Here is a 57,671-nt window from a genome sequence, read left to right as displayed (position 1 = left end):
AGTACTTTTATGCCCAATATTATTATGGATCCATAGGAAGATCATAAGTTTATGCTTTTGTAAGTCTTTCCTTTATTAATGTTTGCAGCATTGTTGTTGTTTGGCAAGTCTACTTTCTCACAGTTTTGAATGTCTCCATTAAGATATGTCATCTGCTGAAATCAGCCCCAATTTCTAACATTTTCGAAAAATAGATACCTAACCTTATCACTTTTTTGAAAAACAATGAAGTTAGTTAGCGGCATTTATCAAATTATTCCTTCATAACTGTTTGTTATTACAAGGGCAAAAACGTTTTAAGTGCCATTTTCAGTGCTAGAAAGATTGCTTACCTTTTGTGAAGCTAACCATGCATTCTTAGAAATTGCTCTAAGACAGCGCTTTACACTTATAACGTTCTAGTTACTACTTCACAACTTTCTCTTCTGACTTCACGTCCTCAAAAGCAGGCCAGCCCCCCCTGCTTTTACTTGCGCGCATATTGCTCCAGAAATTTTTTCAATGATTCCCAACTTAGCTGAGAGGCGTCTAGTATTTCGCCATTAACTTGAATGCAGGGGATTATTAATTGATATTGTTCCAACCATTGGTCATTGGTGTATATATCCCGTTCTTCCACTTGTAATCCGTATTCATCTTGAAACATTTCCAGCATCCATTTTGCCTCATCACATAGGGGACAGGCAGTTTTCGTATAAAAATATACCGTTATCAAACTATCGCTCCTTTCTTTTTGTTGATGATGGTATTTGCATTTGTTCTCTGTATTTCATGACCGTACGCCTTGCAATTGTAATATCATAATGATCCGCTAATAATCTCCGTATTTTTTCATCAGAAAAAGGCTTACGCTTATCTTCGTTATCTATAAGGTCAACGATAAATTTTTTAACAGCAGATGCAGCAGCCTTTGTACCATTTGTTTGTTTAATTCCAGTTTGTAAAAAGAAATTTAATGGTAAAATTCCAGTTGGAGTTTGTACGTACTTTTGAGCGATAGCGCGGCTTATCGTTGACACATGGAGTTCCAATTCGTCTGCAATATCTTTTAATGTTAATGATTGCAGCATATGAGCTCCATGTTCAAAAAACAGGGATTGCTTTTCAATGATGCATTGTATAACACGTTCTAACGTGTTACTCCGATAGGCAATTGCTTTTTTCACCATTTCTACCTGTGTCTGTTTTTCCTTAATGTATTTCTCCGTTTCCTTGCCGATCCCCTTCATATGATAATAATCATCGTTAATTGTTAGCTTAGGCGCACTCCAAGAATAAAATGATAAATGCCATTTTCCGTTCTCTTTATAAATAGAAGCTTCGGGAATAATATAATGGTCTATTTTCGTATCTAGCAAATGTCCCGGTTTTGGGTGACATGTTTTAATTTGGTCAAACAATTCTTTCACATATGCAGGACTTTTTTCGTAATGGGTCGCTACTGCCTCAACATCTTCTTCAGCTACCCATTCTAAATAATTGTTCAATAAATCGTTTACAAACGGAACTTCTTCAGACGGAATATTTAATTGTAAAACGATACATTCGCTTAAGGTCCTTGCTCCTATACCAGCTGGTTCCAAAGATTGGATGAACTTTAATGCTTGCTCCACCTTCTCCACAGTAGTCTGACACTGCTCAGCCCATAGTAGCAGATCAATATCTAGGTAACCGCTTTCATTGATGGAATCAATACCAAATAAAACAATCGGTCTCATTCCCTCTGGTATGTTCAACGTATATAACTGCTTCTTTAAATGATCATACATGCTTAACTCGTTTGCATTTATTTCTCCTGGAGCTATTGTATTATCCGTAGAAGATCGATACGGAATATTCGCATCATCATAGTTTATCTCTTCAATGAGCGGGTTTTCTTTTTCTAGTTCTTTTAAATAATCGACTAGCTCAGTACTGGAAAATTGCAATATTTGAATAGACTGCATCAAGGATTGATTCATTTTCCATTGTAACACTTGCTCATTAACAAGCTGTAACTTCATGACTATCCCCTACTTTCTTCCCTTTCTTTTATTTTGCCATAAAAACGAATTTCCTTCTAGAGAATGTTATTCAAAAAGACTTGCTATAAAGTAGATCTTCAACCAGAATAGGGGTTCTTTCATCCCCCACTGATGGTTAGTACAGTAATGGTATGACTAAAGGTCTCTTATGAAAAAGGGCATTTAGGTCTATTATCTCACAATTAGACTTGTTAAAGTACAGATATTCTACTCTCGAAGCAGATGTCATACTGCACCTGATATGCAGGATAAAAAGAAAATAATGTAAGTCAGCAAATTCTTATATCATCTTGCATTCTTCACCTTCCATATCATTAGCGTGTTGTTCTATATCCGTATATGCTATAATCGGCATACATATAAGGAGGTACAAGCATGATAGAGGTATACACAGACGGGGCATCTAATGGAGACCCCGGACCTAGCGGAGCCGGTATTTATATCAAGCAAGGACATAACCAGTACAATTATACCTTCTTTTTAGGTAATCTTTCTAACCATGAAGCTGAATTTCATGCTGTTATCCAAGCTTTAATTATCTGTAAAGAAAAATTCCCAAATGAAATCTTATCATTTCGCGCCGATTCCAAAATCGTTGTTGAAACAATTGAGAAGAATTATACAAAAAACAAAGCGTTTATCCCGTTGTTACAAACAATCCATGAGCATTCTTCTCACTTTCCTCACTTTTTTATTAAATGGATTCCTGAAAAACAAAATATGCACGCAGATAAATTAGCTCGACAAGCGATTCGAAACCACCATTCAAAAATTAGATAAAGTGCCATATTCAAGCACGACTTTTTCTATACTTATAAGAACAAGAATAAAGACTGGCATCTGTGACATATTGCTGACGCAGCTTTCATCCTTTTGACTAGAAAAAGCTGCTGTTTGATTGGATATATCCGCATATTAATCACGGGTAGTGCTAAGGAGTGTTTACTTTGGGCCCTGATGAAATATCCGCTTTAGTTCATAGTATAAAAATAAAAACAGAAAAGCATAAATTTATCATTGAATCTATGTCTCCTGCCTTGAAACTTATAGGCAGCGGTCGAAGTGCAGTAGTATGTAAAATGGAAGAAACAGATAAAGTGCTTAAAGTATTTCCTACAGGTTATGAACATATCGCACGAGAAGAAGCTTCTGTTTATCAACAGCTAAAGGGATGTTCTTTGTTTCCAAAAATGTATGCATTTGGCACTAATTATCTTGTGCTTGATTACATTCCTGGTGTCACTTTATATGATTGCTTAATGAAAGGGATACCGTTCACGAAGAAGCATATTCAAGAAGCAGATCAAGCATTTGCCTACGCAAAGCAGCAAGGACTAAATCCCGCTGATGTTCACTTAAGAAATATTATTCTTACACCAACAGGAATGGTCAAAGTTATCGATGTTGCCAGATTTAGGCAAACGAAGCACGACCAGCAGTGGGAGGATATTAAACGTATTCTTGATTCTGTATATTTTAAAAAATATACTCCTAAAAAAATACCGCGTTTTATTTTGGAGGGCATTGCAGCATTATATAAGAGCAGACTTACACAACGATGGCTCGATCGTTGGCACCATCGAACAAATTAAGCAGATTGTTAGGTGAATAATTCACTACTTAGCTGACAGTTAAATGCTTACGTAGGGGCCTCTTGGGAAGAGAGCTCTTGCTCGCTTTTTTCTTTATAAAGCCATTCAAGATAGTTGGAGAAATTTATTACTAAAATGTAAGATTATGTTATCTTAAAGAAATAGGGGGGAAATGAGGGCTAGAAAATTAGGAGAATTATTGAGTTTGTTATTGTTTTCTTTTATAGTAAGTTATCTTTTATCATCAGCGTTCAATAAGTATGGACTCGAAACCAATACCATTTTAAGCTCTTTTTTCATTGTGGCATCTACTGTTGCGAGCATAGAGTTCATCTATAAATTTTTTCTATCCAAGAAAAAAGCAAAATGGTAGTTAATTAAAAAAGCAACAAATGATGGATTTTTCAGTAGCACACATTAGAATCCGGAATGTTGAAGCATTATTTAGTTTGCAATAATGCTTCAGCATTTTTATATAATCCTTACCAGAAGAAGAAAGAGCTTGCTATAACAAGAATGATTAATAACATTGACCTGTTTCCTATTTTATTTCTGTAAATAACGATGCATCATTTGAAGTAAATTTTTTAATTCTGTAGCCGATAGTTGTCCTGGAGCCGAAGCTTGCATCCCCGAGCCAAAAGAAGCTGCTGAACCTACCAGCTCACCGCCAATCCTGCTTAAGATACCTAAAGGCCCCATAGCTATAGTAATAAATGGTTTTTGTGCATAAGTTGCCTTCATTTTTGCTGCTACTTGTAGCAGGCGTAGGACATCTTCTGCATCGCGAGGCATTACTGCCAGCTTCGCAATATCTGCTCCTGCATCTTGCATCCCCTTGAGACGTGATAACATATCATCGTTCGTTGGGGTAGTTTGAAAATCATGATTCGATAATATAACCATAACATGGCGTTTGCTTGCTTGTCGTACTAATTTATCTCGAATCTTTTTTTCTGTAAAGAATTCAATATCAATTAAATCGATAAGTCCAGATTCTATCGCTTGGTTCAACAGCTGATCATAGTATTCCAGAGTTACTTCTTTCTGTCCCCCTTCTTTATAAGTTCGAAATGTAAAAAGTAAAGGTACATCTTCTATCAAGGGTCTTATTTGAGCTAACACACGGAGAATTTCTTCCAGATTATCTCCAGCTGATAAAGCATCTGCACGCCATTCCATCATATCAGGCTTCTCCCGTTTGGCTTCTGTTATTTCCTGTTTAATCTCTTGTAATGTTGCCCCCATGATTGGAACAATAATTTTTGGCATGCCTTCTCCTATATGTACATCTTTCACTGTGACCGTCTCCATGTTTTTCTCTCCTTTATGTTATTTTTAATTAACATATGATTTCCACAACGCTTATTACAAACTTTCTAGCCTAAACACCATGTCTGGTCTCATTTCGTGTACACTGTCTATTTATATTAAAATCATCATTGTGATCCTTTGCTTTCATTGATACCTTATTATAATAGCAATAGGTAGGATTGCCAACTAGATATTTTTTCAAGTGCAAGTCTCTATTTTTTCGCTTATAATGAATAAAATAAGATGAACCAGTAGCCTTTCTTTTATCAAAATTAAACAGAAGGCATTGAACCAACATGCTGAAAGAGCTTTTTGCGTGTGATAGATTGCTATTCGATATTTTAGTCGGGGTTGAACATTAAGATCTTGTCACTAGCAAGGTTTTATATGGGTCTGAAAATAGCTCTTCTCCTACTTACAATGCTAGCTCCAAAGAAAGATTTACTTGTTCTATCAATCCGAAACATCGGACATGTGAATACCACTGTCTCTTGCTCACTTAGATTCTCCTTCCTCTTTGAAGCGAGAGCCCGCGGTACCCTTTACTCGTATAAAGTGAATCTTCAATCAGTGGGGGTTTTCATTCATCCCCCACGGCTTGTTAGTGCCGTAATGGTATGACCTATCGGGCATTTAGGTGCTGTTATCTCCCCTTAGACTTGTTGCTGTACAGATTACCTAACTCCTGAAATGGGAGTCTTACAACACCTTATATACGGGGTAAAAATGCAGATAATTAGAAAGAGGTTAACTAATGTGTACTAAAATTCCTTTACGTCAAAAAAGTATTGTTTTAATTGGATTTATGGGGGTTGGTAAAACATCCATCGGAAAGGCAGTAGCCGCAAAGCTGTATCGGGATTTTATCGATGCAGACCAGGTTATTGAAGAAGCTTTTGGAATGGATACAACAGAAATTTTTCAAACATATGGTGAACAAGTATTCAGAAAAAAGGAGAAGGAAATTATTCATGAACTCTGTAAGCAAAAGTTAAAAATCATCTCTTTAGGCGGAGGGGCTTTTCTTCAAGAGGAAATTAGAAACATCTGCCTGCAAAAGTGTATTGTTTTTTATCTTGATTTGTCATGGGATTCCTGGAAGGACCGGATTAGTTTACTTATTGACAGCAGACCGGTGTTACAGGGAAAAAGCTTAACTGAAATCAAACAGTTATTTCTTGAGCGTAAAGCTATTTACCAAACTCATCATTCGACTGTACAAACAGATGCACTAATGATTGAAGAAGTTGCAGAATATATTGTAGAAGCTTTAAAAACTGCCTGGGACATTTATGAACCACAAGCTAAATAATAGGAGTTTTCTTCTACCTTATACGAATGAAGGTAGAAATAATTTAATCTCGGATAATCACGGGTTATCGTGTGCTAATAATCTTCCTTGTAAATACAGAGAAGTACTTTTCTATACACGATACGTCACTTACGTGCATTCTTCTTGAAAAACTTTTTTGTAAATTGCTGCCTAAGTTTTACTGTCCTGCCGTCAGAGGAAACTAGAGGATGTCAGCCCCCGCTTCCATTTCTTCTAGCGCTTGAAGCGGCAGCCTGCAGGCATGCGATAAAGTGAATCTTCAAGCCGTGGGGTTTTCTTGCATCCCCCACGGCTTGTTAGTAGCCCAAGGGTATGGCCTAAGGCTTTTACGAAATAGGGCATTAGGTGCAGTTCTGTTATCACCCAATTTGACTTTTTGCTGTACAGATTATCCAACTCCTGAAGTCAGAGTCTTACAGCACCTTATATACGGGATGAAGTGAAGACCAATCAGTGAGGACTTCCATCCTTAGACTATTAATTAAACAGAATCACGTATGTGACTTACAATAAATGTTGCGCTTATCATCTTGGTTACAACACCTAAAAAGGAAGAGCAGGTTTACATACGGGACAAAAAAGTTCAACTTCCTTCTATGAAAAATCTAATTTATCCATATATCCAGCACCTGCTCCCGTTTAATTACTTTATCTGATTGCAAGCAAAGATGATCACGATTAACGTGTTTTAGTTTTCCTTTACTGGTTAAATAATCACGCCCATTATAATACTTAATTTCAACAGTGAGATCCTGGTGAATAGCAGTTTGCAATTGAAGATCTAACTCTGCAAGCTTTTGTTCATCCAAAATAGGCATTTCTTTATCCTCTAGTCTTTTCCACATATCTTGAAGTAAATCTACATGCTCTGGCAGCATCATAGATGTCCACTTTATAGAGCCTCGATCATATACACGCATTGTTATGCACTACCCTTTCTTTGGTTTCGACCACAGGAAAGGATGTGGCTATATTTAAACCTACGAACCTGTTTGCGATAGAAACAAAATGCTATAAAGGAATCTTCCTGTATATCTATTACCCGTACGAATCGTTGTGTTACTTGATTGTTATGATCCATATAAAACAAGATCAGCTTTTGCTTATTCTCCTTCGACCACTGTAAGATGTGCTTCATAATACAGCCTCCCATAGGAACGTTTGTTCTTATTATACCACAAAAACCGAACATGTATACGTATTTTTTTCGGTAATTTTTTCATATTACTCTTGCGCATCCATTTCTTGCATTTCTTTGGTTAACGTTGTCCAAGAAAGTGCTTCTCGTACAATGGAGTTGATTTTTTCATGAATGACCTCTTCACCATATGCTTGTTTAGCTGCTTCAATTTGCTCCACTACATCATCAGTAAATTGGATTAGCGGCACATCAGGTTCCAAATTATTGTATAGTTCAATGAAGGTATCCAGCGCTTTATCAAATTGTTTACTTTCTATTTCTGTAGCTTTCATATACATCACCTATCTTAGTTTGCCCTAAAATCAATTGAACAAACACCATACATCCAATATCAATTTAGATAGGCTGATACGTTTCAGGTAATAATCTTACTTCAGATAAGCGAAAACTCTTAGGATTGAATTTTGGAGTAAATATGAAAGCAATAACGTACCTGTCTTTGCTATCAAACAACGGATGATACAGCTTAAATCGTACACAAGTTAGAGGAAAATGATTATGAACAAAGGCGCAGGGCGCCCGTTTAGCAACGTAGCGAATGGAACGAATCAACTAAAGATAAAGGAATCATGCCCCTACAAACAGGGGTATGCCGACGTCTGGGCGGCAAGCCCGTTTTTAGTTGGCCTTCCTCTTAGAGGCGAACCGATGATGCCTTATCGTAGGGCGCATTTCTAAAGTCACCTAGTTGCTGAGCTCATGCGCCGGACGTGACTAGTCGGTTATTTCGTTATCCACAAGCACTCATTTTATCGTTTTCCATACAATAAAATAAGCAAGCTACTTTCTCAGTAACTCGCTTTTATTTCAATCTGAATTGCAATTTGCTGCAATATATGTTCATTTTGCAATAATATTGTTTCCGCTTCCTCCAAATCAACTTTTTGAAAAAGAACGGAAGTATTCGGTTGCAACTGAGCAAGGGTAGATAAGTCAGCTGTGATTACTTGAGCAATTTTGGGATAGCCCCCCGTTGTTTGCCTGTCTGCCATTAAAATAATTGGCTGACCATTCGCAGGAACCTGTACCGTTCCATATGTAACTGCTTCAGAAAACATATCCATTTTTTCGGTTAATGCAAGAGAAGGACCGGCTAAACGATAGCCCATTCGATCTGCTTGTGTAGTAATTGTATAGGGTTCACTAAAAAATGCTTGCTTACTTGCTTCATCAAAACGGTCATATTCACTTCCTTTTAAAACACGGATGGACGGGTTCCGATGAAAACGAATAAGCGGGTAAGGATTGACAGACCATGAATAAGGCTCTGAAGATAATGCTAATTTCTGTGCCAACGCTTCTGCTATGTAGCTCCAATTACCAGATGTCAAGCCATCTCCCCGTTGCAAAGTTCTCCCATAAAGCCCTCCTATACCTGCTCGAACGTATGTGCTTTTACTTCTCATGACTTTCGGTACCTGTATCCCTCCAGCGAAAGCAACATAAGCCCGACAACCTTTTACAGCAAATTTGAATTGTAAAACAGATCCTTTACTTATCAGAATAGGGCGCCACATAGGAACTGGTTTTCCATCAATATGGGGCATGAGATCACCCCCCGTAATAGCAATTAAAGCGGTCTTCTGAAATTGCAACGTCGCTCCAGATAAAGTCATTTCGATTGTAGCTTCTTCCTCCTTATTTCCCACGAGTAAATTCGCAATACGTAAAGCGTAAAAATCCATTGCTCCACTAACGATCACACCATATTTCTGATACCCAAATCGTCCAATATCTTGAATAGTTGTATATAAACCTGGCTCAAGAACGCATACACTATTCATTCTTCCTTCCCCCCTGTTCATATTGCTGATACTCTTCCTGAGATATGGATAGAAATTGAATGGTATCACCGGCTTTTAATAATGATGGCGGCACTTGATCAGGCAGAAACAGCTCCATTGGAGTACGACCAATAATTTGCCAGCCGCCTGGCGTTTCTAAAGTGTATACACCTGTTTGCTCACCGGCAATCCCAACAGAACCTGGTGCAATGGCTAAACGAGGTGTGCTTTTTCGAGGAGTAGCAATTTGTTTGCTCATCCCACCAATAAAAGGGAACCCAGGTGCAAAACCGATCATATAAACCAAATATTCTTTTTCTGTGTGAATACGGATGACATCCTCTATAGATAGATTATTATATTGTGCTACATAGTCTAAGTCTGGTCCGTATTCATCTCCATAGAGGACAGGAATGACAATTTTTCTTCCAGTAAATCGTTTCTGATCATCTAATTGATGTAATAAACCTTTTATATAATGACGTACGATTTGAAAAGGAGATACGGATGTGCGAAAGGATTGAGATTGGTATACCAAATAAGGATTATAATAAACGGCTACATTAAGGTAAGCTGGCACACATTCTATAAATCCATTAAAGGGATTATCTTCTAATAACGTTGAAAAACACATAATTCTCTGATGCACGATCGGACTTGGCTCATTTCCCAACTGTACAACAAGAGCGGAATCATTAATCGATCTGATCTCTGCTCCAGTTGATAAATGATTCATTTCATCACCTGCTTTGTTCCATTTTTCGAAATAATGATACAAAATATGAACTTCTACAAATTATACGGCTTAAGAAATTGATACGTCAAGATACGGATGATATTTTTAGCATCTTAGACACTTCTCCACTAAAGTTTGCGAAGAATTTCTCATATTATCTTATATGAACGTGCTTAGAACATGGATTCATTTGAAAGACAATATAAAATGAAGCATAATTCAGGAGTTTTTCCTTCTTGAAATAATAGAATAGGTTTGGACGATAGGCGACTTAGAAAAAGAATCGCTCTCTTTCAAGAACGATGTGCCGCTAACGCAATTTTTATTGATCTTGAAAAAAGATTTTTTCCGGCGTATCACGCCTCCTGCTATCAACATCCAATCGCCAAACAAATGGGGAAACTAAATGCCGCTTAGACTTCTGTGTATCTCATTCCATTCTTGAAGCAAGAGCTTTACAGCATCTCATATCCAGAAGAAAAAAGATTTCCGTCTTTTCCGATTTGTAAAATAACATTCTTCCCAATCTGAAAATTTTATGCTAACATGACCATATATTTATATCAACGTTCCCTATCTAGGAACTAATACGCTTATTTTAAAAAAAGGTGCGAAAATATTGAAATGAGGTAGGAGAAAAAATGCTTCAGGTAGATTTAAATTGTGATATGGGAGAAAGCTTCGGACGATACAAGCTAAGTGAACAAAAAGACATTCTAACCTATGTTTCATCCGCCAACATCGCTTGCGGCTTTCATGCTGGAGACCCAACCGTAATGCGAGAAACGGTGCAACTTGCGATTGAAAATGACGTCAAAATTGGTGCGCACCCTGGTCTACCAGATTTAAATGGATTCGGAAGGCGAGAAATGGCTATTACAGCTCAGCAGGCATACGATATAGTTGTGTATCAAATTGGTGCATTGAACGGTTTCTTAGCCTCATTTAACGAGCGAATGCAGCATGTAAAGCCTCATGGCGCTTTGTACAATATGGCAGCGAACGATCAGGAACTGGCTACAGCCATTGCTCAAGCAATATATGATATCTCTCCCCGATTAGTACTGTATGCCCTATCCGGCAGTGAACTAGCAAAAGCTGGGGAGAAAATGGGTTTACCTACTGCCCATGAAGTATTTGCGGATCGTACATATCAATCAGATGGTACACTGACATCGCGCAAGGAAAACAATGCATTAATTACAGATCGCGAACAAGCGGTATCGCAAGTAATTAAAATGGTAACGGAAGGTAAAGTTATTTCCACACAAAAGATTGCCGTTCCTTTAAAAGCAGATACTATTTGTATTCATGGCGATGGCGAGCATGCTGTTGACTTTGCTGCCTATATAACCGATTCGTTTCAAAAACATAACATCCAAATTGCTGCAATCCAAAAGGGAGAAGGAAACAAATAAATGTCCCCACAGAAGAAAAAACAGAAACCGGAGCAAATAAGCCAAGAGAAAAAAACAAGCAGAAGTGTTCTTCTTGGAGCAGCATTTTTAATGGCAACATCCTCTATAGGACCAGGTTTTTTAACACAAACTACTGTGTTTACTCAACAGTTAGCAGCTAGTTTTGCCTTTGTTATTTTAATTTCATTGTTATTAGATGTCTTTGCACAAATAAATGTTTGGCGTATTATTGCTGTAACCGGACTACGTGGTCAAGAAATAGCTAATAAAGTTCTACCTGGACTAGGTGTAATCTTAGCAATACTAATTGTTCTAGGTGGGCTTGCCTTTAATATAGGGAACATTGCAGGCGCAGGTCTTGGTTTAAATGCTATGCTAGGGTTGAACCCCATTCATGGAGCAATGATAAGTGCCATTTTTGCTATTTTGATTTTTACAATAAAGGAAGCGAGCAAGGCGATGGATAAAGTCGTTCAAATTGCAGGCTTTATCATGATACTTTTAATGCTTTATGTTGCTTTTAAAACCTTTCCCCCTGTTGGAGAAGTGATCATAAATACGGTAAAACCTGAAGAAATAAGTATCTATGCCATCATTACCCTAGTCGGTGGAACTGTTGGTGGTTATATCACCTTTGCAGGGGGACACCGTTTGTTAGATGCAGGAATTAAAGGAAAAAACAACTTACCACTTGTGACCAAAAGTTCGATTACTGGAATAGCAGTTACAGGCGTTATGCGTGTAGCACTATTTCTAGCGGTTCTCGGCGTTATCTCACAAGGACTAACTATTAATCCAACCAATCCTCCCGCTTCCGTTTTTCAACTAGCAGTCGGTGATATCGGCTATCGACTATTTGGTGTTATTATGTGGGCAGCTGCTATTACCTCTGTGGTCGGAGCCGCCTACACATCCGTTTCGTTTATTCGTTCTTTTAGTCCATTTATTGAAAAATATCATAATTGGATTACAATTCTATTTATCATCATTTCTACAACAACATTTACCTTCATTGGAGAGCCAGTGCAAATGCTTGTTTTAGTCGGAGCATTAAATGCACTTATCTTGCCACTTGCTCTAGGGACTATATTAGTAGCTGCAAATATGAAGAAAATGGTTGGTACATATAAGCATCCACTATGGTTAACTGTAACAGGCAGCATCGTTGTGATTATGATGGGTTTCTTAGGCATTATAACGCTGATTGAACAAATTCCATTAATTTTCCAATAAAGTGAATCTTCAATCAGCGGGGGTTTTCTTTCATCATTGTTAGTGCCATAATGATATGTCCATAAGTCCTCTTACGAAATAGGGCATTTAGGTGCTGATATCTCCCACTTAGACTTGTTGTAGTATGGAAAGTGGAAGTTATACAGCACCTTATGCGGGATAAAGCCTGAGAATCTGCATTCCATCATGGCTTTTGGCACTTATACAAAAAAATCCACTTTAACATGGAATAAGCAACCTCCTCGAGGGCTTTTTCCTTAAGCTAAAGCGGATTTTTATCGTTTTAGCACGCCCGGAGGGATTTGAACCCCCGACTCACGGTACCGGAAACCGTCTTGTTCAACGACTAAACTCGAAACCCTTACGCAGACCTTGCGTAAGCTTTAGCGATGAATCAAACGGTTAAATTCGAGTCTTATGTTACTAATTACGCTCGTTTAATTTTACTTAATTGTACGCAATCCCTCGTAAAATTGCAAGCGGCAACTCTCCGATAATATTGTATGGAAATAGTGTCTATTAACTGGTAGTATGTAGCTATAAAAGAAGAAAAGGGGAGTTATAGTTGAAAAGATTAATAACCTTACTTTTAATGATAGCGTTTACTGTGGTTTTAACTGCTTGCGGAGGAGATGAAGCTACTGCAGACGATGTTATCAAAGCATTCAAGGACGCAGGCTTAGAAGCCGAAGAACCTACGGAGATGACAAAAGATGATTACGGAGTAGCACCGATGAAATCTGATGAGGGGCTTAGATTTTTGGTTCCGTCTATTGCGGAAGGTGCTGGGGGGCGGGTTATTACATACAGTAACCAAGACGACCTCGACGAAATGAAGGAATATTACGATTCTCTTGGGGAAGAAAGCGCAATGTTATTTTCATGGACGGCGAAAAGTGGAAACGTATTGTTGCAAATAAATGGCGATCTTGAAGAAGATAAGTTTAACGAATATAAAAAAGCGTTAGAGTCGGTTACAAAATAACGCAACTACGGACAGCCCGGAAATTACTCCGCAAGCTGTCCGTAGTTGCTACTCTTTAAACTCGTCGCGCATGAAGAACGAATCTGCTACATGCTCGTAGTCTTGGTCGAGGAAATTATCGTAGTTTATCTTTTCGAACGTTTCGCGTTTTAGTATAACTTTAGCGATAATGTCGTCCGAAGTATTGCCGTACTTATCTATCGCCCCTAACTGCCAAAATAAGCCGACCTCTGCGACTCTATCGTCTTTAAAAAGACTCTGAAATACGTCAGACGACTTCATTAGAATGCCTCTACCGATCATTTTTAGAGTGAAGTTATCATCCGCGTTTAAGTATAAGTTGACGACTCTATCTTTGTCGTTATCCTCGGTGAATACGTAATCAATTAAACTCACCTTATCTATACGCTTTTTATCTGTATTTGATTCGTCTCCTATCTCGTCATTTACTGTCTTGATAACCCATTCTTCTAAATCGTCTGTAGAAGGTTTTTTCTCTTTTTCTTTCTTTTTAACTTCTTCCGCGTTCTCTTCCCTTTCCTTTAATTCCTTTTCTCGTTCTTTAGTTTCAGCATTTCTCTCTTCTTCTTTCTCGGACATTATTTCGTCCATATCTACCGCGCCAGTAGCTAAACCGACAGACGTTACTAATATAGACAGTACAACAATAATTACGGAAGGTACTACGGTAACACCGACAAAAACTACTCCTATCTTTTTTATACTTGATAGACTTTTAAACCACTCTCTTACTTTGTTCATTCAACATCCCCTTCTTGTCGCCTAGTTAAATTCACCTAATTTATAAGTATTTTCGCATAATAACCTATTTTTGGCAAAAAAAGAGGACGCCCCACAACGGGAACGCCCTCGCTTACTTACGCTTTACCATTGTAATCCCGGACCAGACCTAAAACTCTGTCTTCTTCTTTTCTCCCGAGCAATTTCTTCACTTACCGTCGGAGTTACAGCCCTACCTACAGCACGTTTATCCATCTCAATTATTATATTACGCTGATTATACAACTCCTTACGCATTCCTTTAATCTCGTCCTTCATCTCGTAAAACACGTCATTCCCACCGCCTGCGCCACTCGCACTCAACTCGGCTTGTAGCCTTGCTGTAGCTGTGTGAGTATGTGCGCGTATTTGTCCGGTGTCGAAGCCGGCTAGTTTCGGCTGTTCGGGCGTGGCTGCTTGGGAAATTCTTTCTGCCATTTTTTGGATTGACCGTATCTCTGCGTCCATACCTTCGATTAAACCTTTACCGATCATTTTACCGACTTCATCACGCATTACTCGGGACGGCGAATTAATGTCAAAATAATCAAGTAGCGTATTTTTAATGTCATTACCTACGGACTTAGCCGCTTCTACAGCTCCATCTGCCATACTGGAAATACCTTCGATAAAGCCACCGATTACGTCCTTACCGATTTCCATTAAATCGATGTTTTTGAAGAAATCCTCAATATTGTGCCAAATATCTTCCCCGATACCTTTTATCGCTTCCCAAGCGCCTTCCCAATCTCCTCTTAGCAAAGACATTCCTGCGTCTATAAGACCGACGACAATATCAATCGCCGAACCTACTACAGTCTCAATTACGCCCCAAGCTACTTCAACAATCGCAGATATTTGCGGCCAGACGATCTGAAAAATCCCTTTAATGAACGACATTGCTCCCGACACTGTGGCTTTAATTATTCCGAATCCACCTTTTACTCCGGCAACTATCGCCGATCCGTGTTCGTCCCAAAGCGCTTGAAACTTCGCTAATTGCTCGCCCGCAAACGACACTACGTGGCTAACTACCGTGCTGATGATCTCGCGAATAAACTCAAAAGCGACCTGTACTCCTGTCTTAATTGCTTCCCAAACGGCGTTTACCGTATTTTTAAACCAATCGAACTCGTTATAAGCCCATACGACTATGCCAATTATTGCGGTTATTGCGGCGATCACTCCACCAACTATGGCGATAATTTTAGCTAACACAACCGACGTTAAGCCCACAGCAGCAGCTACCGCTGTAAACCCAATTATCATTTGTCCGACAATTGCAACAACTATTCCGATCCCTGCGGCTAGTGCGGCTAAGATAGTTCCGATGATAACGCCGAACGAAATAAACATCTGAAACGTCTGATTAGTGTTTGCAAACCATTCCGCTAACCTTCCAATTGCTTCGATGACTGGTGATATACCTTCAATCATTAGGCTTAACGCTTCCATTAACGGCGTTCCAATTAATATAGCGATATCTTGTATCTTGTTCCACAAAACCTCGGCTTTTGAGGCAAACGTTTCGTATCTCTTAGCCGCTTCTTCGGTTAACGCACTGTTTTCCTGCCAAGCTGAGGTACCTGTTTTTAATGCCTCGCTAAATACGTTAGTAGCTTCAGATGCCCTTAAAAGCGAGTCCCTCACGACAATCTCGTTAAGTCCGAGATCTTTTAACATGCCGATCGTGTTACCGCCTTCTTGATTCATCGTATCTAGTCCTTTAAGAAACGCTAAAACTGCCCCCGCAGCGTCTTTTTCAAACGCTTTTGCAAACTCGTCGGTAGACATTCCGGCTACTTTTGAAAAGTTTTTGAGTGAGTCTCCGCCTTCCATAATCGCAGATTTCATGTTCAGGAACACACGCGAGAACGCGCTACCTCCGGCTTCTGCCGTAAAACCTAAGCTGGACAAAGACGCCGCAAAGGACATAATTTCCGCCTGTGACAGCCCGATCTGATTACCTGCACCTGCTAATCGCATCGCCATTTCGGTAATTTCGCTTTCCGTGGTTGCGAAGTTATTACCGAGATCTACGATAACCGCTCCTAAACGATCAGCGTCACTTAATGACATGCCAGTAATATTCGCAAACCGCGCAATTGCAGTTGCCGCTTCTTCCGCGGATAGGTTGGTCGTATTACCGAGGTCAACCATCGTCCGTGTAAAGCCGAGTAAATCCTTCTTTTTAACTCCTAACTGTCCTGATACTTCTGCGACCTTTGCTATTTCCGTAGTGCTAGCCGGGATTTCTTTCGCCATGTTGCGAATTCCTTTTGCCAAACCGTCAAAATCTTTTTGTGAACCTGAAAGCACCTTCTCAACTCCGGCGAACGCACTTTCAAAATCACTGGCAGCTTTAACTGTCGCCCCAATCGCTACCACTCCGCCTGTTGCAATTGCACCAAACGTAGTAGCCATCGATGTACCTATCGTACTCATTCGGTTGCCGAATTGCTCTAACGACCTTGTTGCACGCTGCAAATTTCGCTGGTAGTCGGAAATGTCCGCGCCTATTTTTACTAAAACGTCTCCTATCATCAGCTATCAATCCGCCTTGCATACTCGTTAGCGAGGTTTTGCGCTCTTTTTATATGTACATCGTGTTTTGGTCGGTTTCCCTTCGCGCCAGCTTCAAGTGCTATACGGAGTTCCTTCATCGCTTCGCGGAGGATGCTTAGGTGACGGCGGTCGTCTACGTTTAGTTTTAAGTTTTTTAACTTCGTTTCACCCTGCGAAACTAAAAGAGCCGCGCTTTGGTAGGTGCGCCGCTCTGGTTTTTGAGTAGTCATTTTGGTTACTTTGTTTAAGTGCTTTGTTACCACATCTTGTATGTCTTTTTTGCTATGCAAACTAATTCCCCCTTGTTTTGTACCAATTCTCCCCTTTGCTTACAAAAAGCTGTAAATAAAATCTAATCCAATCGCCATTAAACCTAATGCAGCTAATAACATTCCAGTTAAAATAACGGTTGCGAATGTATAGCTAAATACCTTAGCAAACTTATTGCTTTTCACCTTTTTACCACCTCCTTTAAATAAAAAAAGAGAGGCGTTAGCCCCTCTGTTTCTTCTTATCTCGTCTATTTTAGTTGATTTCTCGTTCTGGGCGCACGCTCCCGCGCGTAATTTTTCCGTGTTTGTATGCTCTGCTAACTTCCGTCTCTACGACTCCGTGATAATTTGTGTAGTACGATGGAGGTGCGAGGAACTGCACAGATGGTACATACGGACGTTGCACCTTTGTGTTTGATTGATTTACTGCTTCTACTGTATCAAAAAATATGCCCCGCTCTATGTCTAGTTCAAACTGACGATAACCGACAAGCGCTTTGAGGTACTCGTACTTAGCGTCTTCAATTCGCTTTTTAACGGCATCAAAGTGCTGTGCTACCGCGTCTTGTGCTTCTTGTTTTGCGAGGTTAACCGCTTGCCTTGCCGTTGTATTGGCATCAGATGAACCCGATCTAAACGCCCTATCTTTACGCCCCTGTGCGCCTTGTAAGTCGAGTTGCAGGTCGGCAATTTTACGTCTTAACTCCCGTTCTTTTTCTTGGTTTTTATTGGAGGGGTCAGCGAGCGTAGCGTCCATTGCCTGCTCTAGTTTTCGTTGGGCTTGCGATAACTCCGCTTGTATTTTATCCGCCTGTTCTTTGGCTTGTTTTTGCCGTTCCTCGGTTTGCTCGCGTTGCTGTTGATATTTTGCGATTAAGTCCCTTAGTTCCTGCGATTTTTCAACTTTTACAGTTCGTAAGTCATCAGCGTTATTCATACGTTAAATCCTCTCCCTTTAATTTTTTAATTAAGCGCTGAAACCTATATAATACGCTTTTATGTCGTTCCAACTCCTGCATGCCGTTGTCGATAACAGCTACTGCTTGATGTTCTTCTCCGTTTGAACCCTCTAAGTTATAACTAACAAAACGTTGAAGCAACCAGTTAGCAGAATCTCGTAAATATGTATGCTCGGTTTCCTCCGCACCTACCAGTTCAAATAAAAACTCGGTCATGTTTTTTACAAAAATGAAATTTGCTTTATGTACATCGGTTTGCTTAGCAGTATGACGGATAATCGCTTGAAACGCCTTAAAATCGTTTTCCCTGTCGCTTGTCTGCGCTTGCTTACGTTTAATCTTTTTGACGATAACATGCTCGGAGTAGCTTCCAGTTGATGCGTTTTGCATAAAATAGGCGTACACCGATCTCTTGCTATCGCTTGCTTTGTGGATATAAACGTTATATAGCACTAATTAACCTCCCTCGCTCTATTTTGTTGCTGCTTGTTGCCCAACTCCGCAAGTATTCTCTGCGTCCAGTTCCTGCCCTCCGCCATCTTTTTTCTGGTATTGAGGTCTTTCAAGCCTCGAAGCCTCCCATTTGATTTTTTCGCCATTTAACTGCCCCACCTTTACAATTATTGATCGTATTTCTTCTTCAAAAAGGCTGTATTTCCGCCTTACTCTACGTTTTTCTCCCGTTTCCTCGTACTCGTGTGTATATATGGCTACGTCGGGACGGGGCATTCCAAACCTCCGCAAGCTATCCACCGTTTGAAATATATTGTCGTATATCCCTTGTGCGATTAGCTTTTTGCCGCAAGTAATCTCGTACTTGTTTTCGTCCTCTTGTACCGTTAAAACAACGTCGTTATCGATTAAATAGCTACTATTACCGTCCTTGTCCGTTTTGATTAACGTTGTTTGAGGCGGTAAGTTGCCAACATACGTGTGTTGCTTAGTTATGCAGTACACTCGTTTATCCCCTCCGCGTTTGTCTGTTTCGCTTGTATTAGACCGACTTTACTTTGCACTCAAACATACGTTCAGCCGGGCGTCTCTGCTCGCTAGGTATCCGAAAATGGACGCCTATCAGCTTGCCGTTTTTAAAATAATCGGCAGTGATACGCCAATCATGTTTATATCGCTTAATCCTGCGAATCAACTCGCGATCCTCGGTGTATCCCGCAAGCCAGCCCGGTTCTTGCTTCCACAGTTCGTTATTTTCTCCGTTACTCACTCGCCTCGCCTGCTTCTAAGGCTTGGATGCGCGTGTTAATCGTTAACAACTCCGCTGCTTGCCTTGAGCTGCCGGCTCCGCCTTTGTATTCCGCCTTTTTGTCGTCAAATAGTTGCTTTAATTGAGCGACGGACATGCCTTCGTACGGGTCGGCGGGTTTGGTTACTTCGTGGTCTCCGTTTCTAATTTCCGTTGCTAAGCAAATCAAATCTCTTTTAGCTTCGCGGTATTCACTTTCCGTTACAGTACGATAAGGGCGTAGATTCCTGTCATAGTGCATTACCTTTTGCTTTGCGTCTATTAGTTGGCGTTCTAGTTCTTTCCGTTTTTCTGCCCAGTTGTTTTCATTTGTCATTGTAAAAATCCTCTCTTTTGTAAAATTGAATATAAAAAACGCCAAACTTAACGACGTTTATTATCTAAATAGCAATTCAACGGCTTTTATGTTGTCGTTATCACCGTTATATGCAAAGCAAGCATTCACAACTATCTTTGTATTTTTAAAAGGTTTTTGATGGCTAACAAACCCAAAAACAGGCTCATTGTCTACTTTTATATTCAACAAAATTTCATGCAGTTTGCGATAACTTTTAAAACCTAACGCCTTAGCTAATTGTTTTATATTAATCGGCTCTACTTTGTCTGCATCAGTTTCATGTGGGTTAGTGCACACTACATTAAAATTAAAATTTATGTAAGGTAAAATATCACGGAGTAACTGATCGTGTGGCTTATCAATTGTCATTACATTCAACTCCTTTTAGTTTTTATTGACATTAAATCGTAAATATCATAAAATTATAATGGGTAATTATATGTGTTTTTACTTACTTAGATTAAATTTTTTATAAATGGCTTTGATTTCTGCTAATTTTTCTGCATCTAATCCAAAAACTTCTATTAATTGATTTTTTACATTATCAGTTACGTTCTCAACTCCGCGCTCGATAAAACTTACGTATGTTTGGCTATACCCCAGCTTATCCGCCATTTGGTAAGTAGTTAGTTGGTGTACTTTCCTTATTATGTAAAACGTATTATTATCAATTAACATTAAATTACCTCCTTTTTGCTGTTTACTGCATTAGTATCAAAGCATAAAAAATCATTGGCGTTGTCTCCGCCTCTACTATTAACGGGATTTTCGCGACGCTTTTCCTGCGGTTTTTTACTTTTTTCTCGCATAATTTCCGCCTGTTTATCACGTCTGCCTCCGTACACTCGTTTTTGCGCTTGCATGATTAGCTTATCAGTCAATTCTCCGTCCTCCATCGCTATTTCTCGCTCTTGATAGTCTTTTTCCTCCGTCTGTTCTCGTTTATCAACATAAGCACTCGTAGGCAAGTACGTTCCAGTTTCTTCAAATTGCTTTTGCGCCCGATGCATTCTCTTGCGGCAATCTCCGCTACAAAAACGCTGGTCTTTTCTCCCCTTAAACACGTTAATGCAAAACACGTAGCTACATTCTCGATAGCTTGCCGCCCACTCTCTCGCACCCTCCTCAGTTACGCTGCCGTATTCTTGCGCCGTTAAGATGTCGTCAAGTAAGTCCGGTAACGTGTAGCGTGACTTTTCGGTGTGCTGATATTCTAACTGCGCCCATTGCTCCGGCGTGTAGTCGCGCCATGCTTCGCGTTCGATATTCTCCGCCACAAACGCCCATGTTCCGGCGAGAATGCCGAGTTCTTTGCGAGTAGGCTCGTTGTTGTTTGCGAGGTACTTTTCCGTATCTTTGCGTAGCTGATCGACGTCTGTTCGTCCGGCGCGTTCTTGCTTAGTACGTAAGTCGTATAGTTCGGTGTTTTTGTTGGCCATAAAATAATATCCCCTTTAGCAGTTTATTTGGCAGTATATTCCATGTGTTGGTTTTCGGTACGAATAACTTATTTATATCTGTATGTAGTTAAGAGAGATAGCCGTTAGGCAAGGTTTTAATGCACGCGCGCTTTCCATCTATTGTTAAATTCGTGACGCTTTACATATTTTCTTATTTCCGGGGTGCTACAAAGCATTAAAGCAACCTCTATTAAATCACTTTCCGCCGTAACCTTTACTGAATCCTCGCTTTCTTTTGGCTCGTCAATAGTTAATCTATATTTGTTTGGTTTGTATCTAACCTCGCCTAACTCCAAACTCCTAGCCCTATCTACTTCCGATTTCCTGTGATATTTGATAAATCCAGTTTCGATCAGCTTTTTAACTGCATTTTGTACCGTTTCATGCGAATTAGTACCGATCATTTTCATTGCTGACCTCATCGTAAGGTAAAATATATTACCGTACCGCTTGCTTGTAATTAACATTGCATAGGCTAGTTGTTTTTGTCGGAAAGTTCCTGCGCCAAGTACCGCAAGAATCTCGCTTTTGTAGATTACTAGATTGCGATCAGACTCCTTAATCGTTATATCCTTTTCAAACACGTATTTAGTAAGTCTTTCCGCTTCTTTTTGCCAATAATCCGGCGTACTCCCCTCGCTAAAGTACTCCCTCGGTGTATTCGTCAACACGTCCATAATTACGTTAACCGTTTCGGCTTGCTCCCAGCCTTGCGTATTTCCGAAACAAGCTAACGTAAAGGTCGTTTTATGTCTCGTTCCGCTCTGCGTCAACCGTCCAGTTTCGATTATCTTAGCCGCTCGTTGTAAAGCACCGGACAGATCAACAGCATTTACAGATATATCCGTTTTACTTGCGACTGTCTCAAACTCTGCGATTTGTTCCTCAGTTAGGCCAAAGTCGGTTTTTGTTATCGATGTAGACGACATTTGCTCGATGGTTAATATGTAATCAAACGACTTTATCGGCTCTAGCGTCTCGTTGTCCACAAACCAGCAACGCTGACCGGTCTTTTGATGAACCCCTAGCGGTAACTTGACGCCTTGCTTCCATGTCGCCCGGAACTCGATTTCTCCGTTTGGGATAGCGCCAACGTTACTAATTACATTTCGATAAAATTCCTTTAGTTCGCTGACGAGGATCGGCTTATCAAAAAACAAATCGACGTGATACCCTTTATTACCGGACAAACTAACGTGTATGTGTTTTCGGCTAATTCCAAACTCGTCAACCAAAACATGAACAAGTTTTAACGTCGCCCATCTAGCGGTAGTTTCATGTTTGCAATCGACATCAAACGTTATAAACTTGTTAAAGTAGCCGCCGGAAAATATTCCGTAAGTTAGTCCGCCTTTAAGGTGTGTGTCGATGAGACCGTCATTTAATTTTAGAACGTTATTTGTCGTGCTGTACGTCAGTGTTACGTATCTGTCAGGGTATTGCACTAAGTATTTGCTCCGCGTTTGAATGTACAGCTTGTTAAATTGCTTAACGTGCTGTTTTGTTGGCTGTTCCATACTTAACTACGCCCCTTTGCCCTGTAAGTCGACAACTCTCGTTCTAAATCCTCGCTGTTTTTAAACACAAAAACCAACTTGCCCGGTCGTCTTGTTGACGGCTCGATATGTACGAGATCAAAGTCCTTTGCGACTAGATCATTAGCTACTCTTAGGCTTAAAATACATTTGTACTTTTCCAATTTTTATCCTCCCTCACACTACTAAAATAAATAATTAAATTTAAAAATTATAGGAAAGTGTCGGGCAACCTCCAAACCCAACCCTTTCCGCGTTTATATAGACAGCTAAAGGGTAAAAATACACTAATAAAATAATTACCCCGCGTTTATTAAGGCAACTAAACGGTAAAAAATGTGGGTATAAAACGAAAATTGTCACAGAAAATTTACATTACCGTTCACAATTCGGTCACAACTTCCTATTTAGTGAATAATTCCGCTGTTGCTCCCTCCGTCAAATATCTCGCTTAAAGTACGCCACATGTTCCGATTCTTTTCGAACTCCTCACGCATATCCTCATCAGCCTCCGCTAATACCCTTAACTGCTCAATGTCTGACGAAATCCATGCATATTTACGTTGCCATTCCGATAATTCGTCCATAGCGTTGTAAAAGTCGTCCAGTAATTTAACTCCGTAAGGCGTGTCGAATGAACGGTCGCGGAGTTCGGGCGATTCTTTTTGCAATAAATTGTTCGAGTATCTTACGTTCCTTGCGTTCGCTTTCTAACTTACGGGTAGCTTCGCGGAGTTTTTGTTCCAGTTCTTGATTCGTCATTAAAAACACCCCTTCTATGTTTTTCACTTCCGTACTTGCGAATCAGCAATTGACCCACAAGTAAAATCCGTCATCCGTCTTACGTGCTGGCTCGCCTCTGCTTATACTCATAAAATGGTTAATACCGTAGTAATCAAGCGCTAGTTTTGCCGTCTCGATTACGCCTTTTGTATTTGCGATGATACTTGCTAATGACTTGGTGGAAGCCACTGTTTGACTGTGCTTATATTGATAATATTGCTCTCTTAATAGTTCGAATACATTTTCACTTACTCCCGTAGTTCTAACTAAAAAGTCTACTTCTAAATAATCAATATTGGCGCCGCCTTCTATACATTCACAAACAGCCTTTAAAAACTCTGACTCATGCAGCACCGTCAAAAGAGTGTAGTCTACTGTAAAACTTGACCAATCATGTTGTTCTACTTTCTCATCTTGACCGACAGTCATAAACTCTCTAACCAATTCAATTTTTTTACTGTTCATTACGTTTTCCATTAAAATCTCTCCCTTAAATTAGTCTAGGCTTTACCTAGCAATTACCTGTCATTACTGTACACGACGTAAAATAGTGAATTTGCGACATTTAATTTTAAATTTTTATTTTATCTCCTCACTATCATATTCCCCAATAAGCACCCTACTTTGGGACATTTAATTTTTACGCCCTCATCCATATAAACGGAAACCTCGCCACGATTGCGTATTTTTTCATAATTTATTTCCCTCCCTATTATTAATTGCCAGGTAAATAGCCAAAAGTGGTACAATTATTTTATCCCCTCACTATTGAGTACACATGTTGACTGTAATTTTGGGACAATTAAATTCCCCTACTTTATTTTCCTTGTTAAACAGCACAATGTGGGACAACCGAGTTAATAGTTTTTAAGCCGAAACAATCACGGCATAGTACAAGAATCCGACAACCAACGCAAAGGCTGTCACGTAAAATACGTCAGTTGCGTTTAGTTTTCTCATTTATATGCGCCTCCTACTTCTACCTTTGCTCCGATCCATCTCCTGCGATATAACTCCGCAAACAGGTCGACTACACTTACCTCGTTTATATGTGCAAATAAATTCCCAACGTGCTTATCCCATAAAAAGGTAATCATCGCGTCACTTTCAAAGTTGCCGCCTTCAAGCGTTGCCTCGCCAGACTCGAATAGGATTAACGACAGCCCATCGGTATAATGCTTTTGTTTAAACCGGGAGTACCCGCCATCCTCGTAGTGTTCTTCCGTTATTTCGACGTCTGGTAAATGGGCAGTTAGGTCAAAGTCTAAATCGTGAGCGGTATGCGGCTGATTAGGGTCAGTTACAACTGCCGGTGTATCTCTCTCAAACTCAAGCGTTGTTACCGGGTTGCTTACGTCATGCAACAACCGACTTGCTTCTTCCGCTAGTGCTTTTTCGTTGGTTTGCGTCATCAGCTTTTTTAATGCGAGTTGCAGAACGGCTATTTCGGAATAATCTGCGGTGATTGTTACAGTTCCTTTGTTTCCGTGGTTAATAGTTTTCATTTTAATTCGCTCCTTTACTTTTATACGTTTAAGAGTATAATACTCAGAAATAAAAATGCGTTTATTACGCCTATACGCTTAGAAGTATATTATATCTATACTTTAGCACCGCGAATTATAAATGTCAACACTAAATTTGAAATTAAACGTGTAAACGTATAAAATTAACTTAAAGAGTTATACTTATAATAAAGGGAGTGACTATATGAGTTCAAAAAATTATACAACTGGAAAAGAAGCTATTGAAGCATTAAATACACCTGAAAATCCAGACGATAGAACACACGATCAAATTAGAGTGGTTTTTCATATCAAAAGAAGAATGCAAGAACGAGGGTTAACTCAATCTCAGTTATCGGAAATGACGGGAGTTCGGCAAGCTACTATATCCCAGCTTTCTCGTGGTTATATTGAGAGGCTGCATATTCCTACCTTAGAAAAAATAGCGAACGCCCTTAAAATAACTGATATAAACCAGCTAATGTCATTAGACCTTGAAAGCGAAATAATGAATATGGCTAATCCGTATGATGTTTCTTTTGGAGATAAACCGGAAAACTAAACGTTCCTTAGTAGCAGATTTTCGTAAAAATTAAAGCGTATGAGGCGTTCTGTGTGTCGCGAGTATTAATACATTCGGATAAAATAGAAACATCTGAGCGCCTTTTATTTCGTTAAATTCCTGTCAATTGCACACGTTTTTAAACGTTGGTATACGTCAAAAAGTTTACGACCTTCTCCGAAATTCGGAGGTGCTTCGGACATCGGAATGTCTATCGCATAATTGATCGTTATAAACTAGTTCGTGCCAAATTGGCACAACCAAACTTCCGAACCTGTTCGCAAATTGTGACAAGCTTATAACAAGACTCTACGTTGACGGTATGTTCAACTGTTGACAATTTGTCAATAACTATAATTGTTGTATTAACCGACTAACTTGTTGCGGACAGACGTCACCACCCCCTAAATTGTAGTACGTATCGGAATTTGCCATCGTTATTACTGTACGTTCAGTAATTACCTGCTTTGTCCATCTGAAATTCGGACAATCGTAATTCCGACCACGTGGTCGCTTTTGACGATTCAGTTGCAATTGCGAGGACGTCCTCGTTTTTCTTGACGTGATGTGCGTTGTGGTGCGTTCTGATTCCGGTAAGGTTGTTATCATGTATAATGCCTTCATCCCTAAACGTGGGTACGTTCCCACACTTACATCACTTAATTCATCAACAATGCGAATGAATTTATTTGCATCGCTCCTATCCATCTCAATCTCTCGTAACCAATCAGTCCAACCTCCGCGGCGTTCCGCCAGTTTTTCCTCCTTCAATCGATTGTTCCAAATTTGGAACATTTGTTAATCTTCCTAATTCTCTATTCAATCTCTCTGCGTTCTCCGCCTGTCTTTCCCTAGCCTTCCTCCGCTCCTCCTCGTAAAACAACCGAATTACTATTGCCGCTTTCTGACCGTTCTTTAGGTCGTCACGTTTCAGTTTTGTTTCGGTAATATACGTAAAAGATGTACAAAATCGGTACGAATAACTTATTTATTATCTACGTAAGTATCTGTATGTATTTAAAAATGAGGGCAGTTAAAGGTGGACGGGCGGAAAGGTCGGAGTTAATTTTGGCATTCCTTTGTTATATTCCATAATTTAGGAGTTCAAAATAAAAAATGTTGTACGCAAATTGCGGGGGTCTGGCAACGATCCTCACAAACAGACTACCCCCGCCCCCTTTTTCTTCGTTCACTCTTCCGATCATCCCCGAAATTAATTCCGAATTTATTCCTGTTCGTTTTCAGTGGAGCTTTAAGCGAGTTTGAGGGCGTTACGCCTTCTCATGCTTGCCTTTGCTGTGCTCGTCTTGGCTTGTCTTGTGCTTCCCTTACACGTCTTCTCGTAGCTGTCTAGGCTGCTTACGTCTTGTGCTGTGCTTACTTACTCTGTTGTTCTTTCATTGGGTTATGTCTGTGTGTTGAATGTAATCTTATACCTATTTCCTTACATACGATATCTTGTATTATAAGCATTATATAGTTGACCATCATTCGAATGTACGTTAATATAGAATTACCACATATAATCATACATACGATTCGCTATAAAAGGAGTGGGAAAATGACGAATAAAGTAGACGTACAACCGTTAAGAACTGCCGAAGAAATAGAGGAGTTCCGAGAAGCCTTAAAAATAGCAGGAAAAGGCGTTGGGCAAATGAATCAATCAGCACGTAATTTGCTGCTCTTTACTATCGGAATTAATACTGGGCTAAGAATCGGCGATATAGTAAGGCTAAAAATAGCAGACGTAAAAGGACGAACAAACTTCACAATTCGAGAAGGCAAAACGCAGAAAAAGCGGACTGTTCACTTAAACGCAATAATGGCGGACATAGCCGAGTACATAACAGAATACTTACCAGACAAACCAGACGACTACTGGCTGTTTCCTAGTCGCAAAGGAAACGGACATATCACAACAACGCAGGCTTATCGAATACTTAACAAGGCGGCAGACTTGATCGGAAGGAATGACATAGGAACGCATACACTCCGCAAAACATTCGGCTATCACTATTACCAGCGTACAAAAGACGTAGCAACGTTAATGGAAATATTTAATCATGCAGATCAAGCGACGACTAAACGATACATCGGAATACGTGAGCAGGAAATTGCGAACTCACTTCGGGACTTTCGGCTGTAAAGGGCGGGCTAATGGCGAGGTACTATCGACATCTCGCCTTTTTTTGTTGCCGTGAAAATTTCGGAGGGCTTCGTCTCGTGAACGCGTTGCCCGGCTTAAAACGTTTTGGAGGGCACGCGCAACCGCCCGTTGCCCCATAAATTTGACGAAAATGGCTTATTTTGACGTACAATAATCACATGAAAGTAAACAAAAATAACCGCTTAAACCAAATAAATCCCGAGTTTCTTCCTATATTATGTCTGGGAATAGTATCAGGTACTAATTTGTTTACAGTATACGTCTAGCTATATAAGGCATTACATAAAGATCAAGCCTTATTTCTACGACCACAAACGATACATTTTCCGTCAAAATAGCTATACCTATCTTTACGAAATAGCCGACAACCTAACCAGTATTTTAAACGCATTTGACACACTCCTCCCCTAAGAATAAGCGACGACTTAACTTGCGAATGCTAGCGTACATATATCCGTCTAAATTACGCACCTGCTCACGTTTATACCTTTGTATGCAATCGACAATACACGACTGAAACGCCTCTGCGTGTGCCTCTAAACGTACCTTTGCCGTCTTTGCCCTAAATATAATTCCTACGTATTTACGTAATTCCTTACCGAAAAAGAACGGCTTTAATACAGCGAATAAAGGCGCGGGTATTCCCCACGGCTCTAATACGTAATGTTGTTCGCTTATAAAGTCCTCGGTTTGCTTTTTGACAATCGGCTCGTTTTCCTTTGCTGGGCTTGCTTTCTTTGACTTTTCCCCATGCGACATTTCCGACTCGACAACATATGGCAAAATACGATAAATGTTCGCACCTTTTCCGCCACGAACCGCCCTAGTCGTGCTTAATTTTTCGATCACCTCTAACGCAACTAACGCCTTGACTGCTCGTTCTACTGTACGGCGCGATTTTCCGATTCCGTCTGCGATTGTTTGCGTTTTTAAGTGGCTTGCTCCGGGGTACTTCACGGAATATTGCGATATAAATTGCAGTACGTTGCGCTGTGTTTCGTTCATGTCGTACTTCTTCCGGTTGGTGTGCTGTTTGACGTGGTGGTTTAACTCGCTTACATCGCTAAATACTTGATACTTCGATAAATAATGCATTCCGATTTCCTCCTCGTAAAGAGGCGCACCAATGCGTACGTATGTTCCGTTTTACGTATAGACGGGCAGAAAATTGACTTTAACTATTTTTTGCGATACACTGATTTTAGTCGAGTAGTGTATCAGACATCCGTCTGGTGCGCTTTTTTTTTGTGTGTTTTTTATTTGTTCCTATGCCTTAATCTCGCAACTGGACTGAACATTGCATGCTGTTTTTTAATATCTTCATCCGTCATTTGGATGTATTTTCTTGTCGTTGAGATTTCTGCATGTCCAGCAATCCTTTGTAAGGTGAAAATATCTCCACCGTTTAAAATATAATTTCTACAAAATTGATGCCTTAACATATGTGGAGTTACTCTTTTTTCTATGTTTGCTTTATTTTTGTAAATGAAAATCCTTCGCCTAAAACTGTTTTCTTGGTAACGCTCCCCAAAGTTTGAAACAAAAACGTATTCTGTATCAAAGTTTGCTTTTACTTCCGAAATAAGTTCCATCAGCGCTCTTAAAACTTGGTTTGATAAAGGTAATATTCTCGGCTTTCTGTTCTTACTTTTGCTAGCTGGTAAATATATAGCCCGTTGTTTAAAATCAACGTCTTTTATTTCAAGGTTGAATATCTCTTTTGATCGAATACCGCAATCTAACATAACCATCATGCAAACCAAATCTCGAAACTGTGCATACTCCCTCACATCTGGTGCATCAAGTAACTTCTTTATCTCGTCATCACTTAAAGGCGTGAACGTATCCTCATCAACTCTTAGCAATTTTATATTTAACATAGGATTCTTATTGCATATTTCCTCTGCTGTAAGAACATTAAAAAACACTTTCAAGAACCGCAACCTAATATTTATCGTATAAGGCGACAAACCGAATCCGCCAACTCTCTTATTTTCTTTTTCTTCGGATAGGTAAATAATGTATTCACGAATTAACGCCGGAGTACAGTCATTTACCGATACAACTTCCGGGTGTTTTTCGCTTAACCATTCATCAAAATACCCGAATAAGTCGTAATAATCGCTTACAGTCCGTTTACGCACTCCCTCCGTCTTTTTAAATGCAACGAAATATTCTAATGCGTCATTTAACGATAAATTGAGCGACTTGTCCGAGAATATTTCATCAGTGGATCGGTCAACTTTTGGTTTGACGCCCCTTTTTCGTACAATCGACTTTCCTTTACGTTCAGACAACAAAAAACGCCCCTTTCATTACTTCGTAAAAAGTAACAAAAGAGACGCCTAAATACGTCATATAAATTTCGAATTTACCCTACCGGAAACCGTAAGACCTTCCGATAAGCTTTCCGTCTGAAATGCGTGTATAAACCGCACCATGACGGCATTTTAGCACGCCCGGAGGGATTTGAACCCCCGACTCACGGTACCGGAAACCGTTGCTCTATCCCCTGAGCTACGGGCGCATATCATTTTCAAAAGAAGACACATAGAGTATTATAACGTTTATTCTTTGATAAGACAAGACCTTTTTTCTTTTATACGTTTATTTTCACAAGAAAGGGGAATAAATGGAAGTGTATTTGTCAAAATCTCAATGTTTTTTGTTTGACCTTTTTTGACCTATTAGTTATGATAAATATATCGATATCTTGGATATACGAATAGATAGAGGAGGATGATTGTTATGAATTTAATACCAACAGTAATTGAACAAACCAACCGCGGTGAACGCGCCTATGACATTTACTCACGTTTACTTAAAGATCGAATCATTATGCTAGGAAGTGCGATTGACGATAACGTTGCAAACTCTATCGTAGCACAATTATTGTTTTTAGAAGCAGAGGATCCAGAAAAGGATATTTCATTATATATCAATTCCCCAGGTGGATCAATCACTGCAGGCATGGCAATCTATGATACCATGCAATTTATTAAGCCAGATGTATCGACCATCTGTACAGGTATGGCAGCTTCTATGGGAGCATTTCTCCTAACTGCAGGAGCAAAGGGTAAACGTTATGCACTGCCAAACAGTGAAGTAATGATTCACCAGCCATTAGGCGGGACACAGGGGCAGGCTGCAGACATTGAAATCCATGCTCGCAGAATCATTCAAATGCGTGAAAAAATCAACCAAATTCTTGCTGAGCGCACAGGACAACCAATTGAAGTAATTGAACGTGATACAGACCGTGACAACTTTATGACAGCGGAGAAGTCCGTGGATTATGGTTTAATAGATAAAGTCTTAGAACGTAAACCCGAATAATTTCGCATAGAAAACCGCCCTTTTTCAGAAGAGGGCGGTTTTCTATGTTTCTGAAACAAATTTCGTTAATCTTTCAATCGCTGTTTCCTCATCTGTTCCGTCAGCAATAAGTGTAATCTCTTCCCCCTTCGTTACAGCTATACTCATTAATCCCATAATACTTTTTGCATTTACTTTTTTTCCGTTTTTTTCGATAAAAACATGAGACGTAAAACGATTTGCTTCTTGAACAAATTCAGCTGCCGGTCTTGCCTGTAAACCCGCTGGCAGCTTTACCTTAATCAGTCGCTCAACCAACTATCTCATCCTCCCCATACGCGAAAGCGCTGTCACCAATCATTTTATTTCTACATTCAAAGTTCATAATGAGGTCTGGAAAAAGTATTTTTATTAAAATCCTGAACTATTTACAGATAGTAGATAGTGCAAATAACCTCTCCAGAAATATACTTCACTTTCAGAGAGCGGCTAGCGAGCCCCTCTCGTGCTAACATACGGAGTGAGGTCTCGCCATTATCCTTTCCTTCTGCTTTGTCTACCGCATATTTCCGAAGCTAAGAAGTGGGTTATTTGCCTTTATTGTTAACCGTTTAGTTACACCCCAGCCTCTTTTGCCTGCTAAAAAACGTTTTTATCTAATCGAAATCATTTTATATTTATTATATCATGGTATATTTTACAAGCAAAGCTTATGGTACAAACTCGCCATTTTTAATTTTTTCTGCGAAGGCATCAATTTTCTTCAGTCGGTGATTTACACCAGATTTCGATATTTTACCGCTCTCAACTAATTCTCCCAATTCTTTTAAAGATACTTCTTGATGTTTTACGCGAAGAATTGCAATTTCCCTTAATTTTTCAGGAAGTTGATCTAGTCCAACTGTACGCTCAATAAACTGGATATTTTCAATTTGTCGGAATGCTGCTCCAATTGTTTTGTTTAGGTTTGCCGTTTCACAGTTAACGATTCGGTTAACCGAATTACGCATGTCTCGGACAATACGAACATCTTCAAATTTGAACAAAGCGTTATGAGCACCAATAATACCTAAGAATTCCGTAATTTTTTCTGCTTCTTTTATATAAACAATATAACCGTTTTTGCGTGCTAATTTACGGGCTCGCAATTCAAATTGATTAAGCAGGTCACACAAGGAATCGTTATGTTCTTCATAAAAATTAAAAATTTCCAGATGATAAGAAGAGGTTTCTGGATTGTTAATTGATCCACCTGCAAGAAAAGCTCCTCGTAAGTAAGCTTTCTTACAGCAAGACTTATGCATAAATGTCTCCGAAATAGTTCTAGTAAATGTCATTGGCTCCTGCAAAATATGCAGATCTACCAATATGGGTTTTACCCCTTCATTTAAGCGAACAATATACACATTATTTTTTTTCAACTTCATTTTCCTTCTTACTAATAATTCTACTCTTATATCATAAATGGCTTTAATTAACGTATAAATTCTTCTCGCAATAGCAGCATTTTCCGTCTGTACATCTAACGTATATTTTTGCCTGGATAAAGAGATAGCTCCATTCATCCGAACTAATGCAGCTAGTTCAGCATATTTACAGCAATCCGCTATTTCCATTGCTGTTAACTCTTTTTTTATTTCGGAAGCAAAGGACATACTTATCCCCTCCCTTCTACATATAAGTGGGCGTCAAACAACAGCTATAAAGTGAAAACTTCAATCACCGGAAGTTATCTTTCATTCCCGACCAACTTAGGCACCGCTCCCCCAAACTCATATTTTTTTATCTACTTAGGGTCCTCGCAGCACCTTAGATTCGGGATAACGGTGAAGAGTCTAAAGAAACATCATGGTATACAAGACAATGTACTGTTTATTGCTAAACAGAATGTCTCTTCCTGCATTGGTTTCTCATCCACCATGATGTTAAAGTCCTGTATAGTCATTTTTTTAACAGTGAATAGAGCAATGAAGCAATCTTATTATTATCATGTCTTAACGTAGGCTGTGTGGGGTCAATGATATCTCCTTCGATGATCTGTAGACCCATATCAATTAATCGTTGTGTATCATATACAACCGGGGTAGCATTTTCTTCTGCATAAACCTCACGTATCGCTTTCTCTATGGGTTCATTATGTACAACAATTGCATCAATGCTTGCATCACCAATATGATCACAAATAGCTTGGACGTGATCTGCTGCTGTATAACCCGTCGTTTCGCCTTCCTGAGTCATCACATTACACACGTACACAATCTGCCCTTTTGCATCTTTAATTGCCTCTACAATTTGCGGCATGATAATTGTCGGCATGATACTTGTATATAAACTCCCTGGTGCAATAACGATTAAATCCGCACGATTTAAAGCACGGACTGCATTTGGCAATGGTTCTACTGGCTGCGGACTTAAAAATACGCGCTTTATTTTTTTATTCGCTAAAGGGATATTTGACTCTCCAGATACAATTGTCCCATCCTCCATTTCTGCATGAAGAGACATATTTTCATTAGAAATTGGATAAATTTTCCCTTTGACATTTAAGACACGGGATATTTCTCTAATCCCCATATTAAAATTGCCAGTGATCGAAGTCATTGCCGCTAATAATAAATTACCCAACGAATGACCAGATAATCCATTGCAGACATCAAATCGATGCTGAAATAATTCAATCAGCATCGGTTCTGCGTCAGACAAAGCAGCAATTACATTACGAATATCTCCTGGCGCCGGAATTTCCATCTCATTACGTATTCTGCCCGTACTTCCTCCGTCATCAGCAACCGTAACTAATGCCGTCAAATCAATTGGAAGATCCTTTAGACCACGAAGGAGAACGGGCATCCCAGTCCCACCTCCAACAACTACTACGTTCGGGAGTTTTTCCTGATTCATCATTAATGTCCCTTTCTTTTGTCAATATCACGATGAGTGACGTGCGTGATATAACCTTTTTGCAGTTCCTTAGCAAAATATTCAGCCAGTGCTACAGAACGGTGTTGCCCACCAGTACAACCAATAGCTACTACCAACTGTGACTTACCTTCTTTTTTGTATTGCGGAAGCATAAATTGCAGCAAATCAAGTACTTTTGCCATAAATTTTTGTGTATCAGTCCATCGAAACACATAAGAAGATACGTCTTTGTTTAAGCCTGTTAACGGTTGTAAATTGGTTACATAATGAGGATTTGGGAGAAAACGAACATCGAATACAAGATCAGCATCAATCGGTAAACCATATTTAAAACCAAATGAAACCATATGCACAGAAAATACTTCTTGGTCTTCTTCTGAATATGTTTGAACAATCTTTTCACGAAGCTCTTTCGGTTTTAAATTCGTTGTGTCAATAATCCTTTGTGCTCTTCCTCTTAGCTCATCCAATATTTCTCTTTCTTGGCGTATTCCATTAAGCGGCAATCCTCCCACAGCAAGCGGATGAGAACGTCTTGTTTCTTTATATCTACTGACAAGCTTTTCATCTTTTGCATCTAAAAACAGAACATGTTCGTCCAGCCATTCTTCATCCGCTAAAACGTCTAATGCTTCAAATAGAGAATCAAAAAATTCTCTGGCACGTAAATCCATAACGAGGGCCACGCGCTGAATATTGTTTGTTGAATCCTTCATGAGATCAATAAATTTTGGTAATAATGTTGGAGGAAGATTATCTACGCAATAGTACCCTAAATCTTCAAAACTTTGCACAGCAACTGTTTTACCGGCACCTGACATTCCAGTGATAATGACTAATTTTGTTTCCTGATTTTCACTCATATGATTTGTCTCCCTCTCTCATTCGCTTCCTGTTAAAATGATTATAAAAAGATTCCTGTTGTTTAATCCATTTGAACGCATAGGAATTTAAAGATTTATAATGCTTATTCAGTTATTAACTTATGATACGACGGATAAAGTGGAACTCATTCAGTACGGCTTTTCATTTTATTTTATCCATAGAAAGCAAAAGGAAGGCCAGCATTACCGCTCCAAAGCTTTATCTGTTAACAAATTAAATCATGTTAATAATCCATTCGATACTCGATCAATTTATCTGTTGGTGTATAAGCAAAAGCTCCAGATACCACATGTTCATTCTCAAAGATTTGCTTATAAATCAGCCGATCCCCTTCAGCCATTGGTAAGTGCTGCACGTGATTGATGGGAACCCATTCCAGTTCTCCCTCTCTACAAAATTCAGCAAGTTCGCCACGATAGCTTTTACAGGTAAATGTATACATCATCCATTCTTCGATCCGTCGCTCGCCTTCTATAATAGTAAACGTAAACACTCCTGCTAGCTTAGGATCCTGAATGGTTAAATTTGTTTCTTCTTTATATTCCCTGACGACCGCTTCTTTTATGGTTTCGCCAAACTCCATTTTCCCTCCAGGTATTGCATACCAGCCATGCTTCGGTTTTTTTAAAACTAAAATTTGTTCTTGATCTATTACTATGCAATTAGCTACTTGTTGCATTTCCATCACCTCTAAATGAACCGAAACTAAATAAAAACTTTCACTACCATTCCAATTATACTAGTTTTATAGTGAAAATGAAACTTCCCTATTCATGACTTTGTTTATCATAATTGAAAAAGCTCTATTCAATATGTTTTCAAGTCTTTCTCTTTAATACTTTTTAATAAGTAGCTTCTTTTTGATGCAGATACTCTCTTTTAAGTTGAAACGATACAAAATTCAAAAACTTCCTTTCAATTGGAGGGGGAAATGTTTTAGTGCTGCTCATATAGTTTATATTTCATAGTTATATCTTTATTTATCTAAATTTTAAAAGAGCACTTGTGACAGACATATTAACATCTGTTTGAATGATAAAAAAGCTTGAATTCGTATGACTTCCGACCAAATCGTTGTTGCATCAAAAGGTACAATTCCCCAGAAAATGTGATGCCTCTAGATAAGTCGACGTCAATAACTGCTGTCATGCGACGCAATACACATCGTCGTATGCATGAACAGAAATGACTTGTTCAAAACAAAAAATAGCACAGATGCTCTCATCTGTGCCAAATAACTAATCTATCTATTAAAAGGGGGTCAATTAGTTAGTTTACATTATACCCCACGAATGTTGCGTTAATATTACAACGTGATTAAAAAGCAATGACTCAACGTAAATTTTTCTTAAAGTGCGTGTTCAAAAAGGGGGCAAAAGAGGTCGGCTAAGGTCTCAGGCGTCCTTGAAAAAGAAAAACACTTTTTCTGCGTGCATGTATTGCTGTTGTCGCCTTTTCTTATCCTGTTCAAGCGCTGACACTAGCACATGAGCAATTGAGTTCGAGCGGCGAAGTTTTCAGCGCGCTTGTACAAAGATGTCCTGACTTCTCCGCCCGCCACAGGACATAGGCGGTTTTAGTAGCAAATCCCATGCACAATACATATATATACTTCCTCGAAACCCATTCTCACGCAGGAAAAGGATAACCCTTTGCTAAAAACGAAGAAATTCGAACTGTCATTTTTTAGTGCACTTTTTGAACAACCTCTTCAAAGAGAAGACGTAGAGTCCTATGAGTGTGTTGTTTTTAACTCTTCCATTAAATCTTCAACATATTTAATTGCTTGCTCTGCTGCAATGCTGCCGTCCCCAGTAGCTGTTACAATTTGACGTAATGTTTTTTCTCGAATATCGCCGGCAGCAAATATACCAGGTATCTTTGTTTCCATATTTTCATTTGTAGGAATATAGCCTTCCTTATTGGTAATCCCCAACGACTGAAAAGGTTCACTTAACGGTACCATACCGATATAGACGAAAACACCATCAATTTCATGGTCGTACGTTTCGCCTGTGTTATTGTTTTTCAATGTGACACTGCCTACTTTTCCAGCACCTTCATTAATTTTTTCTACCACAGTATCCCAGATAAAATCAATTTTATCATTTTCAAATGCTCGGTCTTGAAGAATGCGTTGTGCTCGTAATTGATCGCGACGATGAACAATTGTTACTTTGTTAGCAAAACGAGTCAAGTAAATACCTTCTTCCACAGCAGAATCTCCGCCGCCAATCACGACCAGATTTTTATCTTTGAAAAATGCGCCATCACAAACAGCACAATAGGAAACACCGCGACCGCTAAGCTCTTCTTCTCCAGGAATGCCGAGTTTTTTATATTGCGCGCCAGTAGTTATGATTAGCGCTCTAGTATGATATTCTTTTTGTCCTGCAACAACCGTTTTATATTCACCATGGTCGACAACTTCTTTAATATCGCCATAAGCGTATTCAGCACCGAATTTTTTTGCATGTTCAAACATTTTATTGGATAGATCTGGACCAAGAATATGATCATATCCCGGGTAGTTTTCAACGTCTTCTGTATTTGCCATCTGACCGCCAGGTATACCACGTTCAATCATTAATGTTGCTAAGTTAGCTCGAGAGGCATAAACAGCCGCAGTCATTCCGGCTGGGCCTGCTCCTGCAATAATTACATCGTACATTTTTATATCAGACATTCTATTCGCCTCTTTTCTTGTAAATAATTCAGCCATATTAAGCTTAATAAACGAAACATCATTCGTCTATTATTATGCTCAGACGCTACAATCCTAGTTCCAAGGCGTTGTTTCTCTGATTAATTCAGGATGTCTTTTACATCCTTCCTTCCAAATGGAAATCGCTTTTTCATGCTCATCATTATGGTATGCAGTTAATGCATAAAAGCGAAAATATGACAAATGACCGCTCACCTTTTCTTTGGCTAACATTTTAAATCGTCTTGCCGCTTCGACAAACTTTCCCGTTCGAGCCATTGTTATAGCAATACGCAGCTTTTGTTGCTCATGAATCGGATATACCTTTAGTAATGGCTCTATATAGAAATTATATTCCTTTTCCTTGCCTAAATAGTAATAAAATAAAGCTAAATTACTGCGTCCATATAGTGAATCCGGATTCGATTGTATTTCTTCCAGTTCCATAGCAAGCGCTTGTTGCTCACGACCTAAAAAAAAGAGTGCTTGCGTATAATCATGTTTCGAATTCGGATGCTCTGGAAATAATACGAGCATCTCCTCTAAAATATGGATGGCCTTTTCCCATTCATAATGCTCCATATGATAAAAAACCGTTTCCTGATAAATAAGCAGCTCATCTTCTTCCTCTAACTCTTCGTCCGCATCTTCTTCTTCAATATCGATTAATTCTAATAGATGGAGAACTTCTTCTTTAAATTCACCATCTGGATCCTTTTGTATATAAAGATTAGCATATTTTTTCGCATCATTTAATAAACCGAGATGAGCAAAATTATTCGCTAATAAATAATAACAATCCACATTCTCCGAAATCTTTAGCACATGCATTAAAACGTCATTGGCAGCATGATATGCACCAATTTCTGTATATATAATCGATAGCTGGCATTGATATAACGCCTCATCGGGTTTGTGATCAATTGCCTTTTTTAGCCACTTCACCGCAATATCAAATTTCCTTTTTTGAAAAGCTTCTATACCCTTTGTGAAATAAAAATCACCTTCAGGAATAAAAGGGAGAACGTTGGTTTGTCTTTCATTGGATTTACTTGTAACTTGTTGCATGAATATCCCCCTAGTCTGTAAACATACGATCAAAGTATATCATATTTATTACCGGTTTGATATAGTAGCGCAACAGGGAATAAGAGGATATACGTTCAGTAATGCGCATAAAAACCTGCCGAAACATCCCAAATTGAATCTTTATAAAGCGGGAGTACTTATATTTCCGTTAATTGCTAGTACAAAAGTTGTGACCAAAAGACCTCTGAGCAGATTCGGATATTTGACTTACAGTTGAATCTTCACTTAGCCCTTGCTGGATTTCACCTTCTAAGGTTGAAAGGCAAGGCTATTGCCAATTCTATGCAAGATTATGTGAGCCGACACTTTTCTTAGACATATAGCAAAGGACATCCAGCATATACCAGATGTCCCGTAAAGTGGTTAATTATTTGCTTGTGGATGGACAGCCTCAGCGATCGCCGTGTTTAACTCATTGGTATATTCTTCTGTTTGCTCCTCTGTCCACTCTAATTCTTTAGCCATATATGCAATCACTTTCTCTTGATGTGCTCTCACCCAGTCGATTTCAAAAAACAACGAACCTGTCCGTCTAATGAAGAAATCTACTGGCTTGTATGCGGACTCGTACTCCATGGCATATATAAGTTCGGCAAATAGACAGCGATCCATACCTTCATCACTTGCTTCCTGTTGTTTGTTTCGATAAAATTCCAAGATTTGATCAAAGTTCGCTCCGTATCGATGAATCAGGCGTTTTGCAGTTGCTTCATCCATTCCTTCAGCTATTGCTTCATCAGTTTTTCGAACTATAAATTTCGCAAAGCCCTTGGAACCGCCAACTTCTCCTCCTGAGATTGGCAGGTGCACGGTATCTGATTTAGAGTATAAAATGCCATCCTCCTCTTTTAACCGTTTGGCAACTGTATCTACTGCTTCTTCCGCCATTTTGCGATAACCTGTCAGCTTTCCACCCGCCATCGATATCAGCCCCGAGTCAGAGATAAATATTTCATCCTTCCGTGATATTTCACTCGGATTGTCTGTGCCTTCTTCCGCAATTAATGGACGTAATCCAGCCCAGCTTGATTCAACATGATCTGCGGTAATATTTAATGATGGGAACATATAGTGAATCGCATCCAAAATATAATCACGATCAGCGACCGTCATCGTTGGATTTGCGATATCTCCTTTATAACTCGTATCGGTTGTTCCTACATATGTCACATTTTCCCGTGGTATAGCAAAAATCATCCGTCCATCCGGGCTATCGAAATAAATTGCTTGTTGTAATGGAAAGACTTTTTTCGAAAATACAAGATGTACACCTTTCGTGAGGTGTAGTGCTTTTCCTTGTTTCGATCCGTCTATTTCTCTTAGCTCATCTACCCAAGGACCACCAGCATTAATTATTTTTTTTGCATACACTTTATAGTGCTTTCCATGAATTTGATCTTCTATTACAGCACCTGTTACTTGCTGGTTTTGGTCGTATATAAAATCAATAGCCTTTGCATAATTTACTGCATGAACCCCTTTTTGTACTGCCTTTTTTAGTACTTCAATGGTAAGACGGGCATCGTCTGTTTTATATTCTACGTAATAACCTGCACCTTTTAAGCCATCTTGTTTAATTAACGGCTCTTTTGCCAGTGCCTCTTCCTTATTTAACATTTTTCGCCGTTCTGATTTTTTGACTCCGGCTAATAAATCATATACACATAAGCCAATATTAGTGGTAAACGGACCAAATGTCCCACCCTTATGAAATGGAAGCATCATCCACTCTGGAGTTGTTACATGGGGGCCATTTTCGTATACGACTGCTCGCTCCCGTCCAACTTCTGCCACCATTTTTACTTCCATTTGCTTTAAGTAGCGAAGACCGCCGTGAACGAGTTTAGTTGAGCGACTGGACGTACCTGCTGCAAAGTCCTGCATCTCAACTAAGCCTGTATTCATTCCTCTCATGACAGCGTCCAAAGCAATGCCTGATCCCGTAATACCCCCACCGATTACTAATAAATCCAGTGGCTTATTTTCCATATTTGTTAATTTATCCTGACGGTGAAAACTTGAAAAAGTACTCATGAACATTCACTCCCCATTGTCGACTATTGTTTATACATATCCATACCCTTTTTAGAGGATACTCATGTATGAAGTAGGACGAAAATATAATTCTGCAGATGGTAACGAGAATGCTTATCTAAAGCAATTGCGTAAAAAAGAAAGCCACAAAACAGACTAATATACTATATATTAGCTGCTTTGCGGCTTCTCCATATCTCCGTCCATCTATTAACTTAATTTTAGTATACCATACATGCAAGATCATCGACAATGTTTTGTTTATCCGATTCACCAAAGATCCGTATTAGATGTCGAAATTGCAACAGCTCCTGCCTCTAAGGCTTCCCTTACTTGATCAATCGTTTTTATGAGACCTCCAGCAATAACCGGTAGATTTGTTTGCTCATTAATATGCTGAATCATTGTCGGCATTAACCCTGGTAACACTTCAATGCAGTCTGGCTGCGCATTTTCAATCAATTTCAAGTTTTGTTCTAATGCCAAACTATCTAATAAAAACATCCGTTGGATAGCGAGCAGACCATGCTTTTTAGCCATACGAATTACATTTGCTCTTGTGGATAAAATCCCATCCGGTTTAATTTCCCGAAGCACATATTCCATCCCGTAATCATCTGACTTCAAACCTTGAATTAGGTCAAAGTGAATTAAAATGTTCTTATTTGATTTTTTTGTGTATGAAACGAGACTCTTGATCTGCGATAAACGTGTTTCTAAAATGACAATCGTCGGATATCCTGTTTCTAAAGCTTTATCAAAGTCCTTCATCTTGCGTATGGCTGGTAATATACCAGTCGGCACTTGCAAACCGCTCACCTGCTTTCGTCCTGTTTCGTTTTGTCATTCCTCTCTTCCTTTGTATGGATGATTCGCATCGGGTTCCCACCAACAAATGCCCCTTCAGGCACATCTTTATGGACCAATGTACCAGCTGATACAATCGCTCCATTTCCAATATGCACCCCAGGTAAAATAGTTGTATTTGCTCCAACCATCACTTCATCACCAATAGTAACCTCACCGATCCGATATTCTGTAATTAAGTATTCATGAGCTAGAATCGTCGTATTATAACCGATGACACAATTTTCCCCCACCGTTATTTTCTCAGGAAACATAATGTCTGGCATTACCATGAGAGCAAATGCAGTGTGTCTACCAATTTTCATCGCTAGGCAGCGGCGATAAAGCCAATTTTTAACGGGTAAAAATGGGGTATACCTAGCCAGTTGAATAACGATAAAATTGCGGACAACTTTCCAAAACGAAATAGTTTTATAAATTTGCCATAAGGAATTGGTATGTTGAACAGGATAACGCTTGGTTCTTCGCATGGATTACACTCCTGTAATTGTTAAAAGATCACGCATATCTTCCAGCATGTACGTAGGCTTATATTGCATTAAGCGCTCTTTCCCTTTAAAGGACCATGCTACACCGGCAGTTTGCACACCGGCGTTTTTCCCTGCCTCCAGGTCATGTGAATTGTCACCTACCATTAATGTCGTAGCCGCATCAGCCGCTAACTTATCCATTGCTTTCATTACTGGTTCTGCGTGTGGTTTTGGATGTTTCACATCATCCAACGTAATAACAGTATCAAAATATGGCTCCAAATCAGTTGTTGCCAGTCCCTTTTTCACGCCTTGACGCATTTTAGTTGTAACGACTCCAAGCTTCATTCCGTTTTGCTTTAACTGTTTCAATGTTTCTTCTACAAAAGGAAATGCCTTTACATAGTTATCATGTTCCTTCATATTATGGGCTCGATACGTTTGCACCATGCGCTCTGCTTTTTCTGCATCAATTGCCTTAAACGTATCCAATAAAGGCGGACCATTAAATTCAATAATTTCTTCTCGAGTAAACTGATAATTATATTGCCCAAATGTATGAAAAAACGACGCAATAATTAACTCGTTTGTATCAATTAGTGTTCCATCCAAATCAAAAAGTATTGTACGAATGCTCATTTGTTGCTGGTTCCTTTCTTTTGTCCTTCTCTAGTCTATTCCAAATAAATGCTATGATCATCGTTAATATTATAGCTGTAGCTAAGCGAATAATTAATAATGGCCAAACTGGGATGCCAAGTGGAATAAATACCAATGTATCTTCTACCACCGCATGACAAGAAACAAGAAAGATAAGTGCGAGCATCATATCCTTCTTCTCCACCCCATCTTCCTTTACAGCTTGGATCATAACGCCAGCTCCATAAGCTAAACCAATAGTTAATCCGGCAACCATCGTCATGGAAGTATTTTCCTTCATACCTAGAGCTCGTGTAAATGGGGCAAATCCTTTGGAAAGCTTTGTCAGCCAGCCCATTTCCCGTAAAAATTGCATGATAACCATCAGTGGTATGACAATAAATGCTAATTGAAGTATAGCAATAGCAGCTGTTTGCAATCCATGTACAGCGATTTCTATCCATCCATTTAAAGCGGGATCAGAATTGGAAATAAATCCATATACCGCTTGCTCAGCTCCGCCATTCCATACTAGATTAATTACCGTTCCTGCAATCAGCGCTAGAGCAACTCGAATTCCAGAAATAAGCCACCAGCTTACGCCAACTCTGGAAGCAACTGCGGATTCAATAAACAAATTATGTGAAAATGATAGCATGATCGCCATGATAAAAACTTCTTTTACCGTAAATTCAAAAGAAACAATTGCCGCTATACCTGCATATAAGTTTAAAGCATTTCCTAACACTAATGGAACGGCTGCTTCTCCGGACAAGCCAAACAATCCCATTAATGGGGTTAATTTTTCTATAACCCAAGGAAGTATTGGTGTGAACTGTAAGATAGTTACAATTAACGTAATCGGAAAGATGACCTTCCCTAATGTCCAAGTCGTTAAAAACCCTTGTTTGAGCCCTCGTTGTACGGTTCCCTTCATTATACCCTCTCTCCTCTGGCATTAATTCGAAAATGTATCTCGATAATACGCACTCCCCGTATATCCCAATCTACATATATATTACAATAATCATATCTACAGCGACCTTTTTCTAGAAATTTGAACGCGAGTCTTCAACCCCGTCCCCATGGAAAAAAAGACTAACATTTTAAGCGCCCTTAAAAATGAGAAAACGCTTGTTCTGCTTTTCGCTCCCTCTTGCGTTCAATTTCTTGCAGACCCAATTAATCAATCAGGCATTTAAGTGCCGTCATCTCCTAAGTAGGTCTTTATATCACCTTTCGCCCTTGAAGAGGAAATCTTACCAGATTACATACGGAACAACGGTTATATAAATCTTATTTCTTTTTCTTCTTCTTGTTCTTAGCCGCCGCAGATTTTGCTTTCTTTGAGAGCGATTGTTCTCTCATAATATCCAAATAGCGGACTTGGGACGTTCTACGACGATAAATGATTAAAATAAGCGCAACTAGTATAATCACAATCGAAATAACTTGTGCCTGACGCAGGTCACCAAAAACATACAGACTGTCTGTACGCATATCTTCAATGAAGAAACGTCCGATCGAATACATAATCGCATAGCTTAAGAAAATTTCACCACGAAGAGGGTTAAATCTCCTTAACAGCAGTAGTAATGCAAAGACTAGGATATTCCAAACCGACTCATATAGAAAGGTTGGATGATACATAACACCATCAATACACATCTGATTCATAATAAAATCAGGTAAATATTGATGGAAACTTTCGTATGCAGCTGAAGAAATAGGTCCTCCATGTGCCTCTTGATTCATAAAATTGCCCCAACGCCCTATTGCCTGTGCTAAAATAAGACTTGGAGCAGCAATATCTGCTAATTGCCAAAACGATTCATTTTTCACACGAGCATAGACAATAGCTGTTAAAACAGCACCAATTAGCGCACCATGAATCGCGATTCCGCCTTCCCAAATGGCGACTATATCCGTCCAGCTTCCACCTGCATACTGATCCCATTCAAAAATGACATAATAAATTCTTGCTGAAATAATGGCAATTGGAATAGCAAAAACCACTAAATCAACCATAATATCTTTTTTCATCCCAATTCGACTTGCTTCACGGTTCGCTAATAGAAGACCTAAAAAGGCTCCAGCAGCAATAATAACGCCATACCAATAAATGGGAAAAGACCCTATTTGCAAAAATACTCTGTCTAGTGGTTCTGCTGAACAGCTCATATTTTTCCTCCTTACAAGTGATGATCCGTCTCTTGATCAATCATACTTGTTAATCGCTCAGAAAACTCTTCTGCCGCATTGACTCCCATCCGTTTGAGACGAAAATTCATTGCTGCAACTTCAATAATGACAGCTAGATTTCGTCCTGGTCGAACTGGAATCGTCGCTTTTGGTAACTCCACATCCATAATCTTCATCTTGTCTTCATCCAAGCCAAGACGATCATACTGCTTATGTTGATCCCAATTCTCCAAATTGATAATTAGGGAAATTTTTTTATAGTTTCGTACAGATCCTGCTCCAAACAATGTCATTACATTAATGATTCCTAGTCCCCGTATTTCCAGCAAATGCTCGATTAATGGAGGCGAATTCCCAATTAAGCTATCATAATCTTCCTGACGAATTTCTACACTATCATCAGCAACTAGCCGATGCCCCCGCTTTACGAGTTCTAGGGCTGTTTCACTTTTCCCTACTCCACTTTGCCCCATGATAAGCACACCGACTCCATAAACGTCAACGAGAACTCCATGTATAGCAGTAAATGGAGCGAATTTGGCTTCTAGAAAATTGGTTAATCTGCTAATAACTCGCGTTGTTTTTTGTTTAGAATGCAAAATAGGAACGCCTGATTCGTTAGCGGCATCAATCATAACTTGAGGAATTTCCATATTTCTTGTAACTACTATCCCCGGAGTAATATCTGTACATAGTTGATCTACTCGACTGGCTTTTTCCTCATCACTGAGTTCCAAAAAATAAGCCATTTCTGTTCTTCCTATTAGTTGAAGTCTCTCTTTAGGATAATATTTGAAATAACCCGTCATTTCAATGCCCGGTCGAGAAATATCTCCAGTCGTAATTTCTCTATACAAGCCATCTTTTCCCGCCATTAGTGTTAGATTAAAATTTTCTAGTAAATCTTTTGTGCGAACTGTTGACATTGTTCATTATCCTCCTTGTGCTAAACGGCAACCTGCTATAAGTAAGCAACTACATTTCACGTAGCGTAACATTACTTTGTTGTATTCTACAAAATATAATGACATTTAGTAAAGAGTGTCAATTTATAATGCTTACCCTTTGCATATGTAATGGAAAACAATTCTTCGCCGTATATTTAACGAAGCAAAAGTTTTCTTCATTGTAGCACATCCCGTGTAAAAATCGTAGACAAATATGCCTACGATCCATTAAAACCTTTTTTCCTTAATCAGGTAGGGACAGACTAGTCAACCAAATTTATACATGGTGTTATGTTTTTCGTACATATTAAAAACCAACTCTATCAGCCAAAAGATTTTGTATACTTTCTGCTATATCATTTTTGAAGATGATTCTCCTTCTCTTTACTTAAAAGAGTCTTGCACTAACCGATTTAATAACACATTAATAATCGAAATAATAATCGCAGCCAAAACAGCTGTGCCAAATCCATCGATAACAAAGGAGCTGCCCATTACTGCTTGTGTCATCATAAGCGTAATCGCATTAATAATAAATAGAAAGAGCCCTAAAGTAAGCATGGTAACAGGTAAAGTCAATATAACTAAAATGGGCTTTACAAGGATATTTAAAATCGATAGAATGAGGCTCGCCAACACAGCTGTGCCAAAACCTTCTAAATGAAAAGAATCAAATAGCTGGGCAACGACGATAAGTGCCACGGCGTTCAGGACGATAGATAAAAGCCATCTCATCATGTTTAACGGATCTCCCCTTCAGCTGGAATAATGACCGCAGCAACTAGATAAATAATAGCTACCGTAAAAAAACTCATAAACAATACAACAACAAATAAGAGCCTTAAAATAGTGGGGTCAATACGAAAATACTCTCCTAATCCACCTAATACTCCTGCTACCATCTTATTAGTTTCTGAACGGTATAACCTTTTCATCAACATTGCCTCCATTCATTTTGGATACATAACTTCTGTTGTCAAGACTAGATTATTGGAATTTCCAAATATAAAATGTTTCTTTTCCAAATCGAGTTTTCGCTTCTTGTAAAACGTCTGCGCCTAATGCCTTATAGTCCTTTAAATCACCTATAATGCCACCTGCTTGCGATTGATGACATAAGATCGCATCCATTTTCGTTTCAAAATAAGCTTCTACATCATTGATGACATCTGGATCACCTAACTTTTCTTGAAAGCCTCTGGCAAACGCTTGTGCCCAAACAACCGGGCGGTGATCTTCTTCCATCTGCTCGACAGCTTGAATAGCAGCTGCTCCAAGTGCATTATGATCTGGATGTACTGCATAACCAGGATAATGCGTAATAACTAGACTTGGCTTTATTTCTTCTAAAATATGCTGCAAATGGTTAGCTACTTCTGTACGATCTTCAAATTCGATCGTTTTATCTCGATAACCTAGCATCTGTAAATTCATGTCTAACACATCACATGCCTTTTTCAACTCTTGCTTACGAATCTCTGGTAACGTTTCTCGATTGGCAAATGGTGGATTGCCCATATTTCTGCCCATCTCACCAAGCGTTCCACATAAATAAGTCACTGGAATTCCCTGACTACGGAATTCTGCAATGGATCCAGCAGAGCCAAACGATTCATCATCTGGGTGAGGCAATATAACAACAACATGTTTTTCCATTTTTATCACCTGTTTCTTCAAAATTAATAGTCAAATGGCGTTTCACTAATTTGCAATGCTACCATTAATCGTCCATCACGATCATGTCCAGCAAGTAGAATTTTCGACCCTTCATGGATCGTCCAGTCTGTTAGTCCTTCTGCATAAATCCAGCCATTGTTCGTTTTTAAGCCGACCCGATAAGCGTTTCCTTCTCCTACAATTTTAGCCTGATTATAAGTAATTTGTACATTTCTAACATATGCGCCTACATTATATGCTTTTTCATCTAAATGACTAGCATATGCACCATTTGTCGTTTCTACATGAATATAAACTGTTTGATTTATAAATTTATCCAACCACTGTTGTACTAGTTCGATTTGAATTGGTTTCATTGTGGTTCCTCCCCATTTTCTGCTCCCTTTAGCTTATCGAATGAAACAGAAATGGTCAAAGCATAAACACATGCCGCTTTAGTAACACTGATTTTAGAAAAATCAATCGTTTCTAAACCCAAAGTGGAATACATTTCACTTTCGTGGAAGTAAAGTGCCTCCATTTCCTCAGATGCAAAACATGACTTTCAGTAGGGGCTATTGGCTGTCGAATTTCCAAAAAGAGACACCACTACATTCAGTATAAAATAGAAGGAAACAGCTTTTGTAAATCAATAAGCGTGCTTCAAGCATAGGAAAATTCCCTAAACTTTAACACGCTCTGCTTACTTTTGGATTACATATTACTTTGTTGCTAATTGCTCTTTTCTTTTGATGGAAGCTTCCATCCGCTGCCTATCCCGTTCTAAAACATTTTTTAAATATTTTCCTGTATAGGAATTCTCTTTTTTAGCAATCTGTTCCGGCGTGCCTGTAGCAATAATTTTGCCGCCCCCCGCACCGCCTTCAGGACCAAGATCGATAATATGATCAGCTGTTTTAATAACATCTAAATTGTGCTCAATAATTAAAACCGTATCGCCGTTATCAACCAATCGCTGTAATACATTTAATAAACGACTAATATCATCCACATGCAGCCCAGTCGTTGGCTCATCTAAAATATAAAAAGATTTACCATTGGATCGTCGGTGTAATTCACTTGCCAGCTTAACACGCTGTGCTTCTCCTCCAGATAGAGTTGTTGCTGGCTGGCCGAGCTTGATATAGCCAAGTCCGACGTCAAAAATGGTTTGTAGCTTCCGCTTTATTTTCGGTATATTAGCGAAGAATTCCAGTGCCTCTTCGATGGTTAAACCGAGTACTTCGGAAATATTCTTTCCTTTATACTTCACTTCCAACGTTTCCCGGTTATATCTGCTACCATGGCAAACTTCGCATGGAACATAGACATCTGGAAGGAAGTGCATTTCTATCTTGATAATGCCATCGCCATGACAAGCCTCACAACGACCACCTTTCACGTTAAAACTAAATCGACCCTTCTTATACCCTCGAACTTTCGCTTCATTTGTTTGCGCAAAGACTTCCCGAATATCGTCAAATACTCCTGTATATGTGGCAGGATTTGACCGTGGTGTCCTACCGATTGGTGATTGATCTATATCAATGACCTTTTCAATATGCTCTATTCCGTTTACTTGTTTATGTTTTCCAGGTTTATGCTTTCCGGTGTAAAGCTCTTTAGCTAATGCCTTATATAATATTTCGTTAACTAACGTACTTTTTCCCGAGCCAGATACTCCGGTAACGACGGTCATCAAGCCAATTGGAAATTTCGCTGAAACCTTCTGTAAATTGTTTTCCTCAGCCCCTACCACTTCAATGACACGCTTGTCTTTCTTCCTTCTTTTTGCAGGTAAAGGAATAAATTTCTTACCAGACAGATATTGCCCCGTTAATGACTGTTCATTATCCATGACCTTTTCTGGTGTATCGCTCGCAACAATTTCTCCCCCATGCTCTCCGGCACCTGGTCCGATGTCAATCAGCCAATCAGCAGCCAGCATCGTATCCTCATCATGTTCCACAACAATAAGTGTATTATCAAGATCTCGCATACGTTGCAGCGTTCCAATTAATCTGTCATTATCACGCTGATGTAAACCAATAGAAGGTTCATCGAGCACATAGAGAACTCCTGTTAATGCTGAACCAATTTGCGTCGCCAAGCGTATACGCTGAGCTTCTCCACCAGAGAGGGTTCCTGATGATCGCGACAACGTTAAATAGTCCAAGCCCACATTATTCAAAAACTCCAGTCGATCAGATATCTCTTTTAAGATCATTTTGGCAATTTGTATTTCTTTTTCAGATAAATCTAAGGCTTGGAAAAAGCTTTGCGCTTCTACAATTGAAAAATCAGTCACTTCACTAATGTGTTTGCCATTAATTCGAACTGCTAATGCTTCTTCTTTCAGACGGTATCCTTTACATGTAGGACAGTTCTTTTGCGCCATATATTTTTCTAAATTTTCACGAATGAAATCAGAGCTCGTTTCTTTGTAACGCCTTGCTACATTATGCACGACCCCTTCGAACATAATATGGTTATCACGTACATTTCCAAAGTCATTTACATAGTGGAAATGAATTTTTTCTTTCCCGCTACCATATAAAATTTTGTCCATTTTCTCTTTCGGTATATCCTTCACAGGTATATCCATATCGATATCATAATGATCACAAACACTTTTCAGCAACTGAGGATAATATTGCGAACTGATCGGTTCCCAAGGTGCAAGTGCGTGCTCATTTAATGATTTATCCCAATTGGGGATGACTAGGTCTAAATCGACTTCCAAGTTTGTACCTAATCCATCACAAGTCGGACACGCACCATACGGACTATTAAACGAAAAGAGGCGTGGCTCTAATTCTTCAATGGAAAACCCGCAAATTGGACAAGCGTGATTTTCACTAAATGTAATTTCTTCTTGTCCAATGACATCAACCATGATTTTCCCTTCGCCTAAAGCTAGAGCGGTCTCGATGGAATCACTTAATCGCCCCTCGATCCCTTCCTTCACGACAATCCGATCGATAACGACCTCGACGGAGTGCTTCTTATTCTTCTCTAGCTTAATCTCTTCGGTAACTTCACGCATTTCTTTATCTACGCGAATCCGAACGTAACCTTCTTGCTTTAATTTTTCAAACACCTTAACGTGTTCGCCTTTTCTCCCTGAAACTACCGGAGCTAAAATTTGCATTTTCGTCCGCTCCGGGTACTCCATAATTCGATCTACCATCTGCTCTACTGTTTGTGAAGTAATTTCCACCCCATGTTTCGGGCAGGTTGGGTGCCCGATGCGCGCAAATAATAATCGCAAGTAATCATATATTTCCGTAACTGTTCCAACTGTTGAGCGCGGGTTTTTACTCGTTGTCTTTTGGTCAATAGATATCGCTGGTGAAAGACCTTCAATAGCATCTACATCCGGTTTATCCATTTGTCCTAAAAATTGCCTTGCGTAAGCCGATAAAGATTCTACATACCGCCTTTGTCCTTCTGCATAAATTGTATCGAAAGCGAGCGACGACTTTCCTGAACCAGACAGTCCGGTGAGGACGACCAGCATGTTCTTTGGTATGTTTACGTCAATGTTTTTTAAATTATGAGCCTTAGCCCCTTGAATCGTAATATATTTACTAGGCATTTGATCACCTTCCTGCTTTCAGTTCAAGTATTATATCTCGAAGTTCAGCTGCTTTTTCAAAATCTAATGCTTTCGCAGCCTCTTTCATTTCTTTTTCCATATTGGCAATGACCTTTTCTTTATCCTGTTTTGCTAGCTTGCTAACGCTTTTCGTTTTACTTTCATAGGTTTCTTGATCCTCAGCTGCAACAGTTGCCCGTATGACATCTCGTACATCTTTCTTAATTGTTGTAGGTGTAATGCCATATTTTTCATTATAGGCTATCTGTTTTTCCCGTCTGCGGTACGTCTCATCAATTGCAACCTGCATCGAGTTGGTCATCTTATCTGCGTACATAATAACCATCCCATTTTCATTACGCGCAGCACGTCCCATTGTCTGAATAAGCGATCGCTCCGAACGTAAAAAACCTTCTTTATCCGCGTCTAATATAGCGACTAACGATACTTCGGGAATATCAAGCCCTTCACGTAATAAGTTTATGCCAATTAGAACATCATATTTGCCAACGCGTAAATCACGAATCAATTCGATTCGTTCCAATGTTTTAATTTCTGAATGTAAGTAGGCAACTTTTATACCCAGCTCTTTTAAATAATCTGTTAAGTCTTCGGACATTTTTTTCGTTAATGTTGTAACAAGCACACGTTCATTTTTCTCCGAACGTATATGGATTTCTCCAATTAAATCATCAATTTGTCCTTCAATTGGTCGTACTTCCACCTCAGGATCCAATAAGCCAGTTGGACGAATAATTTGTTCCGTCATTGTTGGAGAGTGCTCCTGTTCATATGGACCCGGAGTTGCTGAAACATATACGAGTTGGTTGGTTGCTTTTTCGAATTCTTCAAAACGAAGGGGGCGATTATCTAATGCGGATGGCAATCTAAAACCATGATCTACAAGTACTTGTTTCCGAGCCTGGTCCCCATTAAACATACCGCGTATTTGCGGTAATGTGACATGGGACTCATCAATCATAACTAAAAAATCCTCTGGAAAGAAATCAAGTAATGTATATGGTGTTGCCCCCGCTTCTCGTAAAGTAAGATGACGTGAATAATTCTCGATTCCAGAGCAAAATCCCATTTCATGCATCATTTCTAGGTCATATTTTGTTCGCTGCTCTAAACGCTGTGCTTCCAACAATTTGCCTTGGTCACGCAACTCCTTTAAGCGCTCTTCTAATTCCTTTTCAATATTTTTAATGGCCAGCTTTAATTTTTCTTCTCGGGTTACGAAGTGAGATGCCGGAAATATAGCAATATGTTCTCTATCGCCAATAATTTCACCGGTTAGAGCGTCCACCTCACGAATTCGATCGATTTCATCCCCGAAAAATTCGACTCGAATACAGTGTTCTTCTTTAGAAGCTGGAATAATTTCTACCGAATCTCCGCGAACTCGGAAGGTACCGCGTTGGAAATTGATATCATTCCTGGCATATTGAATGTCCACAAGTTCACGTAGCAATTGATCGCGATCCTTTTCCATACCTGTTCGAATAGAAAGTACTTGACTTTTATATTCTTCTGGAGAACCTAAACCATAAATGCACGATACACTTGCTACAATTACAACATCTCGTCGTTCGAACAGTGCAGATGTAGCGGAGTGCCTTAGTTTATCGATCTCATCATTAATGCTCGCATCCTTTTCGATAAACGTATCTGTTGACGGCACATATGCTTCAGGTTGATAGTAATCATAATAACTAACAAAATACTCTATCGCATTATTTGGAAAGAATTCCTTAAACTCACTATATAATTGACCGGCTAATGTTTTATTATGTGCAATCACTAACGTTGGCCGGTTTATCTCTTTAATTACATTGGACATCGTAAAGGTTTTCCCTGTACCAGTTGCACCTAGTAACGTTTGGTGTCTCTGTCCAGCCTTTATTCGCTCCACAATTTCTCTGATCGCATGGGGCTGATCGCCCTTTGGTTCATAGTTGGCAACTAGCTCAAATTTATTTTCCACTAGCTTCTCCTCCGATCCGTCATTAACTAATACTTATTCTATCATAAATCCTATTTATGTTAACAGAAAAACGAACAGATATTCGATTTTTATTTTAAACATATAGAATCACTAGTCTTTACAGTCATTCCCTTTCCTCCATCGTATAATTCCCTTACGGTTTGATAAAGTGAATCTTCAATCAGAGGGGGGCATTCATCCCCCACGGCTTGTTAGTACCGTAATGGTATGATCTAAAGACTGCTTACGAAATAGGGCATTTAGGTGCTGTTATCTCCCACTTAGCTTTTTGCAGTACAAGATTATCCAACTCCTGAAACGGGATAAAGGAAATATACAATCAACTTATTTTACTCATGATTTTACACTATTTCAAATCAGTGATGGCAAAAACATGAGTAACCATTCCTAATGTCACCAATACCTTCTTCACTGATTAGGGCTTATTAAAAATTTGTGCCTTATTCACAGGTGTAAAATACGCATGCTAAGTTAACTATAGCAATGCTCTGATACATTTTCCCACTAAAATAGGCAGCGCAAACAGGTTTCGCGCTGCGTGCTTTTACCTAGCAATCATTATTTTTTAAGTTTTTAAGTATGCTGAAATCCATGCCCTCGTTTGAATTTTTTCATAAGGAGATAAAGCAATGTTTATGTCCAGAAAAGGGGTAGATTTACTCGATTGTCTACTTAAACAAACTACAGTTGAAATCATATCCCGCTTGATGTAGCCGTTGGAAAATGTTTATCTTTACCATGAATAAACATCCTTATCCGCCTACATAAAAATATCCTTTTAGACCCTGCGCTCCTCCGCTGTTATCTGTTCAATGATGGTTGCAACAGAATCAGTCTCCATATTTTGAAAGTAGCGATTCAGCTGTTTATAAAACTGCTGTTGCTTATGATGATCAGAAAAGTAATCGGCTATTTGCTTTCCAATGGCTTTGTTTTTATCTATTTGTTGTACTAAACCTAAACGTGTTAATTCATGTAAATTAATCCTCTCCTGCCCCGGTAATGCGTCGTAAATAAATAGCGGTTTCCGTTTTATGAGGCACTCACTTACAGTAACACCACCTGGTTTAGTAATAACAGCATCGGCCTGCTCATATAATTGATTTATTCTCTGTTTTGAAGTCAAATATCGTAATGGGGTTATATGACGATCATTTTTGGAAACAAGCTTTTGATATAATTGTTCATTGTGACCACATAATACATATACATGTGTATCTGAGGATAAATGAACCTCTGCCAACAAACGCTCCATACCTCCTGTCCCCAAACTCCCGCCTGATACTAATAATTGGCGGCTCGCCTGTTTACTTTGTTGACTATATGTACAATAAAAGTCAGGATGTATGGGAATACCTGTAACAAAAATCTTATTGTCCTGTACTCCTGATTGCAATAGAAATTGCTTCATAGAGGATGTAGGGACCAAATGGTAGTCAATCCCTGCTATCCCCCACAAAGAATTTACAAAAAAGTCCGTATACACATTCACCGTAATGGCGTGTAACTTTCCTTTTTGTTTTAAAATACTCGCCATATTGGAAGGTAACGCATGTGTAAAAAACAGTATTTTCGGTTCGGATTGTTTCAAGACTTTTTGCAGTACTGGACGAAATAGAGACTCATAATGCCACTGTCTTGTTCTCTTTTCCGCTGCCTGTCTATACACCAAGTAAGAATATAATCGATCATACCCTTTAGGAAAGTACTTAATCCATGTCAAATACGTCGAAGACACTAGTTTTTCCAGATTTTTATATCCATGCCCAAATATGTCCACTTTTTCGTAATGGTGGCTTGGGTGTATACTTTTATATTCGGCTATTAAAGCATCTGCTACATGATGGTGTCCACTTGGAATTTGTAAAAAAGGAAGAAATAATGCGTCTAATGGTTGTAGTTGCTTCATTGGTTTCATCCCATCGTCAGTAAATTCGTTTATTTTGATTTCCGTATCTCATTAATAAATTTCCTTTTGACATAAATAAATAAACAGGTTTCATTGTTTTTTTACCCGTTAGGATATTGATAGGAAATAAAGTTGCCTTTTTAAATGTACGATAAAATACATTTTGTAGAGGCTTTTTTTCAAATCCTAGTTTCTCTGCTCCTTTAGACAAGTTTGTAATACCGATAATTCCCTTTACTCTTCCATATTCAGGGTGTGTCTCTATATACGATGCCAAGCTTGGCATCGCTTGTTTTACACTATGATAAATAGTAACAGCTCGTTTTATATCATTGGACTGATTGCACAATTCTTTAAGCAATTTGACATTGTGTAAATGTATTTTGACTAACACGTCATTTTTTTCTACTACTGTTCCATCAGAAAGAATCACTGTTGCCCCTTTATATTTAGTTAATCGAGCTCGCAGTAACGTTCTTTTTTGATTAGGTCCAACAATATACGTTAATCTCGAACAAGCAAAATAAACAGGGTCGATACTCCCCCAGAAATATAATAAGAAATTCCTAATGAACATGAGGTACTCAACTCCAACACTTCTTTTTCTTTACTAGCTTGTATCATTTTTTCAATATTATTACTGTATTAAATATGAGAATAAAAGCACACAGTAATACATAAAGCAGAAATAAGATACCTCCTTACAGAAAAATATATAATAATGGTGTTAAAAACCATCCCCCATATCAATGAACAAAGCATCCTTATCGATGCGTCGTCCCCCATTCCACTATCTTTTAAAATACGAGCCCAAGAACAAAGGCGCAGGGCGCCCGTTTAGCAACGTAGCGAATGGAACGAATCAACTAAAGATTTAGGAATCATGCCACTAAAACCAGGGGTATGCCGACGCCTGAGCGGCAAGCCCGTTTTTAGTCGGCCTTCCCCTTAGCGACGAACCGATGATGACTTATCGTAGGGCGATTCGTGAAGTCGCATCGTTGCTGGGCTCATGCGCTGGACGTGACTATTCGGTTATTTCATTATCCATAAGCACCTAAGTTTATACTTTCTTATTCTTTAAGAAAAACCTGACTTATTTCTGTATTCATATCAGAAATAAATCAGGTTCTAGTAGGTAAAAGATGGAAGCACTCTCCTAGCACAATATTTACTTGTGTATGGGAAGTAACCTTCTTATGCAAAATAACTATCAAGGTTATCCTTCAGCCTCTGCTGTATTATTGATTTGTTTGTTGTGTGGGGGAGAGGTAAAAAATAAACCTAATCCATGATGATCACCTTGATACCATGCCCCTTGTAGCAATTCCACTTCTCCTTCTTTATTGATGATTTCTAGTTTGAAAAATGCTCCACTTGTTTGCAAAGCATGATAGAATGCTTCGAGTTGATTAATTCTTGTGCCATTCACCTTAGTAATAAATGTACCGGCTTTTATCCCCAGGCGATCAGCTGGCGAATCTGGGAGCACAGCGAGCACTTTTAATGCTTGATCTGTTGATTGAAAATAGCCTGCTTTATTTTGTTCTTTTATACGATAACGATAATTTATCAGCTCTCTTCCCAAAATAGCACACAAAACTGCTATAAGCGAAAAAACAGAATAATAAATGCTGCTAAAAGCAAATATACCTACTAATAAACTTAGTAACAATGTAGACCGAGCAAGCTCTGTAGCTGCTATTGAAGGTTCGTGAGCACGTACAATATGATCAAAGCCAAGCAGAAACGGGATAAGAATGAGACTATACGTTTCATCATTCAAAGTAAAATAAGGCCAATAGTCTGCAAAAGGAGTTAGTGAACCTGTTGGGATAAGTGTAAAAAAAGGAATGACAGCCATTTTCTTTAAGTGATGTTGTCCAACCCAGCCCCCTCGCTTACTGAGTGTCAGCTCTGGATAGGTCAAACCCTTTCTTGCACGAAATAACATAATACTTTCTGCAAGCAGCAATATGGCTAATAAACTGGTTAATCCTGAGAAATGAATATTCATACTCATAGAAGAAGGTAGTATGGATTGTAAATCTACCCATTTGGGTACAAACAATAAGATCAAATAGGCTATCCCGATGATATAACTTGCCGATAGTAGACTAAGCCTACCAGTTAGACTGAGCAGGATAGCAACTGCACCCAGAAGCAAAATAACAGGATATGTAAGCACTACACCTACGCCTATCGTATAGGCAGAAATGAACAAGCCCATGATAATGGAAACTCCCCAAGTATATTTCCATTCGGAGAACAAATCATAAACTTTAATGCCGAAATCTTCTCTTTCTCGTTTAATCCGCTTTATTCCTGTAAAAATAATCAATATAAATGCCCAATAAAATAAAGGATTTAAAAATAATCTTCCTATCCCTTTTGCACTTTCCAATAACCATGATTCCAACAAGTTTATCACCTCAGTGCCAAAATTGCATTGCAATAAATTCACAAGCCAAGCCTAACTTTTAACTTTGGCGTCGTTTTTTTAATCATATTTTCTCTGTCTGCTTTGCTACCATCTCGTTTACGTTAATAAAGTGAATCTTCAGGCAAATACTTTTGCTGACATCACTACTATTGCCCGCGTAACGTATAAGTCTAT

59 protein-coding genes and 1 tRNA gene are annotated in these 57,671 nt (G+C 39.1%); 9 read left to right on the top strand and 51 right to left on the bottom strand.

Annotation, left to right across the window (positions count from 1 at the left end):
- Positions 1–466: 466 nt before the first annotated feature.
- Positions 467–715, bottom strand: a complete 249-nt coding sequence (locus BKP57_RS18250; protein ID WP_232231231.1) for a glutaredoxin family protein — start codon at positions 713–715, stop codon at positions 467–469.
- 1 nt (position 716) lies between these two features.
- Entirely contained in the window at positions 717–2,003 is a 1,287-nt protein-coding gene (rpoN, locus tag BKP57_RS18245; RefSeq protein ID WP_072742125.1) for an RNA polymerase factor sigma-54, read from the bottom strand.
- Positions 2,004–2,399: 396 nt separating this feature from the next.
- On the opposite strand from rpoN, the gene BKP57_RS18240 reads away from it, so the two are divergent.
- Together BKP57_RS18240 and BKP57_RS18235 are read left to right on the top strand one after the other, a co-directional pair.
- A complete protein-coding gene (locus BKP57_RS18240) occupies positions 2,400–2,804 on the top strand; it encodes an RNase H family protein (protein WP_050352364.1) in 405 nt (134 codons plus the stop codon).
- A gap of 167 nt (positions 2,805–2,971) precedes the next feature.
- Positions 2,972–3,616 carry a hypothetical protein gene (locus BKP57_RS18235; protein WP_050352363.1) on the top strand — a complete coding sequence of 215 codons (645 nt, stop codon included), beginning with the start codon at positions 2,972–2,974 and terminating at the stop codon, positions 3,614–3,616.
- Positions 3,617–4,162: 546 nt separating this feature from the next.
- Here the strand turns inward: BKP57_RS18235 and aroD are convergent.
- The gene (gene aroD, locus BKP57_RS18225; RefSeq protein ID WP_050352362.1) at positions 4,163–4,930 is read right to left on the bottom strand and encodes a type I 3-dehydroquinate dehydratase; all 768 of its coding nucleotides are present in this window, start codon (positions 4,928–4,930) and stop codon (positions 4,163–4,165) included.
- Positions 4,931–5,684: 754 nt separating this feature from the next.
- Here aroD and BKP57_RS18220 point away from each other — a divergent pair.
- A complete protein-coding gene (locus tag BKP57_RS18220; protein WP_050352361.1) occupies positions 5,685–6,242 on the top strand; it encodes a shikimate kinase in 558 nt (185 codons plus the stop codon).
- A 626-nt stretch (positions 6,243–6,868) separates the two neighbouring features.
- Here BKP57_RS18220 and BKP57_RS18215 read toward each other — a convergent pair.
- The 5 genes from BKP57_RS18215 to pxpB all read right to left on the bottom strand — a co-directional run bounded on the left by BKP57_RS18215 (position 6,869) and on the right by pxpB (position 9,984).
- Positions 6,869–7,183 (bottom strand): YolD-like family protein, encoded by a 315-nt coding sequence (locus BKP57_RS18215; protein WP_050352360.1) that lies wholly within the window; start codon positions 7,181–7,183, stop codon positions 6,869–6,871.
- Positions 7,184–7,185: 2 nt separating this feature from the next.
- On the bottom strand, positions 7,186–7,401 hold the full coding sequence (locus BKP57_RS18210; RefSeq protein ID WP_050352359.1) for a hypothetical protein: 216 nt from the start codon (positions 7,399–7,401) through the stop codon (positions 7,186–7,188).
- Between the two features lie 86 nt (positions 7,402–7,487).
- Entirely contained in the window at positions 7,488–7,736 is a 249-nt protein-coding gene (locus BKP57_RS18205) for a hypothetical protein (protein ID WP_050352358.1), read from the bottom strand.
- Positions 7,737–8,252: 516 nt separating this feature from the next.
- The gene (locus tag BKP57_RS18195; RefSeq protein WP_050352356.1) at positions 8,253–9,248 is read right to left on the bottom strand and encodes a 5-oxoprolinase subunit C family protein; all 996 of its coding nucleotides are present in this window, start codon (positions 9,246–9,248) and stop codon (positions 8,253–8,255) included.
- Positions 9,241–9,984 carry a 5-oxoprolinase subunit PxpB gene (pxpB, locus tag BKP57_RS18190; RefSeq protein ID WP_050353510.1) on the bottom strand — a complete coding sequence of 248 codons (744 nt, stop codon included), beginning with the start codon at positions 9,982–9,984 and terminating at the stop codon, positions 9,241–9,243. The genes BKP57_RS18195 and pxpB overlap by 8 nt, the downstream gene beginning before the upstream one ends.
- Positions 9,985–10,625: 641 nt before the next feature.
- Here pxpB and BKP57_RS18185 point away from each other — a divergent pair.
- From BKP57_RS18185 to BKP57_RS18175, 3 genes are all read left to right on the top strand, one after another.
- Positions 10,626–11,402, top strand: coding sequence for a LamB/YcsF family protein (locus BKP57_RS18185; protein ID WP_050352355.1), 777 nt, complete (start codon positions 10,626–10,628; stop codon positions 11,400–11,402).
- A 36-nt stretch (positions 11,403–11,438) separates the two neighbouring features.
- Positions 11,439–12,635, top strand: a complete 1,197-nt coding sequence (locus tag BKP57_RS18180) for an NRAMP family divalent metal transporter (RefSeq protein ID WP_399479679.1) — start codon at positions 11,439–11,441, stop codon at positions 12,633–12,635.
- A 592-nt stretch (positions 12,636–13,227) separates the two neighbouring features.
- Complete coding sequence (locus tag BKP57_RS18175) at positions 13,228–13,620, top strand: stress protein (RefSeq protein ID WP_156875381.1); 393 nt, start codon at positions 13,228–13,230, stop codon at positions 13,618–13,620.
- A gap of 48 nt (positions 13,621–13,668) precedes the next feature.
- On the opposite strand, the gene BKP57_RS18170 is transcribed toward BKP57_RS18175, so the two are convergent.
- From BKP57_RS18170 to BKP57_RS18095, 15 genes are all read right to left on the bottom strand, one after another.
- Entirely contained in the window at positions 13,669–14,382 is a 714-nt protein-coding gene (locus tag BKP57_RS18170; RefSeq protein ID WP_072742120.1) for a hypothetical protein, read from the bottom strand.
- A gap of 123 nt (positions 14,383–14,505) precedes the next feature.
- A complete protein-coding gene (locus BKP57_RS18165; RefSeq protein WP_198035009.1) occupies positions 14,506–16,824 on the bottom strand; it encodes a phage tail tape measure protein in 2,319 nt (772 codons plus the stop codon).
- Positions 16,825–16,943: 119 nt separating this feature from the next.
- On the bottom strand, positions 16,944–17,255 hold the full coding sequence (locus BKP57_RS18160) for a hypothetical protein (RefSeq protein ID WP_072742118.1): 312 nt from the start codon (positions 17,253–17,255) through the stop codon (positions 16,944–16,946).
- A gap of 39 nt (positions 17,256–17,294) precedes the next feature.
- On the bottom strand, positions 17,295–17,420 hold the full coding sequence (locus BKP57_RS23180; protein ID WP_257786690.1) for a hypothetical protein: 126 nt from the start codon (positions 17,418–17,420) through the stop codon (positions 17,295–17,297).
- Positions 17,421–17,490: 70 nt separating this feature from the next.
- The gene (locus tag BKP57_RS18155; RefSeq protein WP_072742117.1) at positions 17,491–18,174 is read right to left on the bottom strand and encodes a hypothetical protein; all 684 of its coding nucleotides are present in this window, start codon (positions 18,172–18,174) and stop codon (positions 17,491–17,493) included.
- Positions 18,167–18,649 carry a hypothetical protein gene (locus BKP57_RS18150; RefSeq protein WP_072742116.1) on the bottom strand — a complete coding sequence of 161 codons (483 nt, stop codon included), beginning with the start codon at positions 18,647–18,649 and terminating at the stop codon, positions 18,167–18,169. The genes BKP57_RS18155 and BKP57_RS18150 overlap by 8 nt, the downstream gene beginning before the upstream one ends.
- An 18-nt stretch (positions 18,650–18,667) precedes the next feature.
- Complete coding sequence (locus BKP57_RS18145) at positions 18,668–19,153, bottom strand: hypothetical protein (protein WP_072742115.1); 486 nt, start codon at positions 19,151–19,153, stop codon at positions 18,668–18,670.
- Positions 19,154–19,410: 257 nt separating this feature from the next.
- Positions 19,411–19,773 (bottom strand): hypothetical protein, encoded by a 363-nt coding sequence (locus BKP57_RS18135; RefSeq protein ID WP_072742113.1) that lies wholly within the window; start codon positions 19,771–19,773, stop codon positions 19,411–19,413.
- 60 nt (positions 19,774–19,833) lie between these two features.
- Positions 19,834–20,163: a hypothetical protein gene (locus BKP57_RS18130; RefSeq protein ID WP_072742112.1), complete on the bottom strand. Its 330-nt coding sequence runs from the start codon at positions 20,161–20,163 to the stop codon at positions 19,834–19,836.
- A 78-nt stretch (positions 20,164–20,241) separates the two neighbouring features.
- Positions 20,242–20,472, bottom strand: a complete 231-nt coding sequence (locus BKP57_RS18125) for a helix-turn-helix domain-containing protein (protein ID WP_072742111.1) — start codon at positions 20,470–20,472, stop codon at positions 20,242–20,244.
- Complete coding sequence (locus BKP57_RS18120) at positions 20,472–21,233, bottom strand: hypothetical protein (protein WP_072742110.1); 762 nt, start codon at positions 21,231–21,233, stop codon at positions 20,472–20,474. Before BKP57_RS18120 ends, BKP57_RS18125 begins: the two co-directional genes overlap by 1 nt.
- 116 nt (positions 21,234–21,349) lie before the next feature.
- Entirely contained in the window at positions 21,350–22,771 is a 1,422-nt protein-coding gene (locus BKP57_RS18115; RefSeq protein ID WP_072742109.1) for a TOTE conflict system archaeo-eukaryotic primase domain-containing protein, read from the bottom strand.
- A 425-nt stretch (positions 22,772–23,196) separates the two neighbouring features.
- Positions 23,197–23,460, bottom strand: coding sequence for a hypothetical protein (locus tag BKP57_RS18105; protein WP_156875380.1), 264 nt, complete (start codon positions 23,458–23,460; stop codon positions 23,197–23,199).
- A 133-nt stretch (positions 23,461–23,593) separates the two neighbouring features.
- Positions 23,594–24,049, bottom strand: coding sequence for a hypothetical protein (locus tag BKP57_RS18100; RefSeq protein WP_072742106.1), 456 nt, complete (start codon positions 24,047–24,049; stop codon positions 23,594–23,596).
- Between the two features lie 479 nt (positions 24,050–24,528).
- A complete protein-coding gene (locus BKP57_RS18095; RefSeq protein ID WP_072742105.1) occupies positions 24,529–25,077 on the bottom strand; it encodes a hypothetical protein in 549 nt (182 codons plus the stop codon).
- Positions 25,078–25,282: 205 nt separating this feature from the next.
- Here BKP57_RS18095 and BKP57_RS18090 point away from each other — a divergent pair, with 205 nt between their 5' ends.
- Positions 25,283–25,639 (top strand): helix-turn-helix domain-containing protein, encoded by a 357-nt coding sequence (locus tag BKP57_RS18090; RefSeq protein ID WP_083547326.1) that lies wholly within the window; start codon positions 25,283–25,285, stop codon positions 25,637–25,639.
- A 351-nt stretch (positions 25,640–25,990) separates the two neighbouring features.
- On the opposite strand, the gene BKP57_RS22565 is transcribed toward BKP57_RS18090, so the two are convergent.
- A complete protein-coding gene (locus tag BKP57_RS22565; RefSeq protein WP_072742104.1) occupies positions 25,991–26,434 on the bottom strand; it encodes a hypothetical protein in 444 nt (147 codons plus the stop codon).
- Between the two features lie 766 nt (positions 26,435–27,200).
- On the opposite strand from BKP57_RS22565, the gene BKP57_RS18080 reads away from it, so the two are divergent.
- Positions 27,201–27,788 carry a site-specific integrase gene (locus BKP57_RS18080; protein WP_072742103.1) on the top strand — a complete coding sequence of 196 codons (588 nt, stop codon included), beginning with the start codon at positions 27,201–27,203 and terminating at the stop codon, positions 27,786–27,788.
- Positions 27,789–28,190: 402 nt separating this feature from the next.
- Here BKP57_RS18080 and BKP57_RS18075 read toward each other — a convergent pair whose 3' ends face one another.
- The 3 genes from BKP57_RS18075 to BKP57_RS18065 all read right to left on the bottom strand — a co-directional run bounded on the left by BKP57_RS18075 (position 28,191) and on the right by BKP57_RS18065 (position 30,336).
- The gene (locus BKP57_RS18075; protein ID WP_072742102.1) at positions 28,191–28,904 is read right to left on the bottom strand and encodes a hypothetical protein; all 714 of its coding nucleotides are present in this window, start codon (positions 28,902–28,904) and stop codon (positions 28,191–28,193) included.
- Between the two features lie 161 nt (positions 28,905–29,065).
- On the bottom strand, positions 29,066–30,106 hold the full coding sequence (locus BKP57_RS18070) for a tyrosine-type recombinase/integrase (RefSeq protein WP_083547324.1): 1,041 nt from the start codon (positions 30,104–30,106) through the stop codon (positions 29,066–29,068).
- Positions 30,107–30,263: 157 nt separating this feature from the next.
- Positions 30,264–30,336: transfer RNA gene (locus BKP57_RS18065), tRNA-Arg, on the bottom strand.
- 221 nt (positions 30,337–30,557) lie between these two features.
- Between BKP57_RS18065 and clpP the strand changes: the two genes are divergently transcribed.
- Positions 30,558–31,145, top strand: a complete 588-nt coding sequence (gene clpP, locus BKP57_RS18060; RefSeq protein WP_050352353.1) for an ATP-dependent Clp endopeptidase proteolytic subunit ClpP — start codon at positions 30,558–30,560, stop codon at positions 31,143–31,145.
- Positions 31,146–31,187: 42 nt separating this feature from the next.
- On the opposite strand, the gene BKP57_RS18055 is transcribed toward clpP, so the two are convergent.
- From BKP57_RS18055 to BKP57_RS17945, 24 genes are all read right to left on the bottom strand, one after another.
- Complete coding sequence (locus BKP57_RS18055) at positions 31,188–31,442, bottom strand: HPr family phosphocarrier protein (protein ID WP_050352352.1); 255 nt, start codon at positions 31,440–31,442, stop codon at positions 31,188–31,190.
- Between the two features lie 392 nt (positions 31,443–31,834).
- Entirely contained in the window at positions 31,835–32,779 is a 945-nt protein-coding gene (gene whiA, locus BKP57_RS18050; protein ID WP_050352351.1) for a DNA-binding protein WhiA, read from the bottom strand.
- A gap of 286 nt (positions 32,780–33,065) precedes the next feature.
- Positions 33,066–34,025, bottom strand: a complete 960-nt coding sequence (locus tag BKP57_RS18045; protein ID WP_072742101.1) for a gluconeogenesis factor YvcK family protein — start codon at positions 34,023–34,025, stop codon at positions 33,066–33,068.
- A 2-nt stretch (positions 34,026–34,027) separates the two neighbouring features.
- On the bottom strand, positions 34,028–34,909 hold the full coding sequence (gene rapZ / locus BKP57_RS18040) for an RNase adapter RapZ (protein WP_050352349.1): 882 nt from the start codon (positions 34,907–34,909) through the stop codon (positions 34,028–34,030).
- A 245-nt stretch (positions 34,910–35,154) separates the two neighbouring features.
- Positions 35,155–35,616, bottom strand: a complete 462-nt coding sequence (locus BKP57_RS18035) for an 8-oxo-dGTP diphosphatase (protein WP_232231229.1) — start codon at positions 35,614–35,616, stop codon at positions 35,155–35,157.
- Between the two features lie 1,047 nt (positions 35,617–36,663).
- Positions 36,664–37,653: a thioredoxin-disulfide reductase gene (gene trxB / locus BKP57_RS18030; protein ID WP_072742100.1), complete on the bottom strand. Its 990-nt coding sequence runs from the start codon at positions 37,651–37,653 to the stop codon at positions 36,664–36,666.
- A 57-nt stretch (positions 37,654–37,710) separates the two neighbouring features.
- Positions 37,711–38,703, bottom strand: a complete 993-nt coding sequence (locus BKP57_RS18025) for a tetratricopeptide repeat protein (protein WP_050352346.1) — start codon at positions 38,701–38,703, stop codon at positions 37,711–37,713.
- A 384-nt stretch (positions 38,704–39,087) separates the two neighbouring features.
- A complete protein-coding gene (locus BKP57_RS18020) occupies positions 39,088–40,758 on the bottom strand; it encodes a glycerol-3-phosphate dehydrogenase/oxidase (protein WP_072742099.1) in 1,671 nt (556 codons plus the stop codon).
- Between the two features lie 270 nt (positions 40,759–41,028).
- On the bottom strand, positions 41,029–41,568 hold the full coding sequence (locus BKP57_RS18015) for a glycerol-3-phosphate responsive antiterminator (RefSeq protein ID WP_072742472.1): 540 nt from the start codon (positions 41,566–41,568) through the stop codon (positions 41,029–41,031).
- 5 nt (positions 41,569–41,573) lie between these two features.
- A complete protein-coding gene (locus BKP57_RS18010; protein ID WP_050352344.1) occupies positions 41,574–42,095 on the bottom strand; it encodes an acyltransferase in 522 nt (173 codons plus the stop codon).
- Positions 42,096–42,098: 3 nt separating this feature from the next.
- The gene (ppaX, locus tag BKP57_RS18005; protein WP_072742098.1) at positions 42,099–42,734 is read right to left on the bottom strand and encodes a pyrophosphatase PpaX; all 636 of its coding nucleotides are present in this window, start codon (positions 42,732–42,734) and stop codon (positions 42,099–42,101) included.
- A complete protein-coding gene (locus tag BKP57_RS18000; protein WP_050352342.1) occupies positions 42,709–43,671 on the bottom strand; it encodes a nucleoside recognition domain-containing protein in 963 nt (320 codons plus the stop codon). The genes ppaX and BKP57_RS18000 overlap by 26 nt, the downstream gene beginning before the upstream one ends.
- Positions 43,672–44,030: 359 nt before the next feature.
- Entirely contained in the window at positions 44,031–44,915 is an 885-nt protein-coding gene (gene lgt, locus BKP57_RS17995) for a prolipoprotein diacylglyceryl transferase (RefSeq protein WP_050352341.1), read from the bottom strand.
- A gap of 11 nt (positions 44,916–44,926) precedes the next feature.
- A complete protein-coding gene (gene hprK / locus BKP57_RS17990) occupies positions 44,927–45,862 on the bottom strand; it encodes an HPr(Ser) kinase/phosphatase (protein ID WP_050352340.1) in 936 nt (311 codons plus the stop codon).
- Positions 45,863–46,267: 405 nt separating this feature from the next.
- Positions 46,268–46,618 carry a phage holin family protein gene (locus BKP57_RS17985; RefSeq protein ID WP_082241010.1) on the bottom strand — a complete coding sequence of 117 codons (351 nt, stop codon included), beginning with the start codon at positions 46,616–46,618 and terminating at the stop codon, positions 46,268–46,270.
- Positions 46,619–46,623: 5 nt separating this feature from the next.
- Entirely contained in the window at positions 46,624–46,818 is a 195-nt protein-coding gene (locus BKP57_RS17980; RefSeq protein ID WP_050352338.1) for a PspC domain-containing protein, read from the bottom strand.
- A 52-nt stretch (positions 46,819–46,870) separates the two neighbouring features.
- On the bottom strand, positions 46,871–47,539 hold the full coding sequence (bshB2, locus tag BKP57_RS17975) for a bacillithiol biosynthesis deacetylase BshB2 (protein ID WP_050352337.1): 669 nt from the start codon (positions 47,537–47,539) through the stop codon (positions 46,871–46,873).
- A gap of 23 nt (positions 47,540–47,562) precedes the next feature.
- Positions 47,563–47,916: a YojF family protein gene (locus BKP57_RS17970; RefSeq protein WP_072742097.1), complete on the bottom strand. Its 354-nt coding sequence runs from the start codon at positions 47,914–47,916 to the stop codon at positions 47,563–47,565.
- Entirely contained in the window at positions 47,913–48,050 is a 138-nt protein-coding gene (locus BKP57_RS22335) for a hypothetical protein (RefSeq protein WP_156875379.1), read from the bottom strand. The genes BKP57_RS17970 and BKP57_RS22335 overlap by 4 nt, the downstream gene beginning before the upstream one ends.
- 210 nt (positions 48,051–48,260) lie before the next feature.
- Complete coding sequence (uvrA, locus tag BKP57_RS17965) at positions 48,261–51,137, bottom strand: excinuclease ABC subunit UvrA (RefSeq protein WP_072742096.1); 2,877 nt, start codon at positions 51,135–51,137, stop codon at positions 48,261–48,263.
- 4 nt (positions 51,138–51,141) lie between these two features.
- The gene (gene uvrB, locus BKP57_RS17960; RefSeq protein WP_050352334.1) at positions 51,142–53,124 is read right to left on the bottom strand and encodes an excinuclease ABC subunit UvrB; all 1,983 of its coding nucleotides are present in this window, start codon (positions 53,122–53,124) and stop codon (positions 51,142–51,144) included.
- A 799-nt stretch (positions 53,125–53,923) separates the two neighbouring features.
- On the bottom strand, positions 53,924–55,054 hold the full coding sequence (locus BKP57_RS17955) for an MGDG synthase family glycosyltransferase (protein ID WP_050352333.1): 1,131 nt from the start codon (positions 55,052–55,054) through the stop codon (positions 53,924–53,926).
- A 16-nt stretch (positions 55,055–55,070) separates the two neighbouring features.
- The gene (locus BKP57_RS17950) at positions 55,071–55,631 is read right to left on the bottom strand and encodes a YkoP family protein (protein WP_156875378.1); all 561 of its coding nucleotides are present in this window, start codon (positions 55,629–55,631) and stop codon (positions 55,071–55,073) included.
- A 642-nt stretch (positions 55,632–56,273) separates the two neighbouring features.
- Positions 56,274–57,473: a PDZ domain-containing protein gene (locus BKP57_RS17945; RefSeq protein WP_232231227.1), complete on the bottom strand. Its 1,200-nt coding sequence runs from the start codon at positions 57,471–57,473 to the stop codon at positions 56,274–56,276.
- Positions 57,474–57,671 lie beyond the last annotated feature (198 nt).

The organism is Virgibacillus sp. 6R (genome assembly GCF_001895305.1).
Lineage (GTDB): Bacteria > Bacillota > Bacilli > Bacillales > Amphibacillaceae > Virgibacillus > Virgibacillus pantothenticus.
This window is presented reverse-complemented; position numbering and strand designations above follow the sequence as displayed.

Excerpts from the sequence above, each read along its gene's own strand:
- rpoN (WP_072742125.1), bottom strand. The coding sequence starts at position 2,003 with ATGAAGTTACAGCTTGTTAATGAGCAAGTGTTACAATGGAAAATGAAT.
- BKP57_RS18240 (WP_050352364.1), top strand. The coding sequence starts at position 2,400 with ATGATAGAGGTATACACAGACGGGGCATCTAATGGAGACCCCGGACCT.
- aroD (WP_050352362.1), bottom strand. The coding sequence starts at position 4,930 with ATGGAGACGGTCACAGTGAAAGATGTACATATAGGAGAAGGCATGCCA.
- BKP57_RS18220 (WP_050352361.1), top strand. The coding sequence starts at position 5,685 with ATGTGTACTAAAATTCCTTTACGTCAAAAAAGTATTGTTTTAATTGGA.
- BKP57_RS18215 (WP_050352360.1), bottom strand. The coding sequence starts at position 7,183 with ATGCGTGTATATGATCGAGGCTCTATAAAGTGGACATCTATGATGCTG.
- BKP57_RS18210 (WP_050352359.1), bottom strand. The coding sequence starts at position 7,401 with ATGAAGCACATCTTACAGTGGTCGAAGGAGAATAAGCAAAAGCTGATC.
- BKP57_RS18205 (WP_050352358.1), bottom strand. The coding sequence starts at position 7,736 with ATGAAAGCTACAGAAATAGAAAGTAAACAATTTGATAAAGCGCTGGAT.
- BKP57_RS18195 (WP_050352356.1), bottom strand. The coding sequence starts at position 9,248 with ATGAATAGTGTATGCGTTCTTGAGCCAGGTTTATATACAACTATTCAA.
- pxpB (WP_050353510.1), bottom strand. The coding sequence starts at position 9,984 with ATGAATCATTTATCAACTGGAGCAGAGATCAGATCGATTAATGATTCC.
- BKP57_RS18185 (WP_050352355.1), top strand. The coding sequence starts at position 10,626 with ATGCTTCAGGTAGATTTAAATTGTGATATGGGAGAAAGCTTCGGACGA.
- BKP57_RS18175 (WP_156875381.1), top strand. The coding sequence starts at position 13,228 with ATGATAGCGTTTACTGTGGTTTTAACTGCTTGCGGAGGAGATGAAGCT.
- BKP57_RS18170 (WP_072742120.1), bottom strand. The coding sequence starts at position 14,382 with ATGAACAAAGTAAGAGAGTGGTTTAAAAGTCTATCAAGTATAAAAAAG.
- BKP57_RS18165 (WP_198035009.1), bottom strand. The coding sequence starts at position 16,824 with ATGGCTACTACGTTTGGTGCAATTGCAACAGGCGGAGTGGTAGCGATT.
- BKP57_RS18155 (WP_072742117.1), bottom strand. The coding sequence starts at position 18,174 with ATGAATAACGCTGATGACTTACGAACTGTAAAAGTTGAAAAATCGCAG.
- BKP57_RS18135 (WP_072742113.1), bottom strand. The coding sequence starts at position 19,773 with ATGACAAATGAAAACAACTGGGCAGAAAAACGGAAAGAACTAGAACGC.
- BKP57_RS18130 (WP_072742112.1), bottom strand. The coding sequence starts at position 20,163 with ATGACAATTGATAAGCCACACGATCAGTTACTCCGTGATATTTTACCT.
- BKP57_RS18125 (WP_072742111.1), bottom strand. The coding sequence starts at position 20,472 with ATGTTAATTGATAATAATACGTTTTACATAATAAGGAAAGTACACCAA.
- BKP57_RS18120 (WP_072742110.1), bottom strand. The coding sequence starts at position 21,233 with ATGGCCAACAAAAACACCGAACTATACGACTTACGTACTAAGCAAGAA.
- BKP57_RS18115 (WP_072742109.1), bottom strand. The coding sequence starts at position 22,771 with ATGGAACAGCCAACAAAACAGCACGTTAAGCAATTTAACAAGCTGTAC.
- BKP57_RS18100 (WP_072742106.1), bottom strand. The coding sequence starts at position 24,049 with ATGGAAAACGTAATGAACAGTAAAAAAATTGAATTGGTTAGAGAGTTT.
- BKP57_RS18095 (WP_072742105.1), bottom strand. The coding sequence starts at position 25,077 with ATGAAAACTATTAACCACGGAAACAAAGGAACTGTAACAATCACCGCA.
- BKP57_RS18090 (WP_083547326.1), top strand. The coding sequence starts at position 25,283 with ATGAGTTCAAAAAATTATACAACTGGAAAAGAAGCTATTGAAGCATTA.
- BKP57_RS22565 (WP_072742104.1), bottom strand. The coding sequence starts at position 26,434 with ATGTTCCAAATTTGGAACAATCGATTGAAGGAGGAAAAACTGGCGGAA.
- BKP57_RS18080 (WP_072742103.1), top strand. The coding sequence starts at position 27,201 with ATGACGAATAAAGTAGACGTACAACCGTTAAGAACTGCCGAAGAAATA.
- BKP57_RS18075 (WP_072742102.1), bottom strand. The coding sequence starts at position 28,904 with ATGCATTATTTATCGAAGTATCAAGTATTTAGCGATGTAAGCGAGTTA.
- clpP (WP_050352353.1), top strand. The coding sequence starts at position 30,558 with ATGAATTTAATACCAACAGTAATTGAACAAACCAACCGCGGTGAACGC.
- whiA (WP_050352351.1), bottom strand. The coding sequence starts at position 32,779 with ATGTCCTTTGCTTCCGAAATAAAAAAAGAGTTAACAGCAATGGAAATA.
- BKP57_RS18045 (WP_072742101.1), bottom strand. The coding sequence starts at position 34,025 with ATGAATCAGGAAAAACTCCCGAACGTAGTAGTTGTTGGAGGTGGGACT.
- rapZ (WP_050352349.1), bottom strand. The coding sequence starts at position 34,909 with ATGAGTGAAAATCAGGAAACAAAATTAGTCATTATCACTGGAATGTCA.
- BKP57_RS18035 (WP_232231229.1), bottom strand. The coding sequence starts at position 35,616 with ATGGAAATGCAACAAGTAGCTAATTGCATAGTAATAGATCAAGAACAA.
- trxB (WP_072742100.1), bottom strand. The coding sequence starts at position 37,653 with ATGGCTGAATTATTTACAAGAAAAGAGGCGAATAGAATGTCTGATATA.
- BKP57_RS18025 (WP_050352346.1), bottom strand. The coding sequence starts at position 38,703 with ATGCAACAAGTTACAAGTAAATCCAATGAAAGACAAACCAACGTTCTC.
- BKP57_RS18020 (WP_072742099.1), bottom strand. The coding sequence starts at position 40,758 with ATGAGTACTTTTTCAAGTTTTCACCGTCAGGATAAATTAACAAATATG.
- BKP57_RS18010 (WP_050352344.1), bottom strand. The coding sequence starts at position 42,095 with ATGCGAAGAACCAAGCGTTATCCTGTTCAACATACCAATTCCTTATGG.
- ppaX (WP_072742098.1), bottom strand. The coding sequence starts at position 42,734 with ATGAGCATTCGTACAATACTTTTTGATTTGGATGGAACACTAATTGAT.
- BKP57_RS18000 (WP_050352342.1), bottom strand. The coding sequence starts at position 43,671 with ATGAAGGGAACCGTACAACGAGGGCTCAAACAAGGGTTTTTAACGACT.
- lgt (WP_050352341.1), bottom strand. The coding sequence starts at position 44,915 with ATGAGCTGTTCAGCAGAACCACTAGACAGAGTATTTTTGCAAATAGGG.
- hprK (WP_050352340.1), bottom strand. The coding sequence starts at position 45,862 with ATGTCAACAGTTCGCACAAAAGATTTACTAGAAAATTTTAATCTAACA.
- BKP57_RS17985 (WP_082241010.1), bottom strand. The coding sequence starts at position 46,618 with ATGAGATGGCTTTTATCTATCGTCCTGAACGCCGTGGCACTTATCGTC.
- BKP57_RS17980 (WP_050352338.1), bottom strand. The coding sequence starts at position 46,818 with ATGAAAAGGTTATACCGTTCAGAAACTAATAAGATGGTAGCAGGAGTA.
- bshB2 (WP_050352337.1), bottom strand. The coding sequence starts at position 47,539 with ATGGAAAAACATGTTGTTGTTATATTGCCTCACCCAGATGATGAATCG.
- BKP57_RS17970 (WP_072742097.1), bottom strand. The coding sequence starts at position 47,916 with ATGAAACCAATTCAAATCGAACTAGTACAACAGTGGTTGGATAAATTT.
- BKP57_RS22335 (WP_156875379.1), bottom strand. The coding sequence starts at position 48,050 with ATGTATTCCACTTTGGGTTTAGAAACGATTGATTTTTCTAAAATCAGT.
- uvrA (WP_072742096.1), bottom strand. The coding sequence starts at position 51,137 with ATGCCTAGTAAATATATTACGATTCAAGGGGCTAAGGCTCATAATTTA.
- BKP57_RS17955 (WP_050352333.1), bottom strand. The coding sequence starts at position 55,054 with ATGAAGCAACTACAACCATTAGACGCATTATTTCTTCCTTTTTTACAA.
- BKP57_RS17950 (WP_156875378.1), bottom strand. The coding sequence starts at position 55,631 with ATGTTCATTAGGAATTTCTTATTATATTTCTGGGGGAGTATCGACCCT.